Annotated in this window: 56 protein-coding genes and 4 tRNA genes (1 of these 60 running past the window's edge); 28 read left to right on the forward strand and 32 right to left on the reverse strand. The window is 29.1% G+C overall.

The genetic code is table 4. From position 1 onward, the window contains the following. Positions 1 to 163 precede the first annotated feature (163 nt). On the reverse strand, positions 164 to 640 hold the full coding sequence (locus tag E1I18_RS02150) for a hypothetical protein (RefSeq protein ID WP_141483959.1): 477 nt from the start codon (positions 638 to 640) through the stop codon (positions 164 to 166). A 285-nt stretch (positions 641 to 925) separates the two neighbouring features. Here E1I18_RS02150 and E1I18_RS02155 point away from each other — a divergent pair, with 285 nt between their 5' ends. The 5 genes from E1I18_RS02155 (at position 926) to rplS (ending at position 5,240) form a co-directional block, all read left to right on the forward strand. After that, positions 926 to 2,608: a glycosyltransferase family 2 protein gene (locus E1I18_RS02155; protein ID WP_170218517.1), complete on the forward strand. Its 1,683-nt coding sequence runs from the start codon at positions 926 to 928 to the stop codon at positions 2,606 to 2,608. A gap of 386 nt (positions 2,609 to 2,994) precedes the next feature. Further along, positions 2,995 to 3,810 (forward strand): HAD-IIB family hydrolase, encoded by an 816-nt coding sequence (locus tag E1I18_RS02160; protein WP_170218519.1) that lies wholly within the window; start codon positions 2,995 to 2,997, stop codon positions 3,808 to 3,810. A gap of 131 nt (positions 3,811 to 3,941) precedes the next feature. After that, positions 3,942 to 4,217: a 30S ribosomal protein S16 gene (gene rpsP / locus E1I18_RS02165; protein WP_141483962.1), complete on the forward strand. Its 276-nt coding sequence runs from the start codon at positions 3,942 to 3,944 to the stop codon at positions 4,215 to 4,217. Beyond that, positions 4,217 to 4,900 carry a tRNA (guanosine(37)-N1)-methyltransferase TrmD gene (gene trmD, locus E1I18_RS02170; RefSeq protein ID WP_141483963.1) on the forward strand — a complete coding sequence of 228 codons (684 nt, stop codon included), beginning with the start codon at positions 4,217 to 4,219 and terminating at the stop codon, positions 4,898 to 4,900. Before rpsP ends, trmD begins: the two co-directional genes overlap by 1 nt. Continuing rightward, positions 4,890 to 5,240, forward strand: coding sequence for a 50S ribosomal protein L19 (rplS, locus tag E1I18_RS02175; protein WP_141483964.1), 351 nt, complete (start codon positions 4,890 to 4,892; stop codon positions 5,238 to 5,240). Before trmD ends, rplS begins: the two co-directional genes overlap by 11 nt. A 61-nt stretch (positions 5,241 to 5,301) precedes the next feature. Here the strand turns inward: rplS and E1I18_RS02180 are convergent, their stop codons facing one another. Continuing rightward, positions 5,302 to 5,865, reverse strand: a complete 564-nt coding sequence (locus E1I18_RS02180) for a hypothetical protein (protein WP_141483965.1) — start codon at positions 5,863 to 5,865, stop codon at positions 5,302 to 5,304. A gap of 78 nt (positions 5,866 to 5,943) precedes the next feature. On the opposite strand from E1I18_RS02180, the gene E1I18_RS02185 reads away from it, so the two are divergent. The 3 genes from E1I18_RS02185 to hinT are packed head-to-tail and all read left to right on the forward strand — an operon-like array spanning position 5,944 to position 9,833. Further along, positions 5,944 to 8,205 carry a HinT-interacting membrane complex protein P80 gene (locus E1I18_RS02185; RefSeq protein WP_141483966.1) on the forward strand — a complete coding sequence of 754 codons (2,262 nt, stop codon included), beginning with the start codon at positions 5,944 to 5,946 and terminating at the stop codon, positions 8,203 to 8,205. A 9-nt stretch (positions 8,206 to 8,214) separates the two neighbouring features. Beyond that, complete coding sequence (locus E1I18_RS02190) at positions 8,215 to 9,510, forward strand: HinT-interacting membrane complex lipoprotein P60 (RefSeq protein ID WP_141483967.1); 1,296 nt, start codon at positions 8,215 to 8,217, stop codon at positions 9,508 to 9,510. Further along, a complete protein-coding gene (hinT, locus tag E1I18_RS02195) occupies positions 9,510 to 9,833 on the forward strand; it encodes a histidine triad protein HinT (RefSeq protein ID WP_141483968.1) in 324 nt (107 codons plus the stop codon). Before E1I18_RS02190 ends, hinT begins: the two co-directional genes overlap by 1 nt. A gap of 59 nt (positions 9,834 to 9,892) precedes the next feature. On the opposite strand, the gene E1I18_RS02200 is transcribed toward hinT, so the two are convergent. Together E1I18_RS02200 and E1I18_RS02205 are read right to left on the reverse strand one after the other, a co-directional pair. Then, positions 9,893 to 10,465, reverse strand: a complete 573-nt coding sequence (locus E1I18_RS02200; RefSeq protein ID WP_141483969.1) for a thymidine kinase — start codon at positions 10,463 to 10,465, stop codon at positions 9,893 to 9,895. 92 nt (positions 10,466 to 10,557) lie between these two features. Beyond that, complete coding sequence (locus E1I18_RS02205) at positions 10,558 to 11,931, reverse strand: M17 family metallopeptidase (protein ID WP_141483970.1); 1,374 nt, start codon at positions 11,929 to 11,931, stop codon at positions 10,558 to 10,560. A gap of 228 nt (positions 11,932 to 12,159) precedes the next feature. On the opposite strand from E1I18_RS02205, the gene E1I18_RS02210 reads away from it, so the two are divergent. From E1I18_RS02210 to rlmD, 5 genes are all read left to right on the forward strand, one after another. Beyond that, positions 12,160 to 13,155: an ECF transporter S component gene (locus E1I18_RS02210; RefSeq protein WP_141483971.1), complete on the forward strand. Its 996-nt coding sequence runs from the start codon at positions 12,160 to 12,162 to the stop codon at positions 13,153 to 13,155. Positions 13,156 to 13,194: 39 nt separating this feature from the next. Then, positions 13,195 to 15,330 carry a S41 family peptidase gene (locus tag E1I18_RS02215; protein WP_141483972.1) on the forward strand — a complete coding sequence of 712 codons (2,136 nt, stop codon included), beginning with the start codon at positions 13,195 to 13,197 and terminating at the stop codon, positions 15,328 to 15,330. A gap of 26 nt (positions 15,331 to 15,356) precedes the next feature. Beyond that, on the forward strand, positions 15,357 to 17,174 hold the full coding sequence (locus tag E1I18_RS02220) for a S41 family peptidase (RefSeq protein ID WP_141483973.1): 1,818 nt from the start codon (positions 15,357 to 15,359) through the stop codon (positions 17,172 to 17,174). A 34-nt stretch (positions 17,175 to 17,208) separates the two neighbouring features. Then, complete coding sequence (locus tag E1I18_RS02225) at positions 17,209 to 18,537, forward strand: DUF2130 domain-containing protein (protein WP_141483974.1); 1,329 nt, start codon at positions 17,209 to 17,211, stop codon at positions 18,535 to 18,537. Positions 18,538 to 18,808: 271 nt separating this feature from the next. Continuing rightward, on the forward strand, positions 18,809 to 20,140 hold the full coding sequence (gene rlmD, locus E1I18_RS02230; protein ID WP_141483975.1) for a 23S rRNA (uracil(1939)-C(5))-methyltransferase RlmD: 1,332 nt from the start codon (positions 18,809 to 18,811) through the stop codon (positions 20,138 to 20,140). A gap of 69 nt (positions 20,141 to 20,209) precedes the next feature. On the opposite strand, the gene E1I18_RS02235 is transcribed toward rlmD, so the two are convergent. The 6 genes from E1I18_RS02235 to E1I18_RS02260 all read right to left on the reverse strand — a co-directional run bounded on the left by E1I18_RS02235 (position 20,210) and on the right by E1I18_RS02260 (position 24,827). Further along, positions 20,210 to 21,022, reverse strand: coding sequence for an HAD-IIB family hydrolase (locus E1I18_RS02235; RefSeq protein WP_141483976.1), 813 nt, complete (start codon positions 21,020 to 21,022; stop codon positions 20,210 to 20,212). A 23-nt stretch (positions 21,023 to 21,045) separates the two neighbouring features. Then, positions 21,046 to 21,435 carry an MHO_1590 family protein gene (locus E1I18_RS02240; RefSeq protein WP_141483977.1) on the reverse strand — a complete coding sequence of 130 codons (390 nt, stop codon included), beginning with the start codon at positions 21,433 to 21,435 and terminating at the stop codon, positions 21,046 to 21,048. Continuing rightward, positions 21,401 to 22,729 (reverse strand): MHO_1580 family protein, encoded by a 1,329-nt coding sequence (locus tag E1I18_RS02245; RefSeq protein WP_141483978.1) that lies wholly within the window; start codon positions 22,727 to 22,729, stop codon positions 21,401 to 21,403. Before E1I18_RS02245 ends, E1I18_RS02240 begins: the two co-directional genes overlap by 35 nt. 40 nt (positions 22,730 to 22,769) lie before the next feature. After that, positions 22,770 to 23,117, reverse strand: a complete 348-nt coding sequence (locus E1I18_RS02250; protein ID WP_141483979.1) for an MG284/MPN403 family protein — start codon at positions 23,115 to 23,117, stop codon at positions 22,770 to 22,772. Positions 23,118 to 23,211: 94 nt separating this feature from the next. Next, the gene (rsmG, locus tag E1I18_RS02255; protein WP_141483980.1) at positions 23,212 to 23,856 is read right to left on the reverse strand and encodes a 16S rRNA (guanine(527)-N(7))-methyltransferase RsmG; all 645 of its coding nucleotides are present in this window, start codon (positions 23,854 to 23,856) and stop codon (positions 23,212 to 23,214) included. After that, complete coding sequence (locus tag E1I18_RS02260) at positions 23,856 to 24,827, reverse strand: ribose-phosphate pyrophosphokinase (RefSeq protein WP_141483981.1); 972 nt, start codon at positions 24,825 to 24,827, stop codon at positions 23,856 to 23,858. Before E1I18_RS02260 ends, rsmG begins: the two co-directional genes overlap by 1 nt. Positions 24,828 to 25,215: 388 nt before the next feature. On the opposite strand from E1I18_RS02260, the gene E1I18_RS02265 reads away from it, so the two are divergent. The 3 genes from E1I18_RS02265 (at position 25,216) to E1I18_RS02275 (ending at position 26,142) form a co-directional block, all read left to right on the forward strand. Next, positions 25,216 to 25,299 (forward strand) — tRNA-Tyr (locus E1I18_RS02265). 3 nt (positions 25,300 to 25,302) lie between these two features. After that, a tRNA-Gln gene (locus tag E1I18_RS02270) sits at positions 25,303 to 25,377 on the forward strand. Positions 25,378 to 25,422: 45 nt separating this feature from the next. Beyond that, entirely contained in the window at positions 25,423 to 26,142 is a 720-nt protein-coding gene (locus E1I18_RS02275; RefSeq protein ID WP_141483982.1) for an MAG0110 family membrane protein, read from the forward strand. Between the two features lie 45 nt (positions 26,143 to 26,187). Here E1I18_RS02275 and E1I18_RS02280 read toward each other — a convergent pair. Continuing rightward, positions 26,188 to 26,264 (reverse strand) — tRNA-Arg (locus tag E1I18_RS02280). 227 nt (positions 26,265 to 26,491) lie between these two features. On the opposite strand from E1I18_RS02280, the gene lysS reads away from it, so the two are divergent. Next, a complete protein-coding gene (gene lysS / locus E1I18_RS02285) occupies positions 26,492 to 27,958 on the forward strand; it encodes a lysine--tRNA ligase (RefSeq protein WP_141483983.1) in 1,467 nt (488 codons plus the stop codon). 69 nt (positions 27,959 to 28,027) lie between these two features. On the opposite strand, the gene E1I18_RS02290 is transcribed toward lysS, so the two are convergent. The 5 genes from E1I18_RS02290 to E1I18_RS02310 form a co-directional block, all read right to left on the reverse strand. After that, positions 28,028 to 28,927, reverse strand: a complete 900-nt coding sequence (locus tag E1I18_RS02290; RefSeq protein ID WP_141483984.1) for a P-loop NTPase family protein — start codon at positions 28,925 to 28,927, stop codon at positions 28,028 to 28,030. Further along, positions 28,914 to 29,888 carry a replication initiation and membrane attachment family protein gene (locus tag E1I18_RS02295; protein WP_141483985.1) on the reverse strand — a complete coding sequence of 325 codons (975 nt, stop codon included), beginning with the start codon at positions 29,886 to 29,888 and terminating at the stop codon, positions 28,914 to 28,916. Before E1I18_RS02295 ends, E1I18_RS02290 begins: the two co-directional genes overlap by 14 nt. A gap of 51 nt (positions 29,889 to 29,939) precedes the next feature. Then, positions 29,940 to 30,512 carry a dephospho-CoA kinase gene (locus E1I18_RS02300; protein WP_141483986.1) on the reverse strand — a complete coding sequence of 191 codons (573 nt, stop codon included), beginning with the start codon at positions 30,510 to 30,512 and terminating at the stop codon, positions 29,940 to 29,942. Between the two features lie 5 nt (positions 30,513 to 30,517). Next, complete coding sequence (locus tag E1I18_RS02305) at positions 30,518 to 30,883, reverse strand: YigZ family protein (RefSeq protein WP_141483987.1); 366 nt, start codon at positions 30,881 to 30,883, stop codon at positions 30,518 to 30,520. 62 nt (positions 30,884 to 30,945) lie between these two features. After that, a tRNA-His gene (locus tag E1I18_RS02310) sits at positions 30,946 to 31,022 on the reverse strand. Positions 31,023 to 31,198: 176 nt separating this feature from the next. Here E1I18_RS02310 and E1I18_RS02315 point away from each other — a divergent pair. From E1I18_RS02315 to fba, 4 genes are all read left to right on the forward strand, one after another. Beyond that, positions 31,199 to 31,636 (forward strand): hypothetical protein, encoded by a 438-nt coding sequence (locus tag E1I18_RS02315; protein WP_141483988.1) that lies wholly within the window; start codon positions 31,199 to 31,201, stop codon positions 31,634 to 31,636. A gap of 42 nt (positions 31,637 to 31,678) precedes the next feature. After that, positions 31,679 to 32,632 (forward strand): hypothetical protein, encoded by a 954-nt coding sequence (locus tag E1I18_RS02320; RefSeq protein WP_141483989.1) that lies wholly within the window; start codon positions 31,679 to 31,681, stop codon positions 32,630 to 32,632. Between the two features lie 67 nt (positions 32,633 to 32,699). Continuing rightward, on the forward strand, positions 32,700 to 32,987 hold the full coding sequence (gene rpoE, locus E1I18_RS02325; protein WP_141483990.1) for a DNA-directed RNA polymerase subunit delta: 288 nt from the start codon (positions 32,700 to 32,702) through the stop codon (positions 32,985 to 32,987). Continuing rightward, the gene (fba, locus tag E1I18_RS02330) at positions 32,974 to 33,837 is read left to right on the forward strand and encodes a class II fructose-1,6-bisphosphate aldolase (protein ID WP_141483991.1); all 864 of its coding nucleotides are present in this window, start codon (positions 32,974 to 32,976) and stop codon (positions 33,835 to 33,837) included. Before rpoE ends, fba begins: the two co-directional genes overlap by 14 nt. Before the next feature lie 41 nt (positions 33,838 to 33,878). Here the strand turns inward: fba and E1I18_RS02335 are convergent, their stop codons facing one another. After that, positions 33,879 to 34,817: a phosphatidate cytidylyltransferase gene (locus tag E1I18_RS02335; RefSeq protein WP_141483992.1), complete on the reverse strand. Its 939-nt coding sequence runs from the start codon at positions 34,815 to 34,817 to the stop codon at positions 33,879 to 33,881. Positions 34,818 to 35,004: 187 nt separating this feature from the next. On the opposite strand from E1I18_RS02335, the gene pyrH reads away from it, so the two are divergent. Both pyrH and frr read left to right on the forward strand, forming a co-directional pair. Next, entirely contained in the window at positions 35,005 to 35,721 is a 717-nt protein-coding gene (gene pyrH / locus E1I18_RS02340) for a UMP kinase (protein ID WP_141483993.1), read from the forward strand. Continuing rightward, complete coding sequence (gene frr, locus E1I18_RS02345) at positions 35,721 to 36,272, forward strand: ribosome recycling factor (protein WP_141483994.1); 552 nt, start codon at positions 35,721 to 35,723, stop codon at positions 36,270 to 36,272. The genes pyrH and frr overlap by 1 nt, the downstream gene beginning before the upstream one ends. A 41-nt stretch (positions 36,273 to 36,313) precedes the next feature. On the opposite strand, the gene E1I18_RS03725 is transcribed toward frr, so the two are convergent. The 7 genes from E1I18_RS03725 to secG form a co-directional block, all read right to left on the reverse strand. Next, positions 36,314 to 36,481 carry a hypothetical protein gene (locus E1I18_RS03725; RefSeq protein ID WP_170218521.1) on the reverse strand — a complete coding sequence of 56 codons (168 nt, stop codon included), beginning with the start codon at positions 36,479 to 36,481 and terminating at the stop codon, positions 36,314 to 36,316. A gap of 222 nt (positions 36,482 to 36,703) precedes the next feature. Next, positions 36,704 to 37,426 carry an NYN domain-containing protein gene (locus tag E1I18_RS02350; RefSeq protein WP_141483995.1) on the reverse strand — a complete coding sequence of 241 codons (723 nt, stop codon included), beginning with the start codon at positions 37,424 to 37,426 and terminating at the stop codon, positions 36,704 to 36,706. A gap of 260 nt (positions 37,427 to 37,686) precedes the next feature. Beyond that, the gene (locus E1I18_RS02355) at positions 37,687 to 37,968 is read right to left on the reverse strand and encodes a putative quinol monooxygenase (protein WP_141483996.1); all 282 of its coding nucleotides are present in this window, start codon (positions 37,966 to 37,968) and stop codon (positions 37,687 to 37,689) included. 12 nt (positions 37,969 to 37,980) lie between these two features. Further along, a complete protein-coding gene (gene metG / locus E1I18_RS02360) occupies positions 37,981 to 39,519 on the reverse strand; it encodes a methionine--tRNA ligase (protein ID WP_141483997.1) in 1,539 nt (512 codons plus the stop codon). A 2-nt stretch (positions 39,520 to 39,521) separates the two neighbouring features. Further along, a complete protein-coding gene (locus tag E1I18_RS02365; RefSeq protein WP_141483998.1) occupies positions 39,522 to 40,298 on the reverse strand; it encodes a tRNA1(Val) (adenine(37)-N6)-methyltransferase in 777 nt (258 codons plus the stop codon). Further along, positions 40,285 to 42,471: a ribonuclease R gene (rnr, locus tag E1I18_RS02370; RefSeq protein WP_211334704.1), complete on the reverse strand. Its 2,187-nt coding sequence runs from the start codon at positions 42,469 to 42,471 to the stop codon at positions 40,285 to 40,287. The genes E1I18_RS02365 and rnr overlap by 14 nt, the downstream gene beginning before the upstream one ends. Before the next feature lie 3 nt (positions 42,472 to 42,474). Continuing rightward, the gene (gene secG / locus E1I18_RS02375; RefSeq protein ID WP_141483999.1) at positions 42,475 to 42,714 is read right to left on the reverse strand and encodes a preprotein translocase subunit SecG; all 240 of its coding nucleotides are present in this window, start codon (positions 42,712 to 42,714) and stop codon (positions 42,475 to 42,477) included. Positions 42,715 to 42,975: 261 nt separating this feature from the next. Here secG and gmk point away from each other — a divergent pair, with 261 nt between their 5' ends. The 5 genes from gmk to E1I18_RS02400 are packed head-to-tail and all read left to right on the forward strand — an operon-like array spanning position 42,976 to position 46,814. Beyond that, complete coding sequence (gmk, locus tag E1I18_RS02380) at positions 42,976 to 43,575, forward strand: guanylate kinase (RefSeq protein ID WP_141484000.1); 600 nt, start codon at positions 42,976 to 42,978, stop codon at positions 43,573 to 43,575. Beyond that, a complete protein-coding gene (locus E1I18_RS02385; RefSeq protein ID WP_141484001.1) occupies positions 43,568 to 44,341 on the forward strand; it encodes a PP2C family protein-serine/threonine phosphatase in 774 nt (257 codons plus the stop codon). Before gmk ends, E1I18_RS02385 begins: the two co-directional genes overlap by 8 nt. 2 nt (positions 44,342 to 44,343) lie before the next feature. Further along, positions 44,344 to 45,327 carry a serine/threonine-protein kinase gene (locus E1I18_RS02390; protein WP_235888477.1) on the forward strand — a complete coding sequence of 328 codons (984 nt, stop codon included), beginning with the start codon at positions 44,344 to 44,346 and terminating at the stop codon, positions 45,325 to 45,327. 7 nt (positions 45,328 to 45,334) lie between these two features. Continuing rightward, positions 45,335 to 46,171 (forward strand): ribosome small subunit-dependent GTPase A, encoded by an 837-nt coding sequence (gene rsgA / locus E1I18_RS02395; protein WP_141484003.1) that lies wholly within the window; start codon positions 45,335 to 45,337, stop codon positions 46,169 to 46,171. After that, the gene (locus tag E1I18_RS02400; protein WP_141484004.1) at positions 46,164 to 46,814 is read left to right on the forward strand and encodes a ribulose-phosphate 3-epimerase; all 651 of its coding nucleotides are present in this window, start codon (positions 46,164 to 46,166) and stop codon (positions 46,812 to 46,814) included. Before rsgA ends, E1I18_RS02400 begins: the two co-directional genes overlap by 8 nt. Positions 46,815 to 46,876: 62 nt before the next feature. Here E1I18_RS02400 and E1I18_RS02405 read toward each other — a convergent pair whose 3' ends face one another. The 8 genes in view from E1I18_RS02405 to mip are tightly spaced (at most 10 nt apart) and all read right to left on the reverse strand, a layout consistent with a single transcriptional unit that may run on beyond the window. Next, positions 46,877 to 48,277 (reverse strand): MSC_0618 family F1-like ATPase beta subunit, encoded by a 1,401-nt coding sequence (locus E1I18_RS02405; RefSeq protein ID WP_408634147.1) that lies wholly within the window; start codon positions 48,275 to 48,277, stop codon positions 46,877 to 46,879. Further along, positions 48,274 to 49,803 (reverse strand): MSC_0619 family F1-like ATPase alpha subunit, encoded by a 1,530-nt coding sequence (locus E1I18_RS02410; protein WP_141484006.1) that lies wholly within the window; start codon positions 49,801 to 49,803, stop codon positions 48,274 to 48,276. Before E1I18_RS02410 ends, E1I18_RS02405 begins: the two co-directional genes overlap by 4 nt. Before the next feature lie 10 nt (positions 49,804 to 49,813). Next, on the reverse strand, positions 49,814 to 52,324 hold the full coding sequence (locus E1I18_RS02415) for an MSC_0620 family F1-like ATPase-associated subunit (protein ID WP_141484007.1): 2,511 nt from the start codon (positions 52,322 to 52,324) through the stop codon (positions 49,814 to 49,816). Beyond that, positions 52,317 to 52,781 (reverse strand): MSC_0621 family F1-like ATPase epsilon subunit, encoded by a 465-nt coding sequence (locus E1I18_RS02420; protein WP_141484008.1) that lies wholly within the window; start codon positions 52,779 to 52,781, stop codon positions 52,317 to 52,319. The genes E1I18_RS02415 and E1I18_RS02420 overlap by 8 nt, the downstream gene beginning before the upstream one ends. Then, positions 52,774 to 53,691 (reverse strand): MSC_0622 family F1-like ATPase gamma subunit, encoded by a 918-nt coding sequence (locus E1I18_RS02425; RefSeq protein WP_141484009.1) that lies wholly within the window; start codon positions 53,689 to 53,691, stop codon positions 52,774 to 52,776. The genes E1I18_RS02420 and E1I18_RS02425 overlap by 8 nt, the downstream gene beginning before the upstream one ends. Then, the gene (locus E1I18_RS02430) at positions 53,691 to 54,197 is read right to left on the reverse strand and encodes an MSC_0623 family F1-like ATPase-associated protein (RefSeq protein ID WP_141484010.1); all 507 of its coding nucleotides are present in this window, start codon (positions 54,195 to 54,197) and stop codon (positions 53,691 to 53,693) included. Before E1I18_RS02430 ends, E1I18_RS02425 begins: the two co-directional genes overlap by 1 nt. Before the next feature lie 3 nt (positions 54,198 to 54,200). Then, positions 54,201 to 55,646 carry an MSC_0624 family F1-like ATPase-associated membrane protein gene (locus E1I18_RS02435; protein WP_141484011.1) on the reverse strand — a complete coding sequence of 482 codons (1,446 nt, stop codon included), beginning with the start codon at positions 55,644 to 55,646 and terminating at the stop codon, positions 54,201 to 54,203. A gap of 6 nt (positions 55,647 to 55,652) precedes the next feature. After that, positions 55,653 to 57,671, reverse strand: the 3' portion of a protein-coding gene (gene mip, locus E1I18_RS02440) for an Ig-specific serine endopeptidase MIP (protein ID WP_141484012.1). 501 nt of this gene lie beyond the right edge of the window; only the last 2,019 of its 2,520 coding nucleotides appear in the window; its start codon lies beyond the right edge, outside the window — the gene reads right to left on this strand; the stop codon is at positions 55,653 to 55,655.

Raw genomic sequence — 57,671 nt, forward strand, 5'->3', positions numbered from 1 at the left:
CATTAGACTTAACAACTCTGCAATATCTTGCTTTCCCGTTTCCCATCATCATAACTATTAGATTTTTCATAGTTTAATTATATCACAAAAATAAAATTATGTTATGTAATGTTATGTAATTTTTTTGTTTAAAAATTCCCGTATGTACTACGTACATAAGGAATTAAAAATATTTTGATTTTGCTTGTAACTCCGAAACTCAGGAGAATAAATCTTTATTAGTTATAGATTTATTTCTGTTTCGTTTAGCAATTTTCTTGCCTTCTTTTGTTGTATATGGACTAGCAATTCCAAGTTGTTTAAAGCGTCTAACCAGAGTTGAATATGAAAAATCTTTAGTTTCTGAACATTCAAAGAGTTCAAAAAATTCATAAAAGGAAATCAAAGTTAAAAAAGAAGAACTGTCATTATTGTTCTCATTTCCGGTTAATCGATATCTTTTAAAATAAGTTTTGCTCAATGCTATAAATTTCTCATCCGAATGTTTAAGAGCGTGTTTGTTATTTAAGTTACCGTGAGAGATTTTGATTTTAGTCCCTGTTTTTTGAAACTCTCTCAACTGTTTTCGCTTTCTTTTTATAGTTGAAATTGAGATATCTAAAGCTATTGATAATTGTTTATTTGTTCAATCGCTGTGCATTGTAATTTGCCTGAAAATTAAATCGTTTTTTGCTGCATATTTTGATTTTCCATACCAAATTATATTCCTTAGTTAAATCCTAATTAAATGTTTCATTTTGTTTGGTATTTGAAAGGAATGTTTGATATTTAAAAATATATTCTTGGCTTTTATTTTTTTCTATATAATTTTTTTATGTTTAAAGATAAGAAAAATCCCTTAATGATTTTAAGAAAAAATTCAAGTTTTTATTGGTTAATGATTATTATCTGGTCTAGTTTAATAATAATGCTAACATATTTTTTTGTGACAAGAATTTCATATGTCAGTTTAGATATTGGCAAAAAAGACCCATTTGGAAACATTATAACAGCTACTAAAGCAAGAGTTGTTTCGGCCAAAATATTTTTAGTTTTAAACTTTATTTTTTTAAGTTATTTCTGACTAAATGGTGTTAAGGACACTCTATACGTATTTTTTTATTATATATTTAAAAGGAAAATATATAAGCAATATAAGTATGTTTTAAGAACTGATGTTTCAAATTCAACAGATAGAGTTTTATTGCTCTACCCGTGTTGTAATGATTTTGTTCCAAATGCACTTGAAAAAAGTATGCAGCAAAATTATAAATATTTTGATGTAGTTATATTAGATGATTCCAATGACGAGTCGGAAAAAAAAATAGTTGATGATTTTGCTTTAAAACACAATATTAAGGTTGTTCGGAGAAAAGATAGGGTAGGCTTTAAAGCAGGCAATCTAAATAATTACTTAAAATCTCAAGAATGTTTAAAAAAACAATATGACTATTATGTCATATTGGATTCCGATGAAATTATTCCCAACAATTTTATCGAATTAGCATTAAAATATTTTTATACTTTTTCTAATGTAGGAATAGTTCAAGCAAATCACATTTCAACAAATAATAGCAATTTTTTTATGGGGTTATTTCACGTTGGTGTCAATTCGCACTGACCAGTTTATCAATCTATGAAAAATTATTATGGTTTTTCGACTATGCTTGGCCATGGTGCTATGATTAAAGCTGAATGTTATAATATGTTGAATGAGGGTTTTCCTAATTTAGTGGCTGAAGATTTATGTATTTCGATTGAGTTGCGTAGTTTAGGTTATTATGTCGTCTTTGCTCCAAACATAATATGTCAAGAAGAATATCCAATTGATTACATTGCGTTTAAAAAAAGACACTCAAAATGAACACAAGGAAATTTAGAGTTTATTAAAAAATTTACAGGTAAAATAATTAAGTCAAAAATGAGCTGGTTTGAAAAATTAGATATTTTTTTGTTCACATATAATTTACCTCTTACGGCTATATTTGCTTTTAACATCTTCATAAACATAATGATTTTACCTATTATAGGTGTAAGTATAACTAAAATTTTTCCAATATGATTATTAATAATTTCAACTATATTTTTCTTTGCACCTATGCTGAATGACATAATATATTGATTATTCAGGATGAATATTTTTAGATTTGTTTTATATTTTTTTAGTGTTTTTATGCTATATGGATCAATGTTAACTATTTCGTTAATCTCGGCAATTTTAGGTGTTTTTGGAAAAAAAGCTAAGTTTGTTGTTACACCAAAAAAATCTTATAGATATCGCTTTTTAGATATTTTTAGATTTCATTGAAAGGAAATTTTGTTTTCATTGTTTCTGCTTGCTATTTCACTTGTTAACTTTAGAAATATATGACCAGTACTTCTTTTAGTTATACCTGGAATATGCTCAATAATTTTGATATTTTTTAGCAACAAACGTTATCCACATTCTAGAACTAAAACCATAGATGCAAAAACTGCTAGATTAAGTATAAATAAAATCCAAAAAGACTTTTTAAGATATTGTGACTATGACCTCAAATTACCAGAATCATTCAAGCAATTCTATATTCAAGAGAATTGCAAAACGGACAAGAGATCTAATAACCAAATAAATACAAATAAGAATTAATTTTTTCTAATTAAACCACGACATACACATCAATATAACAAATTATGCTTTGAATTTTTAAATAAACAGAAAAAAAATCACTGTCTGATTTGTGAGAGTATCCTGCATAATGTGTTGTTTTTTGTCTATACAACAATACAAATAAATATGTTGCATTTGCAAAATAGATATAATACTAGTGAATAATGTAAAATATCGATAAAATAATCATGATTTCGAATACAAGGAAATAAATAAAAAGACATTGTTGTAAATTATATCGATGAAGACCATGAAATTTTTAAAGGAAGGTAATTATTGCACCTATCAAAAAACAGTTATTGCTCGATATACTCAATAGTAAAAATGTAATTTAAAACTTTTAATGATTAAGAATGAAAATAAATATGAATTCTACTAAAATTTATTTTATAGATCTTGATGGTACGTTTGTTGATAAACCGTATGGTCCTGACACATATACACCACAAAATCTAAATGCATTAAAAAAAATATGCAAAAATAAGCATATTGTTTTTTCTACTGGCCGAATTAATTCAGATTTTGTTCTAGATTTAACTAACAAAGTTAATGCTCAGTATGCTATATGTCTTAATGGTGCACTAATTGTTGATAAAAATAATGAAATTGTGTTGCATCGACATCTTGATTTTGACTCAGCACAAGAGGTCTTAAAAATCTTTAAAAGCAAAAATATGTTCATCTATCCAAATGGAATAAAAGAGATGTATCAAAATGGAAACCTGGATTCAGTTTATATGAAAGAGTGAGCTAAAACTAATCCTAAACATCCTTATAGTAAACTTGATCAAATTAAAGAGTTTAGTAAACTTTTTGTTTTTGGTTTAAGTGCTGAAGAAACAAAAGAACTTTATGAATCTATAAAAGATAAGTTTCCGCTTCTTTCGTTTTATTTAGTTTCTAATGGAACCACAATCGAAGTAGGTCCTAAAGGTGTAAACAAAGGTTTTTCTGAAGCAAAAGTATGTAAATTGCTAGGTATTGATCCTAAAGATGCTTGTCATATAGGTGATTCAGGTAATGATGTATCTAGTGTTGATTTTTTAGGCAAATTTATTTGTATGGATAATTCTCTTGATTTTGTGAAACAAAAAGCACATCATATTGGACCAAATTTTGCAAATTCAGGCGTTGCAAAATTAATTTGCCACTTAGAAGACATAGATTTCGATGAGTTATAAAATTATTAAATGTCAAGCAAAAATATTTGACATTTTTTTTATCGTTTTTTGCATTTTATAATAAAATAATATAGCAAATGATAGTGTCAAGCAATTGTGCTTGACATATGTGTCGAAAAAAGGAGAATTTAATGGTAAAAATTAGACTAAAAAGACAAGGTTCTAAATTCAATGCTCACTACAAAATTGTGGCTGCCGATTCACGTGCTCCACGTGATGGTAGATTCATTGAAGCGTTAGGACACTACAACCCTCACTCAAAAGAATTTGTTATTAATGAAGTTTCTTTACAAAAATGAGTAGATAATGGTGCTCAACCAACACAAGTAGTTTTTGACCTACTTAAAAAACACGGTTTAAATGAAAAACTAGCTAAAAATTCAAAACATTCATCAAGCAGCAAATAATGAAAATTAATTTTCTAACCCTTTTTCCAAATTATTTCAAACCCCTTGCTAATGAGTCAATTGTTGCTAAAGCAATTGAAAAAGGTTTGATAGATATCAATGTAGTTGATTTCAGAGATTTTAGCAGAAATAAACACCACAATGTTGATGATGAAATATATGGTGGTGGCCATGGAATGTTATTACAAATCGAACCAATAGACTTAGCATTGGAATCGCTTGAAAATTATGGTGGATACAAGATTTTGGTTTCACCTCAAGGAAAAAAATTTGATCAACATTTGGCCAATAAATTAGCCAAATTTGATCAAATAACATTTATTTCAGGTCGCTATGAAGGTTTTGATGAACGAATTGTTCAAATTGTTGATGAAGAAATTTCAATTGGTGATTATGTATTAACTGGTGGCGAGTTACCATCTATGGTGATGGCTGATGCAATAATTCGTCTTGTGCCAGGTGTTATCAATGAACTTTCGCACCAAAATGATTCGTTTCAAAATGAAGGCTACCTAGATTATCCACAATATACTCGACCACGTGAATATAAAGGTATGAAAGTGCCTGAGGTATTATTTAGTGGTAATCATGCTGAAATAGAAAAATGGAAAAAGCAAGCTCAATATGAGAAAACATTAAAAAATCGTCCCGATATAATTGAAAGGATTAAAAATGAGAACTAGATTAATTGAATTAGTTGAACAAAGCCAACTTCGTAAAGACCATCCAGAATTTAGAGTTGGTGATAATGTTAAAGTATATGTTCGAATTCGTGAAGGTGAAAAAGAACGTATTCAAATTTTTGAAGGTTTAGTAATAGGTAAAAAAGAAACTGGAACAGCAGAAAACTTTACAGTTAGAAAAATTTCATTTGGTGTTGGTGTTGAAAGAACATTTCCACTCAACTCACCATTTATTGCTCAAATTGAGGTTGTTAGATCAAATAAAGTTCGTCGTGCAAAACTTAACTTCATTCGTCAAAGAAGCGGTAAGTCAGCAAGACTTAAAGAGATCAAACGTTAATTTATTTTCTTTTATTATTAATTTCGACACACAAAAACTCGTCATAATAGCGACGAGTTTTTTATTGTTTAAAGTTGCTCAAACAAGGAAATTTTTGTCCTTCATATTCTATATAATCTAAATTATTTCAATTAAGATTCTTATAAAACTTAAATTTCTCATAGACATTATTAATGACTAAAAACTGTGTTGGCTTAGGATCTAAAAAAGCCATAACTATTGAATTTACAGTAGGTTTGGGCAAACCTTTACCTTTAAAATATGTTCAAATACTTCTCTTTGAATTACTTCAAAACTTTAATGCATTTATCATTTTTTTATCAAGTTTTTTTATCATTGTCTCACTGGTTCCAACAATGAGTTGTATATAAAAAATCTGACCATCATAAAGATAAAAAGGCAATCAATTTCGCGAACTTGAAACAACATCATATTTAAAATACTCAGGAAATCTACTTTGTAATTTTATAAAATCTGCTCAATACAAACATATTCCAAAATACTGACCATTTAACTTCATATTAATCAATGCTTTTACAAAATCTGGGCTAAGTGATCAATGTATGCCGTTAGCTTTAGATAAGTGTTCAAAGTACTTTATTGCGTTAATTTGCACATTGTTCATATTGAAATTATAAATCAGTTAAATATATGATAGTATATAATATATTATTATTTTGTAATATAGAAAGGTTGAGAGACCATGGGAAAGAAAAAAGAAACATTTTTTGAGCGTTTGACTAGAAAAAATGCTCAACAAGAGGACAATACAAATCCAAAACCAAAGAAAGCAAAATCTTGAAAATTTTGATTCTTTAGTTCATTATTAGCAGGTAGCATTGTTGCAGGTATAACAATTCCACTTGTTGCCAATAGTTTAATTAGGATAAATGTTGATCCAATTAAAGATGACACCGTCCTTTTTGAATTTGACGTGCCTGGCAAAGATGGTAAAACAACTAAAATAAAATTTAGAACTAGAGACTTAAAATCATCACAAATAGCAGATGAAGCAAAAGACTCTAAAAAAGTACTTGACCAATTTTATAAACTTGGTATCTTTTACTTGTACGACCAAGAGGTTAATGCTTCTAAAGAATATCAACGTCTTTGAAATGCTTCAAGAACTGAAAACGAAAAAGAACGTGATGACATTGCACTCAAAACCGTTGCAGAACTAAAAGAAAAACACACCAACCTTTTACTTGATATTAAAGAACAAATGATTAAAACATTTGGCTTTTCAAAATGAGAACAACAATTTAACGATCTTTTACTTAAATCATTCAATGGAGCTAAAAATATTGAAGAAGCTGCTTCATTTAAAGTTTATGAAGATATTCAAAATGATGCACTTAGAAGATTCACATTAAATACCAAATTCAATGAAAAAGACATTGATCGAGTAGCATCGAGTGATATTTATAAATTAGATGATAAAGGTAATTTAACTCGTGAAATTCAATTTAAACAAGGCCAAAAAGTCTTTCCATTTTTCAAAAAAGGCTCAAATTACTTTGAACTCTCAAGCATAAAAGAAAAAATGACTTTTATGACTAATAGCTACATTCTAAATGACAAAACTAAAAATGCTGATGCATTTATTCAACACTATTTAAAAAATAATAATCCATACTTAATTAGTCAATTTACTCTTCCTGGTGTAGCACCAGCCAAAAAAGAAGAAGGTAAAGAAACTAAATGAGAAGTCAATAAAAAAGCTATCAAACAACTCTTATTCTACTGACCAATTCAAGACGAAGTCAAAGCAATTTCTTCATTTGATAAGGTTAAAGAAAGCTTCAGAAGCTATGAAGACATTGCAAAAGATGCAAAATCAACAGGAGAGACCTTAGACAAAAAAATTACTGAATATGGAACAATTCTTGCAACATTATCTCAAGATGATTCAGATATCAAAACAAACTGAGGTTCAACTGGTCTTACTTCAATAGGTCAATTACTTCAAGGTGGCGGAGACAATACTCTTAAAGCATTCCTAGACGATAAGTTAGTGAAAGCTGTATATGGTACTGAACAAATCAAAGAGATTGACTTATTTGGTGAATTACAGAAAATTAAGAAAAGTATTATTGATGATGCTGACTTTAAAAAAGACAATAAATTCAAAATCGATGATATAGAACAAAACAATTTCAATTCAAAATCAAAAGAAGACGCACAAAAAGAGATTGCTAAATTCAACAAATCACTCAAAAAACTTTTTGATGAAGCAAGTGATGTTAAAAAAGAAGGTCTATGAGCCGATAAGTTCAACCAATTAATTGTTGCTCCATTACAAAAACTTTTTGAAGATAATGAAGGTAAAATTCAAACCGTTTACAAACTCAAAAATGATAATGGTAACAATAAAGACACATTTATTCTTTTAACAACAAAAGGTATAACATTAATCAAATTGCAAAGTCTTGATAAACTTAAACAAAATAATGAAACACCTGAAGCAGCAATTAAACGAATGATTCAGAGTGATTTTGAATTAGAAAACAAATTCAAAAATACTGTAAAAGGTAAAAAATATGATGCATTAACATTGGTTAATCGATCAATAAGTTCTCAAGAGTTGGTTATTGATTCACTTTTAAAAGATGAAGAATTTAAAAACTATATCAAAGGTCAAGTTAATATTTTTGCTTTAGATCAAGATAAAAAAATAGTGCCTAATAAAAAATATGAGGATAAAGACCTAACTTCTATTAAGGAATTGAATGATAGTATTTTAAGTTCAAATGACATCAAAACTCAATTGAATTTAGTAAAAACAGTTGACCAATGAATGAAAGACCGAGCAAAAAATGATTACGATGCTAACTTTGAATTAAGAGAAGATAAAGTTTATTTTAAACACAATAATAAGGATGCTTCTAAAAAAGAAGCATATAAAAATGACGCTTCATCAATTATTTTTGAAACACTAAAAGATTTAAGAAAGGCAATAAAATAGGTAAAAAATATGAAAAAATTTAGATTTTTATACGCAACACCTGCATTATTGCTTCCTTTAGCATCTGTTGCATGTGGACAAAAAGTTGATACAACTGCAAAACTCAAGCAAGATGAAGAAATTAAAAAGACAGCAGTAAACACCCTAAAAAATCAATTTGCGCGTGTAACTCTTCTAAGTTTGAATGGAATTAATGTTGAAAATTCTGATAACTTAGATGAACAATACATTAAGACATTTCAAGACCAAAATAGCACGTTATTTGATCAATTTTATAAAGCATTCCAACTATATGCAGTTAATAAATTAAATAGCGACACCTATTATTTTGCTCAAAAAATCCTTGATTGGACTGGAGATAGAACCTTAAGTCTTGATGAAATCAATAAATTTAATGGTGCTAACAATCTAAAACCTGGTCAAGTGCCTTCAAAAGACCAATTTATTACTCTTTGGTTAAATGAGAAGACAAAAATTAGAGAAGAACTTGAAAAAATGCTTTTTGTATTTAAATATTTTGAAATTTCAAACCAAGATCAACTTAAAAAAGTTGATAAGAATTTCAAATATAATGCAGATTTAAGATACGCATTAAATCATTATTTACTAACAAAATATGCAGTTGAGAAAAAGTTTGCTCAAGTATGAACTAAAGATGCTGAACCTGACGATGATGATTCATTCTTTACTAAGTCAAACCCTGCACTATACAAAAATGCTGATGATTTTAATAAATATTGAAGCGAATCTAAACAAGCAAAACCAGTATTAAAAGATGAAATTGAATTCATTAGTGGCCATAATGATGATAAAAAATTGTTTGGCTACCGTGGTTTTAAAGGTTCATCAACATCTTACTCATTAAAATGAGACTACGATGACTTGAAAGATAAAGAAAATAAACATCTATATGGATTTTATGATGTTAATAACGAACGTTTAGTCAATGACGAAATTCAAAAAGACTTCACTATTAATCCAATTAAAATTGATAGTGGAGATACAAAAAATCCTACATTAGTTTATGTAAATCAAATTGCACCAATCGGCAATGCTGAAATTGATTTACCTAAAACTGAAGGCGACACTAAAAACACATCTAAAGTAAAACTTTTAAGTTTTGAAAACACAATTTACAAAGACAAATTAGATATTCTTTCATTTATTTTCTATTTAAATGATGCAAGTCTATACGAAACTGCAATCAAAGCCTTTGCTGAAATCGGATACAAAATTAAAGTTAATAAAGAAAGCACATCTTTACGTGAAGCTGTTAAAGATTTAGCTTTTGTGGAGTTGGTATAATGGATAATATATTTTTAGATATTATTGCTGGTAAAGCTGATGCTCAATTTATTTACAAAGATGATAAATGTGTAGCATTTTACGATAAGTTTCCTTATCGTCCTGGACACTTTCTTGTAGTTCCACGTGTAAAAACTGCTAATATTACTGAAACTGATGATGACACTGCTGCTCACTTAATTAATGTAGCTCGTAAATTAGGTAAACAAGAAGTTTTAGACAAAGGTATTGCTGGATTTAAAATTGTAATTAACACAGGTAGAAGTGCGGATCAATCAATTTTTCACACACACGTTCATGTAATACCTTTTGAAGCAAAATAAAAACTCAGGAAACTGAGTTTTTTTACTAATATACACATTTTTGAGTACTTTTGGTAAATTTAATTATTAAATTTTGAATACTCTCCATTAACATGACATTGACGACAACGAGCTTCATACTCATTATCCCCTAAAAATCTCAAGTCTTGATTGAGCACTTTTCTGTATGAAAAACCTGCTGGAGACTTACACACAACACACACAGCCTTTAATTTGCTAACATCATCAGCTATCGCAATCATTCTAGGCACTACACCAAAAGGTTTTCTTAAAAAGTCCATATCTAAGCCAGATAGTATAACATCTACATTTTTAGTTAACAATTCTTCTACCACAGTCATTAATTCATCATCGAAAAAATTTATCTCATCGATGGCAACTGCTTGGTATTTTGGACTTCAAAGCGTTAAAATTTCACTAGATTTTCTTACGTTGATTGCAGGTAATTTTGCACCTGTACGACTTACTAGTTCGCTATTACTGAATCTTGAATCAAATGCAGGTTTAATAACCAATGTTTCTACACCAGCTCATTTCAATGTGTTAACTCTTTTTAGGAGCTCTTCAGTTTTACCCGAAAACATTGGTCCTGTGATAATTTCAAGTCATCCTTTTATATTTCCTCTGTTCATAAACTTTATTATATAAGCAAGCAGTAAAAAATTGAAATTATTTGATTAGACAAGTAAAAAAAAAATCGAGATAAACTCGATTTATATATTAATTAATCTTCTAAAAGAGCTAATTCTGTTAATGTTTTAACCATTGGTCCTTGTGGAACTTCATTTATATCTGCTGTTCCAGCAATATCGATGTGAATGTATTCAACATCTTCAGTAAATTCTTTAAGGAACATAGCAGCAGAACATGAACCAGCATTACCGCTTAAATCAGTGTTTTTTAAGTCAGCCACAACTGATTTTTTGATATTTTGTGCAAATGCTTCATCAAAAGGCATTCTTCAAATTAATTCATTTGCGTTTTTAGCGGCTTTAGAAATATCGCTTCATGCTTTCTCACTAGTTGCTCAAACACCTGAATATGTGTGTCCTAAAGCAACCACAATAGCACCTGTCAATGTTGCAACATCAATAATTCTTGTTGCTTTAAGATTTCTTACTGCATAGGTGATACCATCAGCCAATACCAATCTACCTTCAGCATCTGTGTTGTTGATTTCAACGCTTTTACCATTCATTGATTTTCAAACTGAATCTGGTAATGAAGCATCACCATTCACACGGTTATCAGTAATACACATTATTGCTGCAAAGTTTTTTGCTGGTTTTAATTGAGCAATCGCTTTAAGTGTTGAAGCAACAATTACTGATCCAGACATATCATATTTCATTCCTAGCATTGAGCGAGATGGTTTTAATGAGTAACCACCTGAATCAAATGTGATACCTTTACCAACTAAAACAGTTTTTTCTTCTGAACTTGGATTTCCATTGTATTCAATCACAACAACTCTTGCTTCGTACATTGAACCTCTATTTACAGAAAGTAATAATCCCATTCCAAGTTTTTCAATTTCTGCTTTATTAAGAACAGTTACTTTAAGATTTTTGTATTCTTTAAAATCTTCGGCTACTGTTTTTGCAAGCAATTCTGAGTTCAAAACGTTTGGTGGAGTAACTTGTAAGTTTCTTGCATAGTTAGTAGCTTCAGCCAAAATTAATGCTTTTTCAATAGTTTTTGTTAGTTGCTCACTTACTTCTTTTTTGTAAGGTTCCAAAACATATTCACATTCTTTTTGATCTGATTTTAGGTTGTATAGTTTTGCTTTTTCAAAGAAAAGTGCTTTAATGTAGGCTTTCATAACTCTACCTGCACACACATTTTCAGTCACAAAACTTTCAACATCAAATTGATAACTTCTAGGTAGTGATTTTATTGTTGTTTGGAAGAATTTAACCAATGATTCAAAAGTCAATTTGCTTTTTTCACCTAAATAAGCATATGCTTCATTTTTAGATAAATATTCAGTGATAACAGCGTTTTTTTCAATCAAGTATTCAGGTTTTGTATCTTCTTTGAATATTGCTTTAAGCAATACAAAGTCATTTCTTTGTTGACTAATTTTGTTAAATAACATTATTTAATCTCCTTTTCAATATAAAATAAATTTTAGCACTATAACAATATAATAATTAATATTTAAGTTTTTTATTAATAACTTTTATATTAACGATTTTTTTACTAATATACACATTTTTGAGTACTTTAGGTAAAAATATACTGGTTTATAAATAAATTATTTTTACTGCTATGATAGCAAAATAATTAATAACTATATTATTCTAAATTGTATAATACATATGTTATGAATACACCACAAAACGACAAGGATTTTAGTACTTTTTCTAAATGATCTATTAGAAAAATTTCTTTTGTTGGAATATTGATTGCAATTTCGGTTGCATTCTTTTTGGTTGTTGTTCAATTTGCACCTTTTGCTGCACTACCCTCACTCAAGATTTCAATAATAGGGCTTCCAATTAAAATAACTGGATTTATATTTGGTCCAGTTGTAGGTGGTTTTGTAGGTGCAATAGCTGAATTACTTTCTTTTATGTTTGTACCAACCTATTTTAACCCTTTGTTTTTAACTGCAGCAATACTAGATGGAGTCATTCCTGGTATTATTTCATGATTATTTTTACGTTTAATAAGTTTCTTTTTTGGTGGTGATTTTAAAGATAGCATCTTTGAAGAAACACTTGCAAAAATGTTTAAAAAATTAGACAAACTTAAAAAGGAACCGATTAAAAACGAGAACAAAATCATTGCTCTTGAAGACAAAATTATTAAAACTTACAGTAAAAAAGTAAAACATGAACAAAAAACAAAAGACAAATCAGGTCTTGCAACTATAAATATGTTTATTTGCATTGGAATACTTGTTTTGATTATGTTGCTTGTAGTCTATATCATTGGATTTAGAGTACCTGATTCTATTATTAAAGGTGGTGTTATTGCAAATCGATGAGCATTGCTTCTAGTTATGCTTTCTGGTTATTGTGCAATGCTTGGTTTTGTGGTTATTGCACGCTTTAAATTTAAACCAAAATTGTACTTAATTATTATGCCTATAATTATTTTTTCAGCAGTTATTGAGCTTTTTAACGTTCCAATTCTTTCATTGGCTGATAAATATAGTATTGAAAAAACAGGTACGCAAGGGTCAATTCTTGTTTATATGTTCCAACACATAATAATAAGCCCTGTAAAAATCTGAGGTAATATGTTTATTATCTATTTTACATACAAGATTGTGGCACCTTTAATATACAAAAACCATAGTATTACATATCAATAATATTTTTAATGTTTTCTATTCTTGTATTATCATTATAACGTGAGAAAAATTAGGAGATTTATTCGTAAATTATTTATTGCTTCTGTACCAGCAGCAGTAATTTTTGCGTCTGCTTCATGTGATTTTTTATCAGCTCCAATCAATAATGCTCTTGAAAATATCTTGCCACCTTCAACAAAAAAACCTAGTGAACCTGGCAAGAATGATGAAGACGATATACCAATTCCTCCAGTTGAAAATCCAGTTGAACCAGAACCCGGAAAAGATGACCTAGACACTGGTGGCAAAGAGACCAAAGAACCTCAACCTAGTTTACCTGACCAACACCAAAAAACTCCTGATCAAGTTCAACCTCCATCTAAAAAAGATGATAAAAAGAAATCACAAAATACTCAAAAACGTGTAAATCCGTCAAAAAATGATATAGATAAAGAACCTGATGTAGATGAAAAAATTGATAATTCATTAAAAGACATAGGTAGAAAAAACTTCAATATTGATGCTCGAGGTTTTTCAACATCATCTAGATCTATAACATTATATGAAAGTCGTAAAAACAATGATATTTATGTTGATTTTGAAGAAATTGTTTCAAGATTAGATAGGATTTATGGTTCTGGTAGGCTCGATTCTGCTCAACAATCATTTTGAAAAGTTTCATATGATCTAGGAAATAATACAAAACTTATCTTTGATGAATATAATGACAGAATTCAATTTAATTCTGATTCAGTATTCGCTTTAGCACCTGCAAATTATTTACCACCAAAAGAAAACTTTATTAAATTTCTTTTAAACAAAACACAAAGTTTTTCAGGTTATGAAGGTTTAAAATCATTTGATTTAAAGAAATATGATATGGACATTATTGTTGATAATGGAAAAGTTTATCTACCTTTAAGTATATTTAACCTAATTTTTGCGTCAAATAACTATTTCAATGTTGTCTACAACAATGATAAATTCAGCGCAATTGATTATGACAAGGTATCTGCATACAATAACTCACCACGTTATACAAGCGCATTTTATGACATTTTTGACAATAATACAAGTTCAATTAGTAAAGTACAAACACCTACAAAACAGCAACGAATAAATAATTTTCATTATTTAGCTTTCTTATTTGATAATTTTTATGGTTTATCACACAAACTATATAGCCAATTCAATGCAACAAATTTTTACGATTTTGCTTCAAAAACCGAACTGGAAGAAAAATTATTAAGCAGCAAACCAGAAGATTATCGTAGAGCATATGAACTATTAATTTATTTTTATTTAAACGATTTGCACTCATCAATTGTAACTAAATCATTTTATGGATATAAATCAGCTTTACTCAGAACAAGACCAAAAATAAGAAGAGGAGCAATTAAAGACCCTGGTGATGCATTACTTTCAACGGTTCATAAAGAACATGCAAGAGTTTATAAATTATTGAAAGAAAAAAGACAATATTCAGCGCATCCTTTGTATCGTGACTTGAATTTAAATAACAAAATTACACATATTTATAAAGATACTGCTCGTATTGTGTTTGATAGTTTTGAAGGGGATGGTTCAAGTAATATTGAAAATGGTCAATATGATTCATTTAACCTTATTCGTGCAGCACTAGAAAAAATAGCCACCGATGATAAAGAAAATAATGTAAAAAACATTGTTCTAGATATCTCACTCAATGGTGGTGGTTCAGTGCTTGCAATGCAACAAGTTTTAGGTTTTATTACTCAAAAACCAATTGAAATTGTTTCGCATAATATTGCATCTCATGAATTTACATTGAACAAATACTCAGTTGATACAAATAAAGATGGCTTATTCAATGAAAAAGATTACATTACAAAGTACAACTGATACGTATTAATTGGTCAAAACACCTTTAGTGCAGCCAACTTATTTGCGCACGTCGCTAAAAAACTGCCTAATGTAAAAGTAATTGGTCAAAAATCAGGTGGTGGTATGTTTGCAATATTGCCAACTGTACTACCGGATGGCACATTTATTTATCTATCAGGACCAAATGGTTTTAGTGCATACAATGGCAAAAATATTCATTCCATCAACGACATTGATTACACTGAAAATGGTGTTGAACCAGACTATAAATTGGCTTATGATCATTTCTATGAACACAATTTATTGGATTATTTGGACAAAAATGCAAAATAGAAGCATCTAATTATATAATTTACATAATGGCTAAGAAATATATCAGAAATTTAATATTACCATCAACTCTTATAGTTGGTGCTTTTAGTTTATCCTCTTGTTCACTTTTTGAACTTGAATTACCTTCATCAAATAGCACAAATGTACATCCAAACCTGTTTTTTGATGGTTGAAAACCATCTAAAAACATTTCAAATTCTTATGTAGTTAAGCCAAATAAAATTAGAGTTTTCAAACACACGCTCAATGGTGTAAATTATGTAAGTCTTAATGAGATGGTCAATAAATTTAAAGGTTTTTTTGACCTTCGTTCAGTTTATAGCAAAATTGATTCAAAAGACAATACCTTTGAGTTGCATACTAGAAATGGACTTATAATTTTTGATCCTATCGACGAAAAAGTCTATTTTAATAGTTCAGCTGCATTTAGTTTTCTTAAACCGCAATCAAATTTTAATTTTACTGATTATCTAAAATATACAGACAGCAATGCTCACTCATTGAAAAATAAAAATGAGAAAATTAGTACTTTTGACCTAAGCAAATATGATATGGAGCTGCTCTTAGTCGATAATGAATTATTTTTACCGCTTAGCTTGTTTAATTTGATGTTTGCTTCTACTAGTTATTACAATTTTTATTATGATGGCGAGCAAATTGTTGGTGCAGATTATGAACAAAGTGCAAGTAGAAAAAACCCAATTCTTTCTAGTTTTTATGGTAAAACAAAAAAAGTAGAAAAACAAAGTAGAATAAACAATTTTAATCATTTAGCATTCTTATTCGATCATTATTATGGACTTGCTCAACGTAAGTACCGTGAAAAAAATGCTGCAAATTTTGCTGAATATACTGAAAAAATAGGTGTTAAAGATAAACTTTTATCAACAAATCCAAATGAATACCTAGATGGTTATGACGAACTTGTTTATAAAAACCTTAACGAGTTGCACTCTCGTATAAATTTATATTCTTATGATGCACCGACCTCGCTTACTGAAAAACATAAAGGAGCAAGAGGACTTTCTCCAAAAGCTAGAGATTTTGCATCTGTTCACAAATTATTAGAAGAGCAACGTAGTAATATAAGTTTTGATGGTCGCAATTATAAAGATTATTTAACTCATATTGAAACACCTGATGGAAAGACAGCTCGCATAATTTTTGATGAATTTAAAAGTGGAACAATAGACGAAAATAATTCTAATGAGGCTTGAAGATATGACACATATTGACTGCTAGATAGAGCAATTAAATCACTTCAACAAAGAGACTCGGGCCATAAAATAAAAAACATAATTTTGGATATCTCGCTCAATGGTGGCGGTTCAACTATAGCATTGCAAAAAGCATTAGGTTTTTTATCAAACAATAAAATAAATCTTTGAACTCAAGATACTTTAGACAAAACTTATGACGAAGTCAAGTTTAAAGTTGATACAAATCAAGATAATAGATATAACGATGATGATGGATATGGTCAATACAACTGGTTTGTGTTGACTGGAATAAACACATTCAGTGCAGCCAACTTATTCGCTCATATTGCAAAACAAGACCGCCTTGCAACAATAATTGGTCAAAAATCGGGTGGTGGTATGTTTGCAGTTTTACCTACTGTTTTACCTGATGGCACCAATCTAGATATTTCTGGAATAACCGCATTTAGTGGAAAAGCTAATAAAATTGTAGAATCTCAAGAAGACTTACCAATCACTGAAGATGGCGTTGATGTTGATTATGAGTTAGACTATCAAGATTTTTATAACGATAATCTCTATGAATTAATTGACAAAATTAATAAAGAAAAAGCTAAAGACGAAGGTCCGAGCTTTAGTTATTAAATATTAATTTTTACAAACAAAAGGAGTAAAAAAAATGGAAAAAGATAAAATTATTTGCCCTAATTGCAAACAAAGTTTTGAGATAACTTCTCAAAACTATCAAACAATATTGAGTCAGATTTCTGAAAACGAGATAGAAAAAAGAGTTGCTGAAAAAGTTGAAGCGAACAAAACCATTGCTAAACTTGCAAAAGAAAATGAAATAGCTAAAATAGAATCAAAACTCAACGATGAAATTTCTAAATTGAAACATGAATTGGAAGCTTCTAAAAAAGAGAATTCTATTGAACTAAAAGACAAAATAGCTCTTGAACGTGAACAAAGTAGCAAACATATAGAAAAGTTAAATCGTGAGATTTTTGAGTTAGAAAATAAATTAAAACTCGAGGAAACTCAAAAGAAAACTGACTTAAAAAACAAAGAACTATCTTTAAAAAACGAATACGAGCAAAAAATTAAAGATCTTGAACTTAAAAACTCAGCTTTACTCAACGATATTAGTGAAGCAAAAAATTCTAAAGATAAAGAAATAACTGAAATCAAAAATAATAATGATTTCATTATTAAGCAAAAAGATGAGGAAATAAAACAACTTAAAGATTATCGCTTTCATATGAATTCAAAATTGCTAGGTGAGTCACTTGAGCAACATTGTCTCAAAATGTTCAATACAACTCTTAAAATGGCCTTGCCTAATGCAACATTTGAAAAAGATAATGATTCTTCAGAAGGCTCAAAAGGTGATTTTATCTACCGTGAAAGTGATGATCATGGAAACGAATTAATTTCGATTATGTTTGAAATGAAGAATCAATCTGATTCTAAGTATGCAAACACCAAAAATGAAAAGTACTATGAAAAAGCTCATAAAGATCGTATTAGTAAAAAATGTGAGTATGCTGTAATTGTTTCAACACTTGAACCTGAAAATGATATGTTTAACGGCATTTATGATGCTTCTGATAAAAATAGACCAAATCTTTATGTAATTCGACCTGATCAATTTATTAATTTCATTAATATTTTTAGAAAAAATGCGCTAAAAACAAAAGAAGAAAAATACCAGTTAGCAGTATTGAAAAACGAAAAAGAAAATAGTGCTTACCAATTTACAAAATTCGAAGAAAGATTGAATAAATATAAAGATTCAGTTGATAAAAAAGCACAAAAAGCATCTAAATTTTTTGAAGACGCAATTAATGATATTGATGCTGCAATTAAGAAAATGCAAAAAACAAGAGATGATTTAGTTAGTGTTCGCGATAATATCCAAAAAATTAATTCTGAAACAGATGATTTGAGTGTAAAAAAATTAACTCACGGGCTTCCTGAAGTAAGAGAAGAAATTGAAAAAAACGCATAATTTGTACAAATTTATGTACAAAAAAGCGTTTTTTTGTTTTTTAGCAAAAAAATAAAAAAATTGTGTATTTTGAAATTTGCCTATATAATAGTAGTGATGCATTCCCGATGTGAATGATTACGAATTCCACAGGATTCGTTGCTCAAGAGTATATTTGCTCCCTTCTTAAAAATAATTGAATAAGCCTTATGCGTGATGCTTATTTTCTTTACTTATCTTATATGTTAATCACTAAAGATGCTTATGCATCTTTTTTTATATAATTTAGTGCATGAATATTGATAAAAAAATATGTAAAAATGGACACAAACTAAATAATGTTAAAGCGACTGCATTCAGTTATGAGGGTTATGGAATTATTCAATATGACAATTACAAGATATTCGTAGAAAATTTACTTATTGATGAGGTTGCTGATATAGAGATTAAGAAGGCAAACAATAATTATGCCTTTGCTAAAGTGCTAAAATATCACAAATATTCACCAATGCGTATTGAAACCAAAAATAATGAATTACTTGCTTCAGGTGCAGCACCACTTTCAATGATTTCATATGATGACCAACTAAAACTCAAACAAGAAATAATTAACTATTACTTTAAACGCAATTTGAATTATGAAGAAATAAAGCCAATTTTATCTAGTCATGAAGCATGAAATTATCGTAATAAATTGACTGTATTCGTTAAGTTCAAAGAAAGAATTGTTATTGGATTATTTGAGAAAAACACTCATAATATTATTGAACAATCTTCATATGATCTTGCTTGCAAAGAAATAAATGACATTTTACAATGAATTAGTTCCAATATTAATAATTACAAATTAATGCTTAAATACGCCAAATTTATCAAAAGCATAACAATTCGTCATTCAAAAAGCAAAAATGAATCATTGATCATTTTTAATATTTCTCAAAAATTTACTTTTGATATGGAATTTGTACGCGACTTAACTCTTAAATTTAAAAATGTGGTTAATATAATACTGAATAATGAAAGCATAATATCTAAAGAACAACATTTTAGTAAGTTTTTAAACGCAAAAACAACTATTACTGAGAAAATAGACAACGATGAACTTGTGTTAAATTGAAACAGTTTTTTTCAAGTAAATTCTGCACAAACAAATAATTTATACAATTTGTTAATCGATAACTTAAATCTAACAGGCAATGAAACAATAGTCGATGCATATTGTGGTGTTGGTTCTATAAGTTTAAAATTAGCAAAAAAGGCTAAAAAAGTATATGGTCTTGAAATTATTCCTGAAGCAGTTGAAAATGCCGAAATTAATTGCTCAAATTATATAAATACAGTATTTTTTGCTGGTGATGTGTTAAAAACCATTGATAAGATAACTGACAAAATCGACATTATTGTAGTTGATCCACCTCGAAGCGGCAATGACAAAGAATTTTTGGAAAAAATTCTTAATATAGGAGCTAGAAAAATCGGCTATGTTTCATGTAATTTTCATACATTAATTAGAGATATTCATTTAATAATGACAAAAGGTTACAAGATTAAATTTGTTCAACCTTGTGACATGTTTCCACAAACTTACCACATTGAAACAGTTGTTGTACTCGAAAAAGAATAGCATTTTTCCCTAAGGTACTCAAAAACGTGTATAAAAATCAAAATGAGATATCAACTCACTTTGATTTTTTTATTCAAAAAAGTACTCAATTGTTTTGGCCAATCCGCCTTTTTTATACGAAAAAGGACTTATATAATTAGCTATTTTTTTGAAGTCATTAGTTGCATTATTGAGCGCTATAACATGACCAACCTTTCCAACAGTAGTTGAATCATTCATTGTGTCTCCAATATGAACACAGTTTTTAGCATCAACTCCACGATAAGTTGCATAAAGAATTTCTGCATCACCCTTTGATGAATTATAGTTTGTAACTTCTATAAACTGTTGTTTATGGTTTCTAGAAAATGCTATATTCAATTCATCACCAAACTCATTTAAAAGTTCATTGAAAAATCTGTGTGTTTTAGATCGCAATGGAGTTGTAAAAATAAATTTAAATACATCAAAATTAAGATTTATTTCATTGATTTTATTTATTTTTCCTTTACGTTTTCAGATTATCAATTTGAGCAAAGGATTATTGGTGTAAGTGTGATTATTGAAGTCAGAGTTTGCAATAGTTGTCATCTTGTACTTTTTGACCAATTCACTGATTTTTGAGTACTTTTGAGATGGAATTGGTGAAGATAATATCTCTTTATTATCAATAAAAACTTTTGCTCCATTTCAAGCAATTAGGTTGCCAACAGAATTTAGTTTTTCTAATATTGCCTTAGTTTTTTGACTATAAGCACGACCTGTTGATACAACAACTTCAATACCTTTTTGAGTAAGTCTGTTTATTGCTGCTATATTTTGCTGACTAATTAGATTTTTTTTGTCATCTAATGTAGTGCCATCAAGGTCGATAAAAACTATTTTTACATCTTTTATTTTCATTCTTTAATTATATAAAAGAATGATTATTTTGCTTCTAATGTATATTCGTGTGTGTATGTATTGTCTTGATTGTATGCAATGAATTTAATGACCAATTTGCTTTTTGTCTTGAATTCATAGTCAAAATCAATCTTTTCAACATTACTTTGTAAACTTGAAACAACATATTTATAGACTGCGGTAAATATATTTTTGTCAAACACTGGTTTACCATCTTCAATTTGTATATATTCATAGAATTGAGAACTAGATATTGAGGGGAAAATGTTTTCATTATTAATAGCATCGTGTGTTGCTTTTTTTTCAATATTTGAATTACTTTTTCGTGTTGCTGCAATGACTGCAATTGGTGCAACAACACTAGCAACAGCAGCTACACTAAATATTGGTATTAATATTTTTTTCTTCTTCATTTAACTTGAATTTCAAAAAGTAATCTAGGTCTACTTCTTTTTCCTTGAGAAGTGCTTCAATATCGTTTTGTTTCATACTATATTTTAGAGGTTGTTTCAGTATTCCCTTGCAGTGTATTGTCATTTTAATTTCACCATTAAGCGGATCTAATTTCTTTGATTTGATGTCTTCTACATTCTGTATATAAACCTTATAATAGTCTGCTAACTTACCAAAACCACCATTGTCGAATGCATATGTATAACTAGTTTTCAATTTTCCTTTAAAACCATACGGGATCATTAAACCTTTTTTGTTATAGTCATCACCTTCAACAATAGTTTTATGTTTATAGTCATATTTTGTTGGTTTTTCGTATAAAAATATTCTTTTTTCAGTACCTGAAGAATAAATATATTCAATATTTTTATTGTATATTGAACTGCGATCCTTGAGATTTTTTCATTGCTCACCTTTAAATTCCAAAATATTATAGTCAGACAAAGATTGATTCTTATTCATAACCGTTCTTGTTAAATCATCATTTAATTGAATATCATGATGATTATTTTTGTTTAAGCGATAAGGATTTTCACTGTCAATTTTTACTTCTGCAATTTTAGTTTTTGGTTCATAGGCTAATTTTTCAAACGAAATTTTATTTTTTAAATAAAATTTCTCTTTTTTTAAGACACTTCCATATCTTTCACCAAAACTAAATGAGTAAATTTCAGGAATGTCTATTTCCACACTTCCATCATTAACCTGAACATATTCTTCTTTCTTTTCATTTGGACGTATTTTTAATTCTCATACTGAACTGTCTTTATAGTCGTATGAACTTTGAAAAACAATGGATTGAATGTCCTTGAATTTAAGGCCTAATTGATCAGAAGACACATTTAAATGAACTAATTTATATACTGATGCTCTTGAAAATTCACTCATATTGAATGGTGGATATTTTGAAAAGTCAAAAATACTTTCACTCCTCAAAAGACTCCTTAAATCATATATTCTGGTTGAAGTATTTATCATTTTGCTATCTACAGGAAGATTATTTATTGATAAGAATGGCTTATCGTCCTTATGAAGTTTGTTATTTCTGTTATCATCTGGTGCTGCAAAAATTACTGTGATATAGAATCTATCTTTATTGAAAAATCTGCGGATTAATATTTTTCCTCTTATACCATAAAGCGGAAAGTCATAAAGTTTATCAGGGTTTGGTCCTGCGCCAAATAGCAGTGGATTGGTTATTGATACATCTTGAGATTTGTTATTTACTTCGAATTTATATGGGTCAACTACCACTTTGTTAACTACTTTTTGTTCAACCGGGGGTTGAGGCGGACTAGTTAAGATAAAAATACAAAAACTCCTCTATTGCTTTGCGTCGTTTTTTGTAATAAGTAGCTTTTGAAAAGTGGTTGTCATATCAATCTTTACTATTATGCTTGTTAATAAATTCATTTTCAATAATCATTGCACTTGGTTCGCTCAAAAATGAGATAGTATCCCTGAATTTTGAATGAATTTTTGTGTCTTGATTAAGTAAATTTTTAAATTTTAATATTTGTATATTTTTTATTTGTGCTTTTGTGTTTGCTTCATCAAGTAATGCAAGCGCTTTGACTGCATTATATCTTTGTTGTGCAGTCAATAATGAAGCAAAATGTTTGTCTTGAAAGTTTTGAATCATTTATTTCTCCTTCCGACTTCACTTTGTGTTTTATCTCAAGAAAAATGAAAAAAAGGAAAAAATTAGTATTTTTGCAACAAAAAAAGTAGCGTTGCTACTTTGTGGTGTTTATTGCTTTTCAACTTAAAGGTCAGTTTTTAGGAGTATTTGTCGTTTTCTGAATAGCGACTATAAATGAGGGTTCATTATTTGAATTTTGATATTGAGTTATTTTTATATTGCTTTTTTGTTCGGGAAATATATTTAAAAATTCGTCAATTTCTAAGTGATAATTTTTCCCTTTAGGGAGATATAATCATCCATTTGGTTTAAGCATATGGTGAGTAAGCATAAACATATTTTTGACGTTTGATACTGCTCTAGCAGTAATTACGTCAAATTTGCCTGCTAAATTTTTAGTGTTTTCTGCTCGTAAATTCAATATTTCAAAATCAACATTTAATTCATTTTTTAAGTTAGACAAAAAATCACATCTGCTCTTCATGCCTTCAATAATAGTCAATGAAAAATTATTATGCGTCAATAAATATGGAACAGATGGAAAACCAGAACCTGCCCCTATATCTGCAACATTTTTGTTTGCAATAGAAATATTAAGATTTTTTGCTGCTTCAAGAGCATTTATTGAATCTAAAATACCTTGCTTTTCTATTTCATCTATTGTTTTAAAACCAGTGATGTTTTTTGTTTGATTATATTGGTAAATAAAATTTGAATATTTTTGTAATTTTACATTCATTACTTTTTGAGTTGAGCAGTTAGCTCATCATATAAATCACTAACTGATTTTCCAGTAATTGAAGCTGCAATAACTCCGGCCAAGAATTTATCAAGACTGATAACTTGCAATTTTGAGTATTTTTCCACCAATTCTGAGTTGTCAATAGAGTCAGTTACGATTACTTTTGAAAGATTTGGATTGTTTTCAAAGATATCAAAACCTTTAGTAAAAATACCATGAGTTGCTACAACAACAATTTTTTTAGCACCGTGATTTTTAAGTGTATCTACAGCTTTTAAAATTGTTCCACCAGTATCAATAATGTCATCAATAATAACTGCATTTTCACCTTCAACACTACCAATAAGTCCCATAACTTCTGTTTGGTTTGTGCCTACTCTACGTTTATCGATTATGCTAATTTTAATTGTGTTAGCTATTAATTCAGCTAATTTTCTTGCTCTGATTGTACCACCATGGTCAGGTGAAACAACTGTAAAGCGTTCATTTAATCCTTTAACTGCTTCTGCAATCGGGAATGCACCACGCAAGTCATCAATTGGAATATTGAAAAAACCTTGAATTGCGGGGTTATGTAAATCAACTGCAATAATTTTAGTTACTCCAGCAGTTTGTAATAAGTCAGCAACTAATTTTGCTCCAATTGGTTGACGACCACTTGCTTTTCTATCTTGTCTTGCATAACCATAGTAACTTAATGCTACTGTAATTGATTTTGCACTTGCTCTTTTTAAAGAGTCAATAAATAACAATAGGTCCATTAGGTTGTCGTTTACTGGTCTTGATGTTGATGCAACAATATAAACATCTTTTGCTCTTACTGTTGTACCGCTAACTAACATTCTTTCACCATCTGCATAAACAGTTTTTTCTACTGGAGAAACCTGAATACCAAGAATCTTAGCTATTTTTTCAGTTAATGATGCACAGTTAGGCATACCAAAAAGTAATGTGTTTTCGAATTTCATTTCTTGCTCCTAAAAAATATAATTTAATTATATTATCAAATTAATTTTTCATATTAATATTAAGAAATATAACTTCAATTTTGAATTTTTTTTGTGAAATACTGTATCAAAATTTTACTAATACACACATTTTTGAGTAGTTTTAGTAAAAAAAACAAACATTCAATATACGAAAAAATATTTATTTGGTTTAATGACTGGAAGCTTATTGGTTTTGTTATGGCTTTAACTTGTTTTTAAGCGTTTTGCTGTATATAAATAAAAAAATAAATGCATTTGAATGCTTAATACAATAATTTTTTTTAGCTAGATAATTAATGCTTCAAAAAAATGAAAAAAATTATCAAAAATAAAAATTATTGTATAATACTTATGCATTTTTGCTAATGGAGAGGTAGCGAAGCGGCCAAACGCGGGTGGCTGTAACCCACTTCCTCACGGTTCGGGGGTTCGAATCCCTCCCTCTCCACCATTTTGCCCCTTCGCCAAGCGGTAAGGCATTGGTTTTTGGTACCAACACGCGTTAGTTCGAATCTAACAGGGGCAGCCATTTCGTCGAAAGACGATTTTTTTATTTTTATGGTATCATAAGGTCATGATTAGATCAGGAACTTTTAAGGAATCTATAAAAAATTCAAACAAAATTGTTGCAGGTTCAATAATTACTTTTGCAATCGGTATTGTGATTGCACTGGCAGGTGGAATTGTATTTGCAAGTTTTGCAAGTCTTTTTGAATCTTTTGCTCAGATTTCTATAATGTGATATGTTATAGCGAATGTGGTCGATTTCGCTTTAATATTGGTTATTCTATTGGCCGGTCCAAGAATGAAGTCATATATTTTGGCTCCGCTTGTTGCAATTTCATTATTTTTACTTGGATTTTTAGACCTTGGTTATGTGCTTGTGAGATTCGCATCCGAACCATTTAAAATTGCTGGAATATTCTTTATACCTGCTGTAGCCATGATTGTGATTGGAGCATTAGCAGCAGCAGACAAAATCAACATCACAAAAGTTAATATTTTGATAGCTATAATAATGCCAATATTCCTAATTTTTGTAGTAGTATCATTTTTTGTATCAAATAGAAATGTTATTTTTACAATAATTTCAGGTTTTGGATTTTTATTGGTTATTCTTTATATGTTTATTGATTGATGATTTATATTTTCATTCAATAAATATTATAAGTCTCTTGATGATGAAAATAGAACAACTGAATTAGCTGCAAGATATTCAATATATTTTGGTTTTAAATTAACATTTGATTTTGTTTATGCAATAACATATTTAGCAAGTTTTTTAAGAAAATAAGTTGGGTGTGCCAACTTTTTTTATACAAAAAAAGTATAAAAAAAATGGCGATCACGAGAGGATTCGAACCTCTGACAACAAGCTTAGAAGGCTTGTGCTCTATCCTGCTGAGCTACGCGACCATTGCTTAAATATTGTAATACTTTTTTACAAATAAAACAATATTTTTTAAAAATATATTTTATGGAGTTCTTATTTAATTTTACATTTTTTACTAATATACTCATTTTTGAGTACTTTTGGTTAAAATTATAAGTGATAAATTGTAAGTCAAATGAAGCATATTATTCATTGGTAAAATTTAGTAAAATAAAATATATTATATGTTAATTTTTATAAAGGATTAATAATGGAAAAATATAGTGAACAAGAGCAAGTGCGCAGAAACAAACTGGTTCAATATGCTCAAAATAATATTGTAGCATTTAAAAAGGCATACAACTTAGGTGAGTTAAGTTATAGTGATGTTCTTGCAAGCGATTTTGAAAAATACACAAAAGAAGAATTGCACGAACTGCACATAATAAGAAATATATCTGGGCGTCTTATTGGACGTCGTGGTCCTTTTTTAGTAATTAAAGATTTTCATGGAAGTATTCAAGCATATTTCAACAAAAAAGAACTACCTGAACAAAGTGAATTAGTTAGTTCTTTAGATATTGGTGATATTGTTTGAATTAGTGGTGAAATGATGAAAACAATGACTGATGCTGTTGTTGTTAAAGTTCAAAAAATTGAATTGTTATCAAAATCATTGAAACCTCTACCTGAAAAATATCATGGTCTTGTTGATGCTGAAGAAAGATATAGAAAGCGTTATGTTGATTTAATTGTTAATGAAGATTCAAAAGACAAGTTTATTAAAAGAATAAAAATTACTCAATGAATTAAAGAATATTTCAATTCATTGGGTTATCTTGACGTTGAGACACCATTCTTGCATGACTATATTTCAGGCGCTGCTGCTAAGCCGTTTTCAACTCATCACAATTCATTAAATCAGGACTTTGTTTTAAGAATTGCAACTGAAATACCACTCAAAAAATTAGTTGTTGGTGGATTTGATCGTGTTTATGAATTAGGCCGAATTTTTAGAAATGAAGGTTATGACACAACTCATAATCCGGAATTTACAACAATTGAGTTCTATGAGGCATACTCAAATGTTGAAGGTATGATGAATAGAACTGAAGCATTATTTAAATTACTTTGTGAAAAGTTAGGCAAATATAAATTTATGAATAATGGTGTTGAAATTGATTTGTCTAAGCCTTTCAAAAGATTGAATATGGTTGATGCTGTTATTGAAAAGACAGGTGTCGATTTTAGAAATATAACAATTGAGAAAGCAATTGAGGTAGCAAAAAAACATAGAGTGAAAATTGAAAAATTCTTTACGATTGGCCACATTATTAATGCACTTTATGAAGAATTGGTTGAACATGAGTTGATAGAGCCTACATTTGTTTATGGTCATCCTATTGAAGTTTCTCCGCTTTCGGCTAAGTCAGATGACCCAAGATTTACAGAACGTGCAGAATTATTTATTAATACAAAAGAATATGCAAATATGTACACAGAGCTCTCTGATCCAATTGACCAATTAGATCGCTTTAAAAAACAAATTGAAGAAAAAGCAAACGGAAATGATGAAGCAAGCGATATTGATTGAGATTTTATCGATGCTCTTGAATATGGTATGCCTCCAACCGGTGGATGTGGAATTGGAATTGATAGACTAGTTATGTTGCTTACTGAAACATCTTCGATAAGAGATGTGTTGTTGTTCCCTACATTGAGAAGCGTTAAAAAATAAACAAAAATTTCAGAATCATTTCTGAAATTTTTTTACCAATATACACGTATTTGAGTATTTTTAGGCAATTTAGAAATTGTATATAAAACTCGAAGTCTTGATGTTGTTGACTAAAATTGTTGCTTTATGAATGTCATCTTTTAGTGTCTTGTGAGAAGTATAATATTTCTGAAGAGCATCAATATCTAATGTGCTAAAAATAATGTTTAACTTATTATTTATTATTCGATTTGCAATTATGTTGCTTAAATAATCAAATAAAAACCATGAGTTAGCTGTTTCTGAACCAAGACCATCAATCACTAATACATCAACATTAGATAAAATTTGTGAGATATCTTTCGCATCATTATACTTTGAACTAAACGAAGACTTAAGATATGTAAAGAGCGATTGCGTTTTAAAATAAACTGTATTAATTTCACTTTCAGCGAATTCAAGAGATATAGCCTGAGCTAATTTAGAATTAGTTATAGAGTTGTTCGAGTATGCAAAAATACCTTTAGATAGCGCATACACGTCGTTAGTTTTAAATGCTTCCAAAAGACATTTCACTCTATTTTCCATCTGTGATTGTTCATTATTTTTGATTATTATTTTATTGAGTTTTGATTTTGAATCGAAAGGTGAAATGTCAGAAAGTCATAAATGTTTTTGTAGATTCAATATATCAGTAAGTTTGTTTTTTACTGGTTTTTTATCGAAACATAATTTGCCATTAACCCTAGATAATTCAATAGTATAGGGAAATTTATTAACATCATTAATACTGTTTTTTAAGTCAATAAAATCAGGCAAAAATTCATAAAGTTCATCTCATGTTACTGCAAATTTTTTGAGTAATGAAACAAACTTTTTAGGTGCAGTACTTATAATTTTTTTTATAGAGTTTTGGAATTGTTCATCGTTATTGAAGAGAACCTTTTCAATTCTGAAATCATCCTTTGAACTTTTATTAGTATGATCCATCATATTTGGAATCTCCTAATTTAAGTCCTGCAAGATATGTAGCTTTGTAGAGGTCTTTTCTATTAACTAGTCCGCCATTTTTGTGTTTGATTAACGAGTCAATGTATATTTCTAGCGGTTCAAATAAAAATATTTCTTTTTTAATTAAATCTTGAATTATTTTAGATACATATTGATAGTTTATTTTTCCATTAACTTCACTTGAATAAAAGAAAATAAGATTTATACATGGATCACTAAAACCTACCTCTCTTGAATCTTTGATTAAATTTATGATACTTTCAGTTGGTATTTGACCTTGTATTTGACCAAAAAACTCACGTGAATCAGTTTTTAAAATTGCTTCATAAATATTTCTATACTCAAATGTATTTAAGTCAATTTTTTCCTGTACAAAAGTGTTCATTTCTTGTGTATTTATGTTTTTGTTATTCATATGATTGTCATCTATATCAAGTAATGAGAAATCATCATCAGCATCAAAAACATCTTCGTAGCGAGCAGAACTATCATAAAGGTTAATTGTTTTAGTTAATGGAATATTTTTATCTTTACCAATTAAACGATCATAGTTTTGTTTACCAACTATTTTTAAAAGCTTGTTAGCTAAAATTAAGTTAGTTTTAAAGCCTTTTCGATCAAGAGGTTTTTCTATAATAAAAAATGTTTTACGGTTGAAATTATCAATATATGTTGATAAAAGAGACACAGCTTCTAACATTATTCTAGCTTCATTTAAGTCCTTTAAAGACATTTTTAACATATATGTGACACTATCATAATCATGGAAACCAGAATCGCTTCCTTCATGGATTGCAAGATCTCTAAGATATTCATATAAAAGGATCGCGTTAGCCCCTAAAATTGGTGCATAAAATTTACGAAGATTTTTGAGATCTTCTCCAGCAATGATAGACGAATTTTCGACTGTAAAATATGGATAAATAATGTTTTTTATCATATGCACCTCTCTGAAAAAAAGTATGCCATTTTCGGCATGCTTAAAATCATTTTAGAGCATAAGCAAAACTAATTTTAAAATTTTTTTATTTTGGTCAATGCTTTCAAAATTGTCCATATAGATATCCACAACAGGTATTTTGGAAAAAAGCGCTTTTATGGCCTTTTTTGTGTCGTTTTTCTTATCTAATGCTCTTAAAGTGGACTTATCCACATTTCGTTTTAACAAATTTTTTTGTCTTTTTTGCTCGCTTGTAGACAAGCATAAAACCATATTAAACAAAGGCAAAAAATCAAAATTTTCATTTACTAAAATAGGTAGTTCAACAAGCTCATAATTCCCTTTTTTTAGTGCTCTAAATATTTCAGGCATTACGACTTTTTCTAATATATTGATATTTGAGTATGTTTGGTTAATTCACTCACGAATTTTCGATTTAGATACGCCATTATCATCAATTAAAAAATCACCAATTTTTGACTTAATTGCGTTATATAAAACACCATTTTTTTGGTATTCTTTTTCCACAAATTTATCAGTAAAAAAGATTTTGTGTTCATCGACGCCACAATTATGCAAAAAAGTTGATTTACCAACCCCTATTTTTCCTATTACTGCAATCATTTTAATTATTTTATTTCCTTGTATGATTTGAGTGCGAGATTTGCACTAGTTTTATATGCTCTGGCTAATCCATTACCTAATTTTATTCCACCAAAATATCTGACCACAAAAATTACTGCATTATAAGTATTAGTTTTAATTAATAAATCTCTAATTGGTTTACCACCAGTTCCTTTTGGTTCACCATCATCATCAAAACCTGCATTAATTACATTTTCATTAAAAAATGAGTATCCATAACATATGTGATCTGGTTTTTTGTATTGTTTTTTAATTTCTTGAAGAATATTTTTAAGTTCTTCTTTTGAAAATACTGGAACACATATGCTATAAAACCGTGATTTCTTGATTTCATATTGGTGAAAATTCATAAATAAATTATAAATAAATAAAGATAAAAAAATGAGCAGTCCTAAAAAAAGTATAAAAAAAATGGGGCGACTGAAGGGATTCGAACCCTCGAATGACGGGACCACAACCCGCTGTGTTAGACCACTTCACCACAGTCGCCATAGGCTATTGAATTATATTACAAAATAATTTTTTGTCAAGTTTTTTATTTTTTTTGACTTTTTCAACTGAAAAAGACATAAATTCAATAAAATTTAATAATCTTATATATATTTTAATTTATTAATATAAATTTTATATATAATTGCATTAAAGTTATATGAAAGGATTGTAAAATGATCACAAAACACTCATCAAAATACATTATTTCAGCAGATAAAACTAAAGTAAAAAAATGTTTTACACTTGAAGATGCACTAACTGGTAAAAAATCAAAATATTGTTCATTATTTGACATTACACAGTTATTTTCAGAAAAAAAAGAAGATCCTGATACACGTATTTGATTCCAAGAAGACAATAAATTTATTGGTAGTTTAAGTTATGCTCAATTGAAATCTGATGTTAACGATTTAATTTCTATTGGTGTTCATGATAATCAAAGTGTTGAGTTTTTAATTAATAACAATATGTTGGACCAAGATCATAAACTAGCTTTTGTTGATACAAGAAGAACAAAAATTATTACTTTATTAACTATCGCTACTACATTATTGGTTGCTGTTATACTCATTTGTGTATTGATATTTGTAAAAGTTATTCCAACTAAATAATAATTATGTTACATATTATTAAATAAATTTTAAGGAGATATTATGCCTGTAAAAAAAGCAAAAAAAGAAAAATCAAACCAATCAACAACGACTTCAAAAGTAAAATTAAATAGATTTTATTTATCTGAAAAATATGATAATGATAGAAATATTTCTTTCAACTTAAAACGTGCTAATGTTAGCAAACTTCTTACTTTTAAAACATTTGTTGAGGGAGTTGAAGAGTTTAATAAGATTGCATCAACTCTTGAAGGTAATTCACGAGTTTGATTCCATCAAAAAGGTGCATTTAGAGGTTCAACAACACCAGAAAAAACAGGAACAATTATTGAGCGTGTTGAAGAAGCAAATGTTAAAGATGAAAATGCAATCGAATTTATTAATCAAGAAAAACTAGTTGATATTGCTGAACCAAAAACCAAAAAAGTTGAAGTTGAAGAAGTAGAAGAATTTGTTCTTGATGACACAAAAGAAGAAGAAGTTCAGGTTGCACAAGAAAATAACGAAGAAATCGTAGAAGAAGTTGTTGAAGAAGTTTCAAAAACTGATGAGATGCAAGAAAGTGAACATATATCAGAACAAAACGTTGAAGCAACTGTTGAACATGTTGTTGATGATTTTGAAAGAGTTGCACAAGACTTAATTATCTATGTGACTGATGCTAACTTAAAAAGACCACGTGAAACTGAACTTTCTGATATTCATGGTGAAACAGAATATGAGTTTATTCCAACTATGGTTAAGTGAAATGAAAATTCAGTTTTAGTTTACTATGTAATTCGTGATGGTGAAAGAGAATCAAAAGAATATTCAAAAGTTGTAGCCGGTTTTAAAGGTGAAGAATTAAAAAATAGAGAAATCACAAAACACTATGTTGATCGTTCTGAGTGATCAACCGTTGCATATTGATTAATAGGTACTGAAATTGTCCTAGCAGTTGCTTGCTTAGTTTTACTAGCACTATTTCTTCTAGGAATATTCCAAATTGTAATTTAAATAATCATAAAATTGCAGTTATCTGCAATTTTATTAAATGTTGATTTTATAACATAAAGGAGTTATTATGAAAACTATGTTAGATGTTGTATCAAAAGTAGCTTATGAGCATTGCAAAGACTATATTTTTGTTGACTTTAATTTCTTGTTCGACAAAGTCGAAAAAGAATTGATTGCAAAATGAACTAGTGAAGCTCAAGAAAAAGAAATCTCATATGATAAACTTAGAGTTAATAAACTAGGTGAGTTGTATAGATTATTAACAGTTGATTCTAACTTTGTAAGAAATTCTGAAGGTCAGTGATCAATTCGACCTGGATTTGATGCTTCAAGGACAAATCATGAAATTAATTAATGCAAAAGAAATGATTGCAAAAGCATACAAAAATAAGTATGCTATACCGCACATAAACATCAACAATTTAGAGTGAACTAAATCAATATTGATTGTTGCTCAAGAACTTAAATCTCCAATCATTTTAGGTGCTTCTGAAGGCGCAATTAAATACATGGGTGGTTATAATGTTGTTAGCAATATGGTTCAAGGGTTAATTAAAGACCTTGCAATAACTATTCCAGTTGTTTTGCATTTAGACCATGGAACTTATGAAGGCTGCTTGAAAGCAATTGATGCAGGTTTTAGTTCAATTATGTTCGATGGTTCTAAACTAAATTTTGACGAAAACTACTCAAAAACGAGTGAATTAGTCAAAATTGCTCACAGTAAAGGCGTAAGCATTGAGGCTGAAGTAGGCGAAATTGGCGGCGAAGAAGATGGTATTGTTGGCCAAGGAGAATTAGCAAGTCCTGAACATGCTAAAAAAATGAGCGATTTAGGAATTGATATGCTTGCTGCAGGAATAGGAAATATTCATGGTAAGTATCCTACTGAATGAAAATCATTAAATTTCACTCGTCTATGTGAACTTAAAGAAGCTTCAAGCGTTGGTCTTGTTTTGCATGGTGGTTCAGGTATTCCAAAAGATCAAATTCAAAAAGCAATTTCGCTAGGTATTGCTAAAATAAATGTTAATACTGAACTTCAATTATCATTCCACAATGCTTTGCGAGAATTTATTAAATCTGATAAAGATTTACAAGGTAAAAATTATGACCCTCGTAAATTGTTGGCCAACAGTATTGAAGCAATTAAACAAACTGTTCGTGAGAAAATTCTTGAATTTAATTCAAATAATAAAGCATAAAAATACAATGGTTTTAGTCCATTGTATTTTTTAATTTCGCATTACAATAAATCAATCAAGAACATCAAATACATTAAAACACTGATAAACGACACTGAGTCAAGACGGTCTAAAAGACCACCATGCCCTGAAAGCATTCTCGAGTAATCTTTTATTCCATTAATTCTTTTAATATATGAGAAATATAAATCACCAAGAACACTAATAAAAGGAGCAAACAATGAAAATAAAATCTTCACGCCAATATTATTAAATAAACCTAATGAGAATGTAAGAGTCAGCGAGGCAGCAGAACCTAACAGTATTGAAGCAATAAATCCTTCTCAACTTTTTTTAGGTGAAATAACTGGAGTAAAAGGTCTTTGAATGAATTTTCTACCTCATATACTGCCAAAAATATAACCAAATGTATCAACAAATGTAGCAACTAAAATAATCGTAACTCAATATTTTCATTGACCATTATATACAATTGCAGCATGGAACACTTTTAAAAATATTGCTAAAAATCAAGTTGTTATTAAACAAATTACAAATCTTATAAATCTATTAGATATTGAAATAAGTGTACGAGTAAATACCTCAATTAATAAGAAAACCAATGAGATTGCAAGTGAAAATATTATTACAAATGGGTCCTTGCTTAATGTTGAAAAGTAATTAAGAAAGTATTCATAACCGTTGAAGGTTTGGTTGTTTTCTGGTTTAATTTGCAATCAATCAATCGTAACTTCTTTGAGCGGTATGAATGTAGTAAGTGAAAAAAGCAATGTTAATGTTATAACTCAATACCACTTTATTTTTTGAGCATTAAAGAACTCTCATAAACAAATAAAAAATAAAGCATATACAAAAACAAATGAAAAAGATCTTGCTATCAATGATTTATGCGAAAAAATTGAAAGTGGTATTAAACTCGCTAGCATAATAAATGCGAATATTAGACCTGGAAGCACTCTTTTAATCAATGTTTTTTTCATTTTATTACCACTTTTAATTATACATTAATAATATTTATCAACAATTAAATAAGACTGCTGATAAATCAAAAATTTGACTAAAACTACTCTAAAACGTGTGTTAACGTAAAAATAAAATAAATGACACACAATATATTAAATTGAATTTTTACTTTATAATATAGATAAATAATGGAGTTATATAAGAATGAAATATAAGCGTATATTGGTAAAACTTTCTGGTGAAGGGTTAGCAAATAAATCAAAAAGCCTTGCTATTGATTATGACCATGTAGAAAATATTGCATTACAACTTAAAAAAATTGTTGATTCAGGTGTTCAAGTAAGTGTTGTGATTGGTGGTGGCAACTTTTGAAGAGGCGCAAGTGCTGAAAAAAATGGCATCCCTCGTAATGGAGCAGATTACATCGGTATGATCGCAACCATAATGAATGGTAAAGCATTGCAAAGCGGTTTTGAAAAAGTAGGTTTAAAAGCAAGAGTTCAGTCATCATTAAATATTGATGAAAGAGTTGCTGAATATTATATTAATGAAAAAACTATTAGATATTTAGAAAAAGGTGAAGTTGTAATTTTTGTTGGTGGTACTGGACGTCCATATTTTACAACTGATACTGCTGCTACACTTTATGCATCTGAAATTGGTGCTGAAGCAATATTTATGGGAAAAAATGGTGTTGAGGGTGTCTATGATTCAGATCCTAAGATAAATCCAAATGCTAAAAAATTTGACGTAATTACATATGATGAGATTCTTGAAAGAAAATTACAAGTTATGGATTTAACTGCAACATCAATGGCTCGTGATAATAATATTAGTTTAATTGTGTTTGACATTCAACAACCAAATGCAATTTTAAGAGCCCTTGAAGGTTCAATTGAGTACACGGAGGTAAAAAAATAATGGAACTTGATCTTTACTTATTAAAATTTGATGAAATAGCAACAAAAGCTATTCATCATTACAATTTTGAATTGTCAAAAATATCAACAGGTAGAGCAAATCCACAAATTGTTAAAGGTATTAGAGTTGATTATTATGGTACACCTACTCCACTTGAAGAAATTTCTTCAATTTCTGTACCTGAACCATCTCAACTTTTAATCAAGCCTTTTGATATGTCAAGTGTTAAGGACATTGCTAAAGCAATTTTAGCAGCTAACATTGGCGTAAACCCTGTGGATGAAGGCAATCAGATTAGACTAACATTTCCAACATTGACAACTGATAGACGTAAAGAATTAGTAAAAAGTCTTTCAAAATACACAGAACAGGCTAAAGTAGGTGTTAGAAATGCTCGCCAAGATGTTCTTAAATCTATAAAAGCAGACGAAGAATTATCAGAAGATGAACAAAAAAGATATCAAGATGCAATTCAAAAAGCAGTCGATGCAAAGATGGATGAGATATCAAAAATAACATCTTCAAAAGAAAAAGAATTAACAAGTTTATAGTGTGTAAAACACACTTTTTTTATGAAGAATAAACGAATTCCCTATCTTTCACAACTAATTATTTCAATTATTTGTTTTTGTTTATCATTTGTTTTAACACTTATTTTAATAATTTTGAGCAATGTTATCAATGAACCACGACCAAAGTTGGCTCATGGAATGATAATTTCAATTCTAGTCATGCTTTGCTTATCAATAATCATTCACATTATTAGTATTCCATATGCATTGGCCTATAACAAGTATTTATATCTTCATACAAATCAAAATAACTTCACCTTATTTAAGATTTTTTATGTTATTGTAGCATTTTTTGCAATGGCTCGCTGAGAAAAGGAACTTATCTCATTAAATAGTCAAAAAGTACTCAAAAATGAGTATATACGTAAAAATCAAATCTAAAAAAACCTGCTTTAATTAGCAGGTTTTTGTTATTTGCTTTTGATTGAAATATAATATGTAGTATTATCTTTATCCCTTATAACATTGAAGAAACTAGATAATTCTTTTTCGAAAAACGATAACAATTTTGAATTAGATGCACCATAATTTTTAGGGTTAAAATTACGTGAATCTTTTTTCAAAAACTCGCTAATTTGAGATAAATAGAGTTTGCTGTTTTGCTTATTTTGCTCAATAAAAAAGTTTTTTATTTTATCAACAAGCGCAATTATATCTTTGTTGACTAAATCAGACTTTTTATCTTTAGCTTCCTTGATCAAATTAACACTTATAAATTCATCACACAATGAAGTATAGGTGTCTCGCATATTTTTTGAACTCGCCCCTATGACAAATTTGTTTTCAGATTTTACTTTTTTAATGATTGAAGAAAAATCACTGTCATTTGTGGCGTAGCAGAAAGAGTTTATAAAATCTTTATTTAGTAATTCCATCGAGTCAATTGCTATCTCAATATCAGCTACGTTTTTGTTGTTTCCATAACCGACACATAGTTTTGGTGTTAGATTAAATTTTATTCATTTATCCTTGGTTTTTTTCCCTGTTGTCTCGGTGTTTGAAATATAAGCAATCGAAGTGACTACTAATTGATCTTCTTTATTTAGTTCCTTTAAAAGAATATCTAGATCCTCTTCATTGTTAAAATTATCATAATCAATCAAAAGTGCAATTCTTTTAATTGGTTCATTCATAGTTTATCCTTTGTTTTCTGTGTGAAAAACATTTTTTTAATTTTAAAGAATATTGAAGAGTGCGAATGATTAATAAATTTGTGTTGTCTCTTCTACAACACATATAAATTATATATTGTTATAACATTAATTGTTGTTAATCTTTATTAGACTAAGCGATTGTAACATTAATTGTGTAAAGTGACGAGGTCAAAATTTACCAATATACACGTTTTTGAGTACTTTTGGTAAAAAAAATACTTGCACAATGCAAGCATAGATTAATTTATAGTTTTAAATTTACGTACCTTAATAGAGTCAAATACAAACTCTTCAATTTTCTTTAAAAATTCAGTATATTCAGGTAATTTTGTAAATTTATTAAAACTATCTTCAGAACTTCAACGCTCAATAATTGTAAATTTATCACCTGCTCAATAACCATCTATTGATAAATTTAATTCCTGTTGTTTTGATATATAGATTCAGTTTTTTATATAAGTTGTAAATTGCTCTTTGAGTTCTTTTTTTATTTTTAACTCTTTGATAACTACACTAATCATTAGATCTCCTTATTATTTTAGACGATTGAATAAAATGAATTTATCTTCGCAAACATGATTGTCAAATTTTTTGAAATCAGTAATTTTATCATAATCAAATTGATTAATCTTCAATGCTTTAGCCACTTCACTTATTTTAGTAGGCAAGACAATTTGCAATGATCATGCAACAGCATATATCCCGTTTAGCAATCTGTTCAAGACTAAATTTAACTCGTCAGGATTTTCAGTAAGTTTTCATGGAGTAGTTTCATCAATATATTTATTGAGTTTTGAACATAACTCCATAGATTTTTTGAATGCTTTGTCAATTTTAAATGAGTCCATTAGTTCATTAAATTCGTTTGGAAAAGCACATATTTCTTCTTCAATTTTTGTATGGATTTTTTCGTTAGATACTGAAAAATGAGTACCTTGGTCAAATGAATTAGAAATCATTTTAAGTGTTCGTGAAACTAAATTACCAAAGTTGTTGACTAAATCTGCATTGATTGTTTCTTTTAGTTTTTCTTCACTAAAGTTTCCATCATCACCAAAAATTATTTGCGAAGCAAAGTAATATTTAATCATTTCAGGATGGTAATTTTTTAATAAGTATTCTGGTTCAATTGCATTTCCTAGAGATTTAGACATTTTGCGGCCATCTTTGTCTCTTAAAAGACCATGACTCAAGATATGAGTAGGTTGTTTTAAACCAAGCGCTTTTAAAAACATAGGTCAATAAATAAAGTGAAATCTTGTGATTTCTTTACCTAAAACATGAATAATTTCATCACCATTTTCTCAATATTTTAAATAATCTTGACCAGGACTATCTAAATCAAATTTCAATGCTGTTACATAGTTAAACAATGCATCCAATCATACATAAAGTGTGTGTTTAGGGTCTTGCTCGGTCGGAATTGCTCACTGAATATTTGTTCGTGTTACGCTTAAATCCTCAAGGCCTTGTGATACAAAATTAGTGTTAATTTCATTTAACGTCTTGTAAGGGAGCAAAAAATCAGTGTTTTCATTAACATATCCAATTCATCACTCTTGCATATCTGAAATTTTAAAGAAATAACTTGCTTCGCTCATTTGAACAAGTTCATGTTTTGAAGTAGGGTGATAAAATTTTGAATCTATTTCTAAAGCCTGAGCTTTTGTTAAAAACTCTTCATCTTCAACTGAATAAAGGCCCTCATATTTACCTTTATAAATGTAGCCATCATTAAGAAATTTTGTAAAAATTTTCTTAACTGCTTGTTCATGGTGTGGTGCAGTTGTTCGAGAAAAGTAGTCAATATTTACACCTCAATCTTTTCATGTTTGTTGATAAGTTTTGACTAGTTCATCAACGAATTCCTTTGGTTCTTTATTGAATTTTGCTGCTTTATTCTGTATTTTTTGACCATGTTCATCACTCCCGGTCAAAAATTTAACATCATAACCACGAGCAATTTTATAATTTGCAATAGTGCGAGCCATAATTGTTGAGTAAAGATGGCCAATGTGTAAAGGTCCTGAAACATAATAAATTGGTGTTGTGATATAACAGGTTTTTTTCATTTTTACTCCTTAATTTTGAGTGGCTGATATAACTTTTTGATTTCATCTAGGTAGTCATGATTATTTTTATCGTTTGCGTCATGAAGATACAAGTTAGGTAAAAAATGAACACTTCAACCCGCTTTATATCTGGACTCAATGAGTACAAGTTTTGGTTTATCATTGATGCGAGGCACAATAAATTGGATTCTTTTTGGTTCGAAATCATATTTTCTAAGTAGAGCGAAGCAATCAACTATACGCTCAACAGGCAAAACCATTGTAAGATAACCTTTTTGCTCAATAATTTTCGCACTTCCTTGAATAATTTGTTCAAGATTTAATTTTATTTCATGAGTAGCAATCAACATTTCTTCTGTTATTTGCTTACTTAATTTCATATTTTGAGGCGGATAAAAAGGTGGATTTACAACAATCGATTCATATTTTTCAATACCATTTTTTGTACAATGTTTGTAATAGTCATTGAAATCTGCTTCAATTACGTTTATTTGGTCTTGTTTGTTGTTTAATGCTATGTTTTTTTGTGCTAATTCAACAGCTTTAGATTGGATTTCAATAGCATCAATCTTTATTCTTTTGCTGCGTTCTGAAATAAAAATACTCAAGGCTCCATTATTAGTTCCAATTTCAAGCATTCTAGTTATTTTTTTGTTCAAAAATACAAAATTACCTAGCAAAATTGTATCAACAGAGTAATTGAACATTGTTTTATCCTGATAAATAAATAACTCTGAGTCAAAACCTAATGAATTTTTAACTAAATTATTTTTTGTCATAGTTTTTAAATGATTTCTTTACAGTTGATATATTTTTCTTTAAATCTTTGTAATATTGAGCATAATTTGAAACTAAACATGCATCAACTTTACCATTAATAGGATCTGTTTTAATAACAACTATTGCAACTTTATCGCCTAATTTATATCTATTTTTAGTAACTCTTCCAACTAATTCAGTCATTTCAGTATTAGGTGAATAATCATCATCACACATAGTGCTTACATGAATCAATGCATTTGTTTTGTTCTTAAATTCAACAAACATTCCAAATTTAACAATACTTACAATTTGGCAAGTAAATGTTTGACCAATTTTATCTCTAAAATATTCAGCATAAAGAAGATCATTTGTATCGCGTTCGACTTGTAAAGCATTTTGCTCAGCAACACTATTTGCATCAGCTATTGCAGGCAATATTTTATTCATATGTTCAATTTTTGTACGATCATTATTCAATAAAACATCACGAATTGCTCGGTGAACTATTAAATCAGGATATCGTCGAATAGGACTTGTGAAGTGACAATAGAATTTTGAAGCTAGTCCAAAGTGGCCAATATTTTGAGGACTGTATATAGCCTTAGACATTGTTCTTAAAAACATAACTTGAAGGAAGCTATCAAATCTCTGTTTTTTTATTTTTTCAATAGCTTCTTGGAATGATTTTGGAGTTATGTTTGTTGTGTCTAAATCAACTTTTATGTTTAAAGCACTCATGACTTGTTTAAAATTCTGGATTTTTTCATCACTTGGTACGTCATGAATTCGATAGAGTAGTGGAATCTTGTGTTCAGTTAATATTTTTGCAACTTCTTCATTAGCACGAACCATAAAGTCTTCAATCATAGCTTCACTTACACCATTTTTTTGTACAACAATATCAAGTACTTTTCCATTTTCATCAAGAATTACTTTAGGTTCTTCAATCTCTAGGTCAATATAACCTTCATCATTTTTAACTTTTCTTATTTTTTGAGTTAATTCGTATGCTAAACCTAGCATTTTGTTTAAATTATTATCATTAAAACGTTTTTTATTCTCAATAAAATCATTAACTCTTCCGTATGTTAGACGATATTTTGAATTAATAATTCCTTGAGTAAGTCTAGAATTAATTGTTTTACCATTGTTATCAATAGTAATTATTGCCGACATTGTGAATCTATCTTCGTTTGGATTTAGTGAGCAAATTCCATTTGATAATTTTTCAGGCAACATAGGTATAACTTGGTTTGCTAAATATGTTGATGTTCCACGTTTAAGTGCTTCTTTATCTATTGCACTATTTTCTTGAACATAGTAGCTAACATCTGCAATATGGACTGCTAATTCATAGTATTTATTGTCTATTTTTTTAACACTTATTGCGTCATCGTAGTCTTTTGTTGTGTCTCCATCAATAGTGACAACGAGTTCGTTTCTGAAATCTTCACGTTTTTTCATTCCTTTTTCATCAATTTTGTCAGGAATTTTATTAGCTTCATTTTCAACTTCTGTATTGAATGATTTTGGAAGATCTCGTTCAGAAAGCAATGATTTTACATAGCAAAGAGGGTCAGCAGTATTTGATACTTTTTCAATGATATTTATCTCAACCTTGTCGTCATGATATGAAACTACTTTAGCCATTACCAAATCATCAATTCTTGCATCAACTAAAAATTCTTTTATTGAAAATGAAAGGTTTTTGTGTTCTCTTTTCAATGGTTTAAAAACCATATTTCCATCAAATAGTTCAATAACTCCAGCAATTTTTTTGCTACTTCTTTCAATGATTTCACTTACAATACCAAATGTTTTTTGCTCATTATGATCTAAATTTTGGTAAATTTGCGCTCTTACTAAATCACCAGATAAGGCTTTATTAAAGTTTGAAGCTGCAACGAAGCAAGAGATTTTTTCTTCATTTTCAGTGTTTTCAATATCAATAAAACCAAATTTACCTTCCTGAGCATATTTTAAAACACCTTCAACGGTACCAATATGTTTGATAGCAAAATATGTTAGTTCACGCGTCATAACGATCATATTGTTATTGATCATTTTCTTTAAAACAAAGGTTAATTCTTTATTTTTGTTAAAAGGAACCATACAACCTTTAGCAATTGCTAAAAAATTACAGCCCGGTCGAGACTTAATAAAGTTATAAATCTTTTCAGTTTTAATCATAAATTATTTAACAAGAATTTTAATAAGAAGAGCTAGTACAATGGTTAATAAACCACAACCAAACATGCTTCATTTTAATAATTTCTTTACTCCTCTCTCTTTTGAAGTTTTAAAAAGTTCAAGATCTCCTGAACCAACAAGCGCTCCCGAAAAACCATTTGAATCAGGAGACATCATCAATGAAATAATAATAACAACTATTGCGACAATAATCATAATTATTGAAATAATTAAACCAGCCATGCACCCTCCTAAATATTTATTATTATATACTATCATTCAATATTAATAATTAATATACCTAATTAATTACAAAATGTACATTTTTGTCCAAAAGTACTCAAAAACGTGTATATTGGTAAAATTATGAATTAATTCTCTACTGCTTCATAATCTCAATAATTTTACTGAAATTACACTAAAATACACGTTTTTGAGTATTTTTAGTAAAAAACACAACTCATTTAAATTAAAAATTAAAAATTAATTTATAATTAAATAACTATGCTAAATAAAAGATCTAATATTAAAAAACCAATCATAATTTTCACAGGACCTAGCGGTGTTGGAAAAGGAACGATTGAGAAAATTTTATTTGAGAATAAGCAGCTAAGATTGAAGCTTTCAGTTTCAGCTACAACTCGAGCACCACGCGTTGGCGAGATAGATGGTGTTCATTATTTCTTTATTTCAAAAGAAGATTTTGAAAGCAAAATTAAAAATAATGAGCTTTTAGAATACAACCATCACTTTGATAATTATTATGGTACTTTATTTAGCGAAATTGATTCTATTCATACCAAAGGTTTGGTTCCATTTTTAGAGATTGAAACAAGGGGTGCTAAATTAGTCCTTCAAAACAAAGAAAATCAAAAGAAATATAACATAATTACTGTTTTTATTTTGCCTCCATCATTTGAAGAACTTAAACAAAGAATTATTGGAAGAAACACTGAAACACAAGAGTCGATTGATAAAAGACTTGAAAAAGCAAAACAAGAAATGGCTGAAAAAGACATTTTTAAATATCATGTAATTAATGATATTCCTGAACGTGCTGCAAGTGAAATTGAAGAGTTATTATTGAAAGAGTTGTATGAATAATTATGCTCAATTAAGTGTTACTGGTAATTATCGCACTGAAAATCAAGACAAAACTGGCGTCTTTTTAAGTGAAGATGTCGGTTTCTTTGTGCTCTGCGACGGGATGGGTGGCCATTATGGTGGCGCACTTGCTTCAAATATTACAGTCAATACATTCAATCAAAGATTTCATAATACCTTACCTTTAGCTGAAAATAATATCAATAGTTATGTTGCATGATTTAAAACAACTGTTGAAATTGCAAAGCAAGAAATGACCAAATTAGGCGAGAATGATGAAGCAAAACTAGATATGGGAACTACTGTAACTGCAGCAATTTTCAGTAATAAAGAGAAATTTTTATACATTTTTAACATCGGTGACTCTCGAACTTATGTCATAAAAAAAGAAGGTGATCTTGAACAAATTACAGTGGATCATAATTTGTTAAATAGACTTATTCGTGAAGAAGGTTTTAGTGAATTAAAAGCAAAAAAAGTGCATTATTTCACAGCTTTAACTTCAGCATTAGGACCACAGAAAAAAACAAAAATTGAGGTTTTTGATCTTAGTTATGAGTTTGATAATATCTCTGGACTGCTAGCAACTAGTGATGGTGTTCATGGTTTTATTGATAAACCTTCAATGGAAATGATACTCAAAAAAAATATTGAACCACAAGAAAAAGTTGAGTTATTAGTGAATAATGCATTGGAAAATAATTCAACGGATAATGCTTCAGCAATATTTATTGAACTTAACAAAAATTCAGAATGGAGTGAATAATAATGCCTTCTCAAGACAGTAGAATTTATAAAAAATACAGAATTATAAATAAAGTAGGTTCAGGTGGATTTAGTGATGTTTTTAAAGTTGAAACAATTAATGAACCCCATCAAGTTTATGCGCTAAAGTATCTTAAATTTAACGATAACACTGATAATACAGTAGTTATCAACCGTTTTAAGCAAGAGATTGCACTCTATAAATCAATAAATTCCATTCGTATTGCTAAGTATATTGAATCATATGTTGGTGATGATGAACAATATTTAGTAATGGAATTTGTAGAAGGCGAAAGCTTACATTCTCAAATTCGTAAAGGTGGCAAACTTATATCAAAAACTGCAGTAAATTATGCTATGCAGATTGCTGAAGCACTTGGTGAATTACACAGTATTGGAATAATTCATCGAGATATTAAGAGCAATAACATCATGATTACTAGAGATCGCAATGTTAAAGTTATTGATTTTGGTCTTGCGTTAGGCCAAAATAGTCAACGTTTTACACAAGATCTTAAAGTCATAGGTTCTGTTTATTATTTAGCTCCTGAATTATGCACTGCGAATAATAAACCATCTATTCAAACTGATATTTATGCATTAGGTATTCTACTTTATGAGATGCTTACAGGTACATATCCTCTTAAAGGTAGCGATGCTTTAGAAACAATGAAAAAACAAAAGTCGCTAAGCATCCCGGATATAACAAAAATCATTGAAATTCCACAGGCATTAGCCAATGTTATCTATAAGGCAACTAACAAAGATCCATCAAAAAGATACAAAACAATGTGAGAAATGCGTGAAGACTTAAGCACTTCTACAAAACCTGAACGCTACTATGAAAAACCATATAATGCGAAGCGTGATAGAGCGAAAAAATCATTGCAAGAGGTTATTAATTCAAAACAATTTATTTATTCTGCAATTGCAATAATTTTAGTAGTCCTTATTGTGGGTATAGTGCTTATAGTTGTATTTGTTTAGGAGTATTGTGCAAGGAAAAATTTATTCATTAACTGGTGGTCGCTACCATATCAAAGATGTCGATGGCAATATGCATTTTTTGCCTGCTGCAGGAGTATTTAGACACAAAAATATTGATCCAATTGTTGGCGATAATGTAGAGTTTGAGCCAAATAAGTGTATTAATAAAGTACTTGAGCGCAAAAACTCATTTATTAGGCCTAAAGTTGCTAATATTGACTCAATAATTGTTGTTATGAGTGTTGTTGAGCCAGATTTTCAACCTTATTTAGTAGATAAATATTTAGCTTTTATTGAAGCAAACAATATTGAGCCAATATTGTTTATAACAAAAGTGGACTTAGCACTTAGCGAGTGAAAAGACAAATATATCTCAATGGGTTATAAAGTATTCAATATTGATTATCAAAATGCAAATTTAAAGTCAATGCTTAGTCCAATTTTTAAAAATAAAGTTATTTCACTAATGGGTCAAAGCGGCGTTGGCAAAACAACTTTTATTAATGCAGTTGCTGGTACTCATTTTGAAACTCAAGCAATATCAAAATTTGCCAACCGAGGTCGTCACACTACACGTGTTGTGCAAATTATCCAAACACTAGGTGGTGAACTTATTGATACTCCAGGATTTAGTAGTTTTGATATAAAGTTATCAAAAATTAGACTTGCTCAATCTTTTAATCAGTTTAAAGAACTTTCTAAAATGTGTAAATTTAAATCGTGCTTGCACATTAATGAACCTGAAGAGTGATGCAATATTAAATTAAGTTTAAAAAGCGGTGTAATTCCTGAATTCAGATACAAAAATTATTTAAAAATGATGAAAGAGGCTAAGGATGAATAAAAAAAATGTAACACCCTCACTTTTGAACGTTGAAGAAGGAAAAAGATGAGAAATGGCGCAAAAATTACTCAATGAAGGTATTAAATGAATTCATTATGATGTGATGGATGCAAAATTTGTGCCAAATAAAGCAATAGAACTTGAAGAAATTCAACAGATTAAATTAAAAACATCAAAACACTTTATGGATGCTCATTTAATGGTCGAAAATCCTTTAGAATATCTTGATAAATTTAAAGATGTAGTTGATATAACCACTGTGCATTTTGAAGCTCTAAATTCAAAAGAATTCTATAATTTTTTAGTTAAAAAGCACCATGATTATCGAATTGGTTTAGCAATAAAACCTGATACACCTGTTGAAAAAATAACAAAATTTCTTCCTTATATTGCTCTTGTATTGGTCATGTCGGTTGAACCTGGTGCTGGAGGTCAAAAATTTATTGAGTCTTCTATAGATAAAATTAAGGAATTAAAAGATTTAAGAAATAAAAATCAATATCAGTACTTAATTCAAGTTGATGGTGGTATTAATTCGCAAACAGGTCCTAAATGCTTTAAAGCAGGCGCAGATGCTTGTGTTGCTGGAACATTTTTAGTTAATAATCCAACTAAAGAAACTATTCAGTCAATATTGAAGTAGAATTTTACCAATATACACGTTTTTGAGTAGTATACGTCAAAAAAAGAAAAAAAATGCAGATATTACTGCATTTTTTGAATTGCTTTTTCTGCCTCGATTTCTTTATCAGTAGGCATAGACAAGTTTGAACCTATATAAGAGAAAATTTCAGGGTTTTGGTTGATAAATTTACCTTCCAATATTCTAATAACACTCTCAACTGTGTCTTTTAGAGGTACATAAACACCTTTTGATTTTGTAAAGTGTTCAGTCATAAAGAAGTTTTGAGTGAAGAAGTTTTCAAGTTGCAATGCTTTTTTAACAATGATTTTGTTATCTTCATCAAGCTCATCAAAACCTAGAATTAGAATAATGTCCTCTAGATCTCTATATGCTTTTAGAATACGTTTTGTTTCAACGATTGCATCATAGTGTCTTTTGCCAATTATTTTTTCATTTACTGTGTTAGATGAAGAAGCCAATGGTTCAAATGCTGGATAAATACCTTTTGCTGTTTGCTCACGTGAAAGAACCATATTTCCATCAAGGTGGTTGAATACTGCAACTGCTGAAGGATCAGATAAGTCATCCATTGGTAAGAAGACAGTTTCGAATGCTGTAATTGAACCATTTTCATTTTTGAACAAACGTTCTTGAACGTTTGCAATATCACTTTCAAGTGTAGATTGGTAGCCACCAACTGATGGTTTTTTACCTAAAGAAGCACTAACTTCGTTTTCAGCTTGCACGTATCTATACATATTATCAACAAAAAGCAATACGTCTTGTTTATCAATGTCTCTTAAGTATTCAGCAGCTGTAACACCTAAAGGAACTATTGAACTTCTTGCGCCTGGAAACTCATTTATTTTTGAAACAAACATAATTGAATTGTCCATTAAGTTTGATTCTTTAAGTTCGTCATATAACTCAATTGCCTCACGACTACGTTCACCTGAACCAATAAAAATGTTTGAAGTTTTTGAATCTTTTTTGTTTACGTTGAAAATGATTTCTTTCATAACAACAGTTTTACCAACACCGGCACCACCAAAAATACCTAATTTGTGGCCTTTGAGAATAGGGATAAAGAAGTCAATTGCTTTAATTCCTGTTTCCATAATTTCAGGTTTAGAGTCATTAAAACGAGTTGATCTAGGAACTGAGTTCATTTCAATATATTGAAGTTCTTTATTATTTTCCAATAAAGGTTTTCCATATATGTTAAAAATGTTGTTTTTTGAACTTTGACCAACAGGAACTTTAAGAGAAATTTGACCTACATTTAACTCATCATCAAGTGAGATTGGCTTAAATGCATAAACAACAACGGCTAAAACGGTTTCTTCATCAATAATTCTTTTAACCATTAATGAACTTTTGCCTTCATGCAATGTGATGATTACATTTGGTTTAGGAAGTTTTTTGTCAGGAAACTTAATTTCAATAATATCATCAGTAATACTGCTAATTCGAGCCATTATTTAACCTCCATAATGTATTTAATTTTGTTTCAAAATGTTGCATCAATTGCTAAAAATGGGTGTTTATATTCAATTTCTCAACCTAAGCCAAATTTTTCTGAGAATTGAGCCAATGCATAAGCAAAATAATTTTTCATTACCTCATCATCATAAGGTTCATTATTTTGCATTGTTTTAAATGCGTTTTGAGCCTCAGGATACAGGTTGATAAAGTTATCAATAAATTTAAGTGCTAATGATTCGTCTTTAACTCCATTCATTATGTTTCATGAAGCCATTTTTGCCATTAAAATCATGAATCTTGATGAGTAAAGTGAAAAGCCTTTTTGAGTAAACATCTTTTCAATTGCCTTACCTTTATTAAGTAATGCTGATGTTTCTTTATTGAATTCATAGTCAATCATTGCAAGTTTAAGGTGTTTTTTGTATGAACGATAAATTTTACTAATTTCACCTGCAACTCTTGTTATTGAGTGATTTTGTACTGATGAACCAGTACGCGACACTGATAAATCAATGTTAATTGCTGGCAATTTACCTTGTGCAAATAAGTCAGAACTAGTTACAATTTGACCATCTGTAATTGAAATAACGTTTGAACTTATTAAGCTTGTGATATCGCCATCAACTGTTTGAATAATTGGTAAAGCAGTAATAGTTTTACGATCTTTGAAGCTTCCTGCACGCTCTAATAATGATGAGTGAGAGAAGAAAACGTTTGAAGGCATTGCTTCTTTACCTACTGGTTTATCAGTTAAAAGTGCAATTTCACGAATAATGTTTGCATGTTTTGTTAAATCATCAAAAACAATCAAAACATCAAAGAAGTGTGAAAGGTTTTCTGCATGAGCCATTGCAATGTAAGGTGCTAAATATTGTTCATAAACACTGTTTGCAGGAGCATCAACAATTATTGTGTTTTCAAGAGCATTATTTTCTTTAAGTTGGTTGTAAATGTGTGTAATTGTTTCTTTCTTTTGACCAATTGCAACATAAATACATTTAGTATCGCTTTGTTTACCTTGATTTATTATTGCGTTGAGTGCAATATGTGTTTTACCAGTTTGTCTATCACCAATAATTAATTCACGTTGACCTTTACCAATAGGGATCAAGAGGTCAACAGCACTAATTCCTGTGTAAAGTTGTTTGTTTAATCTTTCTACAGTCATTAGGTTGTGTGCAAGACCAAAAATTGGATATTTTTGAGGAAAAATCTTGTTTTTTCCATCAAATGCTTCAGGGTGAACTAAGTCACCATCAATATTAATAATGTGTCCAAAATATTTTGTGTAAGTTGAAACGCTTTCGTCTTTGTCATCAAGAACAATTTCATCATTAATTTTTACTAAATTAGGATGGTTTGCAAGTAGATATGCACTATTTTCATTTGCAGAAATTAAGAATAATTCAACTTCATGCTCACTTAATATTTTGAAGTGCTGTCTTTGTTTGTAGTTGAATTGACCTTCAACCTTAATGATATAGTCAAATATAGCACATACTTTTGGATTTGAGTTTTTCATATTTTCCTTTCTAAATTAATGAAAGCAATATCAGTGTTGCACCTATTGCTATAACAAGTACTGAAAGAGTTATTGTTGTTGCATATAGAGCGATTGCTTTTGCGTTTTTGTTTTTTGATACATAAATTCCACCAATAATTGTAATTAATAATAATAGAACTGCACCAATTGCAATTAGTGAGTATGCTGGAGTTGAAAGTGTATCGAAAGATCTTTTTTCATATTCTGCAATTCGTTCCAATGCTTCATCATAAGCTTTAAGAAAATCTGGACGGTATATATAACGAATTGGTTGTTGTTTGTTTGTGTCTGGTTTATTTGTTTGTGGAGTTGTGTCTTTGTCTTTTTGGCCTGGTTCTTGCAATAAAAGATTAAATCTTGAAAGACCTAGTGCTGATTTTTGCACTGCATTTTGTTGAGTAACTTTTGTGTAATTTGGATCAAGTTTTTTATCATCGTTTGTGAGTCTATTTGTTGCTAGAACTGCAAGAATTTTGGTGTTTAAATTGATTGATTTCAAATATTTAAGCATATTTTTATATCATTTTGTTAGGTTTGCTGGCGAACTGGTTGCGATTGCTTTATAGTTTTGAACATCTCTGTTGGTGTAACGAATTAATTTATCAATTACATCAATATCGAGATCATTATCCTCAAAATTTTTGATGATAAATTGTTCTCTATTAACTTTTGCAGCCGTTGCAATAAAACTTACAATTCCATCATTTGCATTAATAATATGCGCTAAATAATTGAAATATGAATAATTATTAATGATTGATGATTTAAGAGCGTTTAAAAATGTGTATATGATATCAGATTTAACATCTTGGATAAGTTGCTCATTATTTTCCACGTCTTCAGTATCGAAATAATCTACAAATTTATCTACTGCTTCTTTTTGAATTACTTTAAATTGGTTATTAGCTACATTTGATGTGGTCTTATCATCACCATTTATACCTGAAGGGAATTTAATTTCAGTACCTTCAAAAATTTTGATTGCTAAATCGACCATTGAAGATACAGCTAAACTAAGTTCATTATTTCTAAATTTATTGTAATCAATAGTGTCATCAAGCAATAAAGCATCATAGAATTTAGCAAATGTTTCTTTAATTGCTTCAATTTGCGCTTTATAAATTGTTGCCTGAGCAACTTTATCTTTTAAAGGATTGAAGTAGTCACTGATAACAGTTTCTGAGTATGATCTGCTTGAAAAAGTTTGGTCACTATTTGGAACTCTATCTTTAAGTTTCACATAGGCTCGTAAAATTCGTTTATTGTTATTGTCTTTGTCTGTGCTTAATTCTACCTTTTCAACTCAATAACTAATACGAGTATTGATTGGATTATTGAAAAAGAATACAGAATCACTTGCTTTTTGTTTAGAAGCATCATCTTTTGCATTGTTTATCAATGAATCAAAAGTAGATTTTATTGTACTTAAATCCTTATCAGCATACTCTGGATTAACGAATGGTTTAAGAGTTGGTAATGATTCAACAACCGTGTTAATTACTGGAGGTTCAACAGGAGCATTTGTTCCTTCGCCGGGTACTAAAGTAGGTGGTGTAGGAAGTTTATCAAGCGTAGGCGGAGTAGGTTGTTTTTGTTGATCTTTTTTCTTTTGTTTTTCTTCTTGCTCGATTTTTAGGTTTTGGTTTTGCTCGAGGTCAAAATGAATTGATCTTTTTGTAAAGTTGTTTTTGAAGTAAGTTTCAAAGTCTTTATTTTTCTTTTTTCAATCATCAAGATTAACTTCAACACCTTTTTCAGTTTGCGAGAACTTAATATCTTTTGCTTTAAGTTCGTCTTTTTCTTGTGAGATTATTTCAATAATTTTTGCATTCAATTTATCATAGTAACTATTGATAAATTGAGTAAATTCTTTATATTCTAAAGTATTATCAATTTGGTTAGGTTTTTCTAGTTTTGAATCTTGCAGTTGTTTTTTATAAAGTTCAACGAGCTTATTATAGTTAGGGTCATTGACTTCACCATCCGAACCAAATTTAATATTATTATAGAGTTTTGAGTCGTATTTAATGTCACCTTGATCAAGTTTTTTGTTTCTTGAAATTGTGAAAGGTGTTAGGAAAAAAAGATTGTAATCAAAAGGATTTTCAATGATTTTGTCTTTATTTTTGGTCAAAAAATTAACAAGTTCTTTATAGTAGATTGCTTTTGCAACAATTTCTTTATTAAAGTCTTTTTTAGAGTAGTCAGAAATTGCTTTGTATTTATTGTTAAATACTTCAATTGCACGATTAATTACTTTTGTAAGAGCTTCTTTTCTGATTCTATCTGCCTCGCCTGCAAATCGAGAGAAGATTGGCGAGACATGTTTTTTTAATGGTTTAGAAGGATCTTGAGTTCCAGGTGTGCTAGGTGTAGCAGGTGTAGCAGGTGTAGTAGTTTCTTGTAATTTTTTGTTTGATGCACTAAGTACAAAAGGTGTAAGCAATGATGTTGAAAAAGATGTTGCAACTAGAGATAATTTAACAAATTTTCTATGCATTTGAACTCCTTTGTACTAGTTTGTGTGTATAAATTTTTTCTTTTATATAAAGTTCTCTTTTTCGCATTTCGTATTCAGTAGCTTGTAGAGAAGAAATTGAGATGAATTCTGAAGATTGAATTGCACGAAGTTCTGAATAAATTTCTTTTAATTCGTCTTTTTCTTTATCACGTTGCACATTTTTGTCAACTTTATACAAGGTAGGTTTTTCATTAATAATAATTTTTGCTTGCTCATTTAAAAAGTAGATTTGTGCATTTGATAAAAATAGATAGGTAGGCTCAACATCATTATCAAATTCGAGTTTAGCAAAACGAAGTTTGAATGCAGAAATTAGATCTGGTTTTAGTTCGCTAAATGTCTCTTCTTCGTCAATATAAACAAATATTTTGGCTGCATTATAGTGTATAAATTTTGTTGGACTATATTCGATTGTTAATTCATGGTATTTAGCCATTATCTCTCCTTAAATCCAATATAGATTCTTTTTTTCGTGTAATAATGTTGATTTCTTCAATCTCTTTTTCACGTTTTGCAGTAATAATTTTTTTGTTTAGTTTAAGAAGACTTTCTTCTAATTCTGAGTTAATTTTGTTTGATGTGATAAGACCAATTTTTGCCTGATAGAAACTAGATTCAACAAATAATGCTTGTAAAGAGAAGAGAATAAATTGTTCAACAATATTGTTGTAAAAATCTTTAATGTTAGGGAAGATTTTTACTTTTGATATTGATTTTGTGTCAAATTCAATATTGTTTCCAACTAATTTTTGCAAATTGAATAATTTAAGCGGCAATATTGTAAAGTAATGATTATGCATTTTGTTTGAGTTAATCACAAAGTTTACTTTATTGTATTGGTCAATAATGTATGCTTGTTTAATTAATTCGGCAAAGTTAAGAATAAATTGGTAATCAATGCTTCATGATTGGAAGTGTTTAATGATTTTGAAGTTATTTTTCTTGCAAAAATCATAGGCACGCGAACCAATTGTTATGAAATGCATTGATTTATTTTGCGCTTCTTCAAGAAGCGTTCTTTCATAACGGCTATATGAGTCAGTACCATATTTTTGCTCATCAGTTAGATAAACAAACAATTCGAATGATTTCTTTGTGTTTGATTTTTTATTAAATATTTTTTTGAGCAAAGATGTTTGCTGAGAGTCGATAATTCAGTTAGAAACCTTGTAATATTTATTTACTTCAGTAATTAAATTACGTGTTTCGAGTGCTTTTTTAGAAAAGTATTTTAGGTTTTGAGTAAGCTTAATTATATTGATTAATAAGATATTTTTGTTGTTTAATACACGCTTATGAATAAAGTCTAATTTTTTACGTTTTTCAAGAAGTTTAACTAAATGCATTAATTTTCCTTATTGATTAGTGAAACATAATCAGAACTAAATGCAACTTTTGGTAATCTGCTTTGAGGTACTAAGTAAAGAATTAAACCTTTATAGATTTCTACACAATGATTTGATTTAAGAAGATCTCAAAGTATTTTGTTTAGATTTGTCAAAAATCTATTTTCATCTTTGAATAAAGAGATAGTCATTTTTATTGAATTGACTTGAGATTGTTCTTTTGATATAACGCAAGGCACAATTTTATCAAGGTCATAAAGAGGGCAAATTTCGTATGCTAAAACAAAGTCGTCAAAAATTATGTTGAATTTATGGTCTATATATGACTTAAAATTACGTGTGAAGTTATTGTATGCTTGTGATTCATAACCTAGTTGTGAGTGAAAAAGGACACTTGAAATAAGTTTTTCATAAGCGATAAAATTTGATTGTTCACTAAGACTTTTATAGTATTCGAATTGATTGAAAAGTGAAAATAAAGCAGCTTTTTTTTGTGATTTATTCATGTTTTACTCCTTTGCCTTTAATTTTGTGTAGATTACAAGTTTTGAAAATGATACTGTAATAGCGATTGTGATGTAGATTGCGTTTAATAGAACAAATGTTATATAAGCGAGTGAAACCATTTGCATTAAGCTAAATGGTGGAAAAATTGTATAGAAAAGTCAGTTTGATATTTCTTGAGTTAAGAAAAGTTGATTAATACCATTGATTGCTAAATTAAGACCTAAAATGATTGCATTACCAATAATAAATATTGCTGCATTGACGCTTAAACGTTTTACACGTTGTCAGAAAATGATGTTGCTTATAAAGATAAATAGTGTTGTGAAACCAAAAATTATGATATTTGTAAGAGTGTCTGAATTTAATAGCGAAACAAAAATATATGTAGCCATTAAAAGTGAATTAGCAATAACAAGACCTAAAAGTTGTAGGTTATTTTTTCTTCCATCTGATTTGAATAAAAATGCAAATGCACAATAAAGACCTAATATTATTGCTAAAAATAGAATTGAAACTAAATAAAGTAATGAATTTTGCGAAGGACCTTCAAGCAAGTTGTCTGCATAAAGTTTATAGAAAAGTGAACGAACAAATCAAATTGAAATACCTGCAAAAATAACTAAACTTAATTCAATGTAATATTGGAAAGTATTGATTTTTATACGTTTATTGATTGCTAATACAATTAAATTAATGTTATTTGCAAAGAGTAATAAACCAAAAAGAATAAAGAATGCAGATACAATTATTAAATTAGTTGCTGTTTTGTCAACGAATCAACCTCTAATTAAATTATAAAAACTGTTTGGTTCAATTTCACTAAACAACGAGCCATCTTTTGATTGAGTTGGTCAGTAAAGAAATACAAAAAGTAATAATGAATAAGTAACAAGACGTGAAAGGATTGAAATTATTAATATAGTAGGTCTTCTGTTTAAAAGTGGATCTGTTTTTTTGCCTAAGAAATATCTAAAGATAAAGTCTCAAACACGAGTAAGGAACATAGGTATAAGTATGTATGCTAATATTAAAATTTTTGCAGGATTAGGATCAAAATAAGTGAATAAAAGGATTACTGAAACAAGAGACAATAAAGCATAAGTAACAAATAATGGTAAATATAAAATTAGATTATGTTGATACCGCTTTAAGTTTGCATAGTTAATGTAAAGAGTATAAATAAATGTAATAAAGAGCAATAAGAAACGGAACACTATCAAAAATGATGAAGTAAGTTCCGTTGGATTTTCAATTTGAAATAATTTCCTTAAAGGAAGCATTTTTTGAGCAAGAATAGCATTATTGAGATCGAAAAGCAATCCCATAATTGCAACAAATGCAAATACTAATAAAATACTTCTTAAAACTAATAAAGTAATATTCTTATTACTTTTTAGTTCTACGTCTTCAAAGAAATTCTGATTCTCAATTTGTTGAGATTGATTCATAAATTATTATTTACTTTGCTCTGTTTTGTTGTCAAATTTATACTCTTGAGGGACGTTGTCTAATCCATTTTGGAATAATCAGGTTTTGAAGTTGCCATCTTTTTCATAAATTTTTTTAAGAGCTTCACGGTATGAAGCACCTGCTTTTTGATCTTTTCCACCACCATAAATAAGGTCATATTGAGGTAATTCATAAGTTTTTTGGTCACTATTGAATACACCGTTGTAATCATAACCTTGTGATCTGAATGCAACTGCAAGACCTGCACCTGCATTTTGGTTTGCTGAGTGGAATACAGCAACTAATTGATTATTTTGATTTCTAATACTTGTTCCAGAAGAACCACCGAATGGTGCATAGTGTTTTGGACTGTAGTTTAGACCTACTGAAACTCATTGTTTTCCGTTGTATTCGTGGAATTTAGCACCGTTCTTAGGCGCTGAAATGAATGCATCTACGATACCAGGTTTATCATTAATTGTTCTATAACCTAAAACATATGATAATCAGTTTCCATCTTTAGTGTTTTCAATAGATCTTCTACCATCTTTATTAATTCAAAGTTCATAATTGAATTTTTTGTTTTTGATTTCTTTTTCATCAGCATACTGATCTCATTTGTAATCAAGGTCAGCACGTGGTCAACCTACTGCATACAATGAGTCACCATTGAACTCTGCTTTAGAGTCAAGAGGTCTATCAATTTGAGAATAGTTGTGTAAATAATCTTGAGCGATGAATTTTACTTTGTCGTTTTCACCTTTTAGATTTGCATAGTCATTAGTGATAAATTTAGCAATATTTGATTGAGCAGTTTTTAATGCTGTCTGATCAATGTTTGGTTTTCTTAAATCATCTTCAAGTTTTCTTAAATTTGCTGCAAATTGTTCTGGAATACCTTGATTTCAGTAAGTACTAAAGAAGTAGTTTCCACCTGTATCATTACCTTTTTTTACTTTAGAAAAGTCAATTTCTAGAACAGCAAAGTCTGCAAATTCTTGTTTATCTTTTAAGAAATCTTGATGAGTATCATCCAAATAGTCTTTAGGATCTTTATTCAAGTAATCGGTTCCGGTATAAACTATTCTAATTGGTCAATCCTTTTTATCAGTTCCATTTAATAAAAAGTTGAATTTTTCAATTCGAAAATCATAACCAGTTGAAGCTAATTGATGAGGGTCAGTTACTCTTGTTGTGTCTTTTTGCAATCTAGCAATTGAGAAACTATTAGTTTCATCTGTTAATGCTTGAGCAACGTGAAGGTTGGTTCCAATATATCATTTAGTTGGATAAGAGTTTGTTGGATCTAAAGCATAGTCCATAATTCACGCAGTACCTGCTGTAGGTGTGAATGTATTTGGAATAATTTCTCTTCTCTTAGTTTTTTCATCAATATATTCTTTTCGTGCAGGATTAGCAAATTCAATGTGTCATGTTTGCAATGCTTGACGTAAATATTGTTCGTTAAGGATTGTACGTGGATAACCATTAATTTGGTATTTGTTTCGTTGTGCACTATCTACTCATGAAGGTCCTATACCAAATTGTGAACCTTGATTAATACTAAATCCTTGGAATTTTCCATCTTTATCATATATAGGAGCAGAAAAAGTTTTAAGAAGTCAGTTGTCAAATGTATCTAGATTTGCATGTTTTTGTTTAACAATTTTGTCAAAGTTTTCTTTTGAATTTTTATATTGCTCATCAGTAACATCTTTACGAAGTTTTGCTTCACCCTCTCTTTTTCTTAATGCTTCTACTGAAACATCATCATCAGGTTTAGTAGCTAATTGTCTTGATAAAGCTTTGATGTAGTCTGCATTATCACTTTCAAATCTTTTTGCTTGATCTTTAGCTATATATGCATTAATTACACTTGTATCGCTAACTGATTTATTAATTCCTTGGTCAAAAATTCTTTGTGGATCATCACCAGTTTTAAAACCTTTAATTGTGTGATCTATTGAAATCTTAACTGATTCATGACCTCGGGCAACCACATCAAATTTAATTTCGACTTCACC

This window comes from Mycoplasmopsis mucosicanis (assembly GCF_006546935.1).
GTDB classification, from domain to species: Bacteria; Bacillota_I; Bacilli_A; order Mycoplasmatales; family Metamycoplasmataceae; genus Mycoplasmopsis; species Mycoplasmopsis mucosicanis.